This window comes from Clostridium sp. YIM B02569, assembly GCF_022320765.1.
GTDB lineage: Bacteria > Bacillota > Clostridia > Clostridiales > Clostridiaceae > Clostridium > Clostridium beijerinckii.
The window spans coordinates 57,672-115,342 of the sequence record NZ_JAKJJX010000015.1 but is presented as its reverse complement, the minus strand read 5'-3'; the positions used below and the strand labels follow the sequence as shown (position 1 = coordinate 115,342).

General features: G+C 29.4%; 68 protein-coding genes and 2 pseudogenes (1 of these 70 only partly in view). 16 read left to right on the top strand and 54 right to left on the bottom strand.

What is annotated here, in order from left to right:
• The first annotated feature begins 15 nt into the window (after window positions 1–15).
• Window positions 16–873, top strand: coding sequence for a LysR family transcriptional regulator (locus L3B96_RS14980; protein ID WP_238947954.1), 858 nt, complete (start codon window positions 16–18; stop codon window positions 871–873).
• A gap of 305 nt (window positions 874–1,178) precedes the next feature.
• Here L3B96_RS14980 and L3B96_RS14975 read toward each other — a convergent pair whose 3' ends face one another.
• The 16 genes from L3B96_RS14975 to L3B96_RS14900 all read right to left on the bottom strand — a co-directional run bounded on the left by L3B96_RS14975 (window position 1,179) and on the right by L3B96_RS14900 (window position 12,925).
• The gene (locus L3B96_RS14975) at window positions 1,179–1,925 is read right to left on the bottom strand and encodes a MerR family transcriptional regulator (protein ID WP_238900537.1); all 747 of its coding nucleotides are present in this window, start codon (window positions 1,923–1,925) and stop codon (window positions 1,179–1,181) included.
• A 316-nt stretch (window positions 1,926–2,241) separates the two neighbouring features.
• Window positions 2,242–2,709, bottom strand: a complete 468-nt coding sequence (locus tag L3B96_RS14970; RefSeq protein ID WP_238900538.1) for a flavodoxin — start codon at window positions 2,707–2,709, stop codon at window positions 2,242–2,244.
• 205 nt (window positions 2,710–2,914) lie between these two features.
• Window positions 2,915–3,472 carry a DUF1697 domain-containing protein gene (locus tag L3B96_RS14965; protein WP_238900539.1) on the bottom strand — a complete coding sequence of 186 codons (558 nt, stop codon included), beginning with the start codon at window positions 3,470–3,472 and terminating at the stop codon, window positions 2,915–2,917.
• Window positions 3,473–3,676: 204 nt separating this feature from the next.
• Window positions 3,677–4,942 (bottom strand): ferric reductase-like transmembrane domain-containing protein, encoded by a 1,266-nt coding sequence (locus L3B96_RS14960; protein WP_238947953.1) that lies wholly within the window; start codon window positions 4,940–4,942, stop codon window positions 3,677–3,679.
• Between the two features lie 29 nt (window positions 4,943–4,971).
• Window positions 4,972–5,544 carry a CDP-alcohol phosphatidyltransferase family protein gene (locus tag L3B96_RS14955; RefSeq protein ID WP_238947952.1) on the bottom strand — a complete coding sequence of 191 codons (573 nt, stop codon included), beginning with the start codon at window positions 5,542–5,544 and terminating at the stop codon, window positions 4,972–4,974.
• A 256-nt stretch (window positions 5,545–5,800) separates the two neighbouring features.
• Window positions 5,801–6,580: a polysaccharide deacetylase family protein gene (locus L3B96_RS14950; RefSeq protein WP_238947951.1), complete on the bottom strand. Its 780-nt coding sequence runs from the start codon at window positions 6,578–6,580 to the stop codon at window positions 5,801–5,803.
• A 329-nt stretch (window positions 6,581–6,909) separates the two neighbouring features.
• Entirely contained in the window at window positions 6,910–7,872 is a 963-nt protein-coding gene (locus tag L3B96_RS14945; protein ID WP_238947950.1) for a 2-dehydropantoate 2-reductase N-terminal domain-containing protein, read from the bottom strand.
• 227 nt (window positions 7,873–8,099) lie between these two features.
• On the bottom strand, window positions 8,100–8,456 hold the full coding sequence (locus L3B96_RS14940; RefSeq protein WP_238947949.1) for an MmcQ/YjbR family DNA-binding protein: 357 nt from the start codon (window positions 8,454–8,456) through the stop codon (window positions 8,100–8,102).
• Between the two features lie 24 nt (window positions 8,457–8,480).
• Window positions 8,481–8,825 carry a DUF6483 family protein gene (locus L3B96_RS14935; protein WP_238947948.1) on the bottom strand — a complete coding sequence of 115 codons (345 nt, stop codon included), beginning with the start codon at window positions 8,823–8,825 and terminating at the stop codon, window positions 8,481–8,483.
• 84 nt (window positions 8,826–8,909) lie between these two features.
• Window positions 8,910–9,365, bottom strand: a complete 456-nt coding sequence (locus L3B96_RS14930) for a DUF6773 family protein (protein WP_238947947.1) — start codon at window positions 9,363–9,365, stop codon at window positions 8,910–8,912.
• Window positions 9,358–9,564, bottom strand: a complete 207-nt coding sequence (locus tag L3B96_RS14925) for a helix-turn-helix transcriptional regulator (RefSeq protein WP_012059653.1) — start codon at window positions 9,562–9,564, stop codon at window positions 9,358–9,360. The genes L3B96_RS14930 and L3B96_RS14925 overlap by 8 nt, the downstream gene beginning before the upstream one ends.
• A 404-nt stretch (window positions 9,565–9,968) precedes the next feature.
• Window positions 9,969–10,418 (bottom strand): MarR family transcriptional regulator, encoded by a 450-nt coding sequence (locus L3B96_RS14920; protein WP_238861677.1) that lies wholly within the window; start codon window positions 10,416–10,418, stop codon window positions 9,969–9,971.
• Window positions 10,419–10,442: 24 nt separating this feature from the next.
• Complete coding sequence (locus L3B96_RS14915; protein ID WP_238861675.1) at window positions 10,443–11,072, bottom strand: class I SAM-dependent methyltransferase; 630 nt, start codon at window positions 11,070–11,072, stop codon at window positions 10,443–10,445.
• 459 nt (window positions 11,073–11,531) lie between these two features.
• The gene (def, locus tag L3B96_RS14910; protein ID WP_238861672.1) at window positions 11,532–11,984 is read right to left on the bottom strand and encodes a peptide deformylase; all 453 of its coding nucleotides are present in this window, start codon (window positions 11,982–11,984) and stop codon (window positions 11,532–11,534) included.
• Window positions 11,985–12,221 (bottom strand): helix-turn-helix transcriptional regulator, encoded by a 237-nt coding sequence (locus L3B96_RS14905; protein WP_041898271.1) that lies wholly within the window; start codon window positions 12,219–12,221, stop codon window positions 11,985–11,987.
• 152 nt (window positions 12,222–12,373) lie between these two features.
• A complete protein-coding gene (locus tag L3B96_RS14900; protein ID WP_238861671.1) occupies window positions 12,374–12,925 on the bottom strand; it encodes a flavodoxin family protein in 552 nt (183 codons plus the stop codon).
• Between the two features lie 148 nt (window positions 12,926–13,073).
• On the opposite strand from L3B96_RS14900, the gene L3B96_RS14895 reads away from it, so the two are divergent.
• On the top strand, window positions 13,074–13,394 hold the full coding sequence (locus L3B96_RS14895) for a helix-turn-helix domain-containing protein (protein WP_238861670.1): 321 nt from the start codon (window positions 13,074–13,076) through the stop codon (window positions 13,392–13,394).
• A gap of 242 nt (window positions 13,395–13,636) precedes the next feature.
• Here the strand turns inward: L3B96_RS14895 and L3B96_RS14890 are convergent, their stop codons facing one another.
• Complete coding sequence (locus L3B96_RS14890) at window positions 13,637–14,458, bottom strand: methyl-accepting chemotaxis protein (RefSeq protein ID WP_077829840.1); 822 nt, start codon at window positions 14,456–14,458, stop codon at window positions 13,637–13,639.
• 181 nt (window positions 14,459–14,639) lie between these two features.
• Between L3B96_RS14890 and L3B96_RS14885 the strand changes: the two genes are divergently transcribed.
• Window positions 14,640–15,038: a hypothetical protein gene (locus L3B96_RS14885; RefSeq protein ID WP_238861669.1), complete on the top strand. Its 399-nt coding sequence runs from the start codon at window positions 14,640–14,642 to the stop codon at window positions 15,036–15,038.
• Window positions 15,039–15,453: 415 nt separating this feature from the next.
• Here the strand turns inward: L3B96_RS14885 and L3B96_RS14880 are convergent, their stop codons facing one another.
• The 12 genes and pseudogenes from L3B96_RS14880 to L3B96_RS14840 form a co-directional block, all read right to left on the bottom strand.
• A complete protein-coding gene (locus L3B96_RS14880) occupies window positions 15,454–16,002 on the bottom strand; it encodes a flavin reductase family protein (RefSeq protein ID WP_238861668.1) in 549 nt (182 codons plus the stop codon).
• A gap of 209 nt (window positions 16,003–16,211) precedes the next feature.
• On the bottom strand, window positions 16,212–16,319 hold the full coding sequence (locus tag L3B96_RS27475; protein ID WP_336886469.1) for an HTH domain-containing protein: 108 nt from the start codon (window positions 16,317–16,319) through the stop codon (window positions 16,212–16,214).
• A gap of 199 nt (window positions 16,320–16,518) precedes the next feature.
• Complete coding sequence (locus tag L3B96_RS14875; protein WP_343073098.1) at window positions 16,519–17,034, bottom strand: immunoglobulin-like domain-containing protein; 516 nt, start codon at window positions 17,032–17,034, stop codon at window positions 16,519–16,521.
• Window positions 17,035–17,145: 111 nt separating this feature from the next.
• Window positions 17,146–17,238: pseudogene (locus L3B96_RS27470) on the bottom strand (cell wall-binding protein); the annotation flags it as partial.
• A gap of 9 nt (window positions 17,239–17,247) precedes the next feature.
• Window positions 17,248–17,382, bottom strand: a complete 135-nt coding sequence (locus tag L3B96_RS27295) for a hypothetical protein (protein ID WP_275297184.1) — start codon at window positions 17,380–17,382, stop codon at window positions 17,248–17,250.
• A 220-nt stretch (window positions 17,383–17,602) separates the two neighbouring features.
• Window positions 17,603–17,788 (bottom strand): annotated as a pseudogene (locus L3B96_RS14870) (flavin reductase family protein); the annotation flags it as partial.
• A gap of 3 nt (window positions 17,789–17,791) precedes the next feature.
• Complete coding sequence (locus L3B96_RS14865; protein ID WP_238861667.1) at window positions 17,792–18,298, bottom strand: HTH domain-containing protein; 507 nt, start codon at window positions 18,296–18,298, stop codon at window positions 17,792–17,794.
• Window positions 18,299–18,387: 89 nt separating this feature from the next.
• Window positions 18,388–18,693 carry a hypothetical protein gene (locus tag L3B96_RS14860; protein WP_238861665.1) on the bottom strand — a complete coding sequence of 102 codons (306 nt, stop codon included), beginning with the start codon at window positions 18,691–18,693 and terminating at the stop codon, window positions 18,388–18,390.
• Between the two features lie 66 nt (window positions 18,694–18,759).
• Window positions 18,760–19,560, bottom strand: a complete 801-nt coding sequence (locus tag L3B96_RS14855) for an SDR family oxidoreductase (RefSeq protein WP_238861663.1) — start codon at window positions 19,558–19,560, stop codon at window positions 18,760–18,762.
• 64 nt (window positions 19,561–19,624) lie between these two features.
• Entirely contained in the window at window positions 19,625–20,224 is a 600-nt protein-coding gene (locus L3B96_RS14850; RefSeq protein WP_238861661.1) for a Crp/Fnr family transcriptional regulator, read from the bottom strand.
• 68 nt (window positions 20,225–20,292) lie between these two features.
• Window positions 20,293–21,204: a PhzF family isomerase gene (locus tag L3B96_RS14845; protein WP_238861659.1), complete on the bottom strand. Its 912-nt coding sequence runs from the start codon at window positions 21,202–21,204 to the stop codon at window positions 20,293–20,295.
• 171 nt (window positions 21,205–21,375) lie between these two features.
• Window positions 21,376–22,098 (bottom strand): MBL fold metallo-hydrolase, encoded by a 723-nt coding sequence (locus tag L3B96_RS14840; protein WP_238861658.1) that lies wholly within the window; start codon window positions 22,096–22,098, stop codon window positions 21,376–21,378.
• A 419-nt stretch (window positions 22,099–22,517) separates the two neighbouring features.
• Between L3B96_RS14840 and L3B96_RS14835 the strand changes: the two genes are divergently transcribed.
• The 4 genes from L3B96_RS14835 to L3B96_RS14820 all read left to right on the top strand — a co-directional run bounded on the left by L3B96_RS14835 (window position 22,518) and on the right by L3B96_RS14820 (window position 25,629).
• Entirely contained in the window at window positions 22,518–23,831 is a 1,314-nt protein-coding gene (locus L3B96_RS14835) for an FAD-binding oxidoreductase (protein ID WP_238861656.1), read from the top strand.
• Between the two features lie 277 nt (window positions 23,832–24,108).
• Window positions 24,109–24,567, top strand: coding sequence for a LytTR family DNA-binding domain-containing protein (locus L3B96_RS14830; RefSeq protein WP_077854819.1), 459 nt, complete (start codon window positions 24,109–24,111; stop codon window positions 24,565–24,567).
• Window positions 24,564–24,974, top strand: coding sequence for a hypothetical protein (locus L3B96_RS14825; RefSeq protein WP_077829855.1), 411 nt, complete (start codon window positions 24,564–24,566; stop codon window positions 24,972–24,974). Before L3B96_RS14830 ends, L3B96_RS14825 begins: the two co-directional genes overlap by 4 nt.
• Window positions 24,975–25,113: 139 nt before the next feature.
• Window positions 25,114–25,629 carry a DUF1453 domain-containing protein gene (locus L3B96_RS14820; protein ID WP_077854818.1) on the top strand — a complete coding sequence of 172 codons (516 nt, stop codon included), beginning with the start codon at window positions 25,114–25,116 and terminating at the stop codon, window positions 25,627–25,629.
• Between the two features lie 265 nt (window positions 25,630–25,894).
• On the opposite strand, the gene L3B96_RS14815 is transcribed toward L3B96_RS14820, so the two are convergent.
• Window positions 25,895–26,788 (bottom strand): LysR substrate-binding domain-containing protein, encoded by an 894-nt coding sequence (locus tag L3B96_RS14815; protein WP_238861653.1) that lies wholly within the window; start codon window positions 26,786–26,788, stop codon window positions 25,895–25,897.
• Between the two features lie 141 nt (window positions 26,789–26,929).
• Between L3B96_RS14815 and L3B96_RS14810 the strand changes: the two genes are divergently transcribed.
• On the top strand, window positions 26,930–28,033 hold the full coding sequence (locus tag L3B96_RS14810; RefSeq protein WP_238861651.1) for an alkaline phosphatase family protein: 1,104 nt from the start codon (window positions 26,930–26,932) through the stop codon (window positions 28,031–28,033).
• Window positions 28,034–28,255: 222 nt separating this feature from the next.
• The gene (locus L3B96_RS14805) at window positions 28,256–29,200 is read left to right on the top strand and encodes an NAD(P)-dependent oxidoreductase (RefSeq protein WP_238861649.1); all 945 of its coding nucleotides are present in this window, start codon (window positions 28,256–28,258) and stop codon (window positions 29,198–29,200) included.
• A 95-nt stretch (window positions 29,201–29,295) separates the two neighbouring features.
• On the opposite strand, the gene L3B96_RS14800 is transcribed toward L3B96_RS14805, so the two are convergent.
• The 5 genes from L3B96_RS14800 to L3B96_RS14780 all read right to left on the bottom strand — a co-directional run bounded on the left by L3B96_RS14800 (window position 29,296) and on the right by L3B96_RS14780 (window position 32,968).
• Entirely contained in the window at window positions 29,296–30,168 is an 873-nt protein-coding gene (locus tag L3B96_RS14800; protein WP_238861647.1) for a radical SAM protein, read from the bottom strand.
• Window positions 30,169–30,219: 51 nt separating this feature from the next.
• Window positions 30,220–30,753 carry an alpha/beta hydrolase gene (locus L3B96_RS14795; protein WP_238861645.1) on the bottom strand — a complete coding sequence of 178 codons (534 nt, stop codon included), beginning with the start codon at window positions 30,751–30,753 and terminating at the stop codon, window positions 30,220–30,222.
• Between the two features lie 181 nt (window positions 30,754–30,934).
• Window positions 30,935–31,345: a peptide deformylase gene (locus L3B96_RS14790; RefSeq protein ID WP_238861643.1), complete on the bottom strand. Its 411-nt coding sequence runs from the start codon at window positions 31,343–31,345 to the stop codon at window positions 30,935–30,937.
• A gap of 336 nt (window positions 31,346–31,681) precedes the next feature.
• Window positions 31,682–32,551, bottom strand: coding sequence for an aldo/keto reductase (locus L3B96_RS14785; protein WP_012059685.1), 870 nt, complete (start codon window positions 32,549–32,551; stop codon window positions 31,682–31,684).
• A gap of 72 nt (window positions 32,552–32,623) precedes the next feature.
• Window positions 32,624–32,968: a metalloregulator ArsR/SmtB family transcription factor gene (locus tag L3B96_RS14780; RefSeq protein WP_012059686.1), complete on the bottom strand. Its 345-nt coding sequence runs from the start codon at window positions 32,966–32,968 to the stop codon at window positions 32,624–32,626.
• Window positions 32,969–33,742: 774 nt separating this feature from the next.
• Here L3B96_RS14780 and L3B96_RS14775 point away from each other — a divergent pair.
• Window positions 33,743–34,501, top strand: coding sequence for a peptidase MA family metallohydrolase (locus L3B96_RS14775; RefSeq protein WP_238861641.1), 759 nt, complete (start codon window positions 33,743–33,745; stop codon window positions 34,499–34,501).
• Window positions 34,502–34,753: 252 nt separating this feature from the next.
• Here the strand turns inward: L3B96_RS14775 and L3B96_RS14770 are convergent, their stop codons facing one another.
• The 3 genes from L3B96_RS14770 to L3B96_RS14760 all read right to left on the bottom strand — a co-directional run bounded on the left by L3B96_RS14770 (window position 34,754) and on the right by L3B96_RS14760 (window position 39,260).
• Complete coding sequence (locus tag L3B96_RS14770; RefSeq protein WP_238861639.1) at window positions 34,754–35,395, bottom strand: Vat family streptogramin A O-acetyltransferase; 642 nt, start codon at window positions 35,393–35,395, stop codon at window positions 34,754–34,756.
• Between the two features lie 154 nt (window positions 35,396–35,549).
• Window positions 35,550–38,162, bottom strand: a complete 2,613-nt coding sequence (ppsA, locus tag L3B96_RS14765; protein ID WP_238861637.1) for a phosphoenolpyruvate synthase — start codon at window positions 38,160–38,162, stop codon at window positions 35,550–35,552.
• A gap of 273 nt (window positions 38,163–38,435) precedes the next feature.
• Complete coding sequence (locus tag L3B96_RS14760) at window positions 38,436–39,260, bottom strand: nitroreductase family protein (RefSeq protein WP_238861635.1); 825 nt, start codon at window positions 39,258–39,260, stop codon at window positions 38,436–38,438.
• Between the two features lie 523 nt (window positions 39,261–39,783).
• On the opposite strand from L3B96_RS14760, the gene L3B96_RS14755 reads away from it, so the two are divergent.
• Both L3B96_RS14755 and L3B96_RS14750 read left to right on the top strand, forming a co-directional pair.
• Complete coding sequence (locus tag L3B96_RS14755; protein WP_238861633.1) at window positions 39,784–40,581, top strand: SDR family oxidoreductase; 798 nt, start codon at window positions 39,784–39,786, stop codon at window positions 40,579–40,581.
• 191 nt (window positions 40,582–40,772) lie between these two features.
• Entirely contained in the window at window positions 40,773–41,060 is a 288-nt protein-coding gene (locus L3B96_RS14750; protein ID WP_238861631.1) for a Dabb family protein, read from the top strand.
• A 378-nt stretch (window positions 41,061–41,438) separates the two neighbouring features.
• On the opposite strand, the gene L3B96_RS14745 is transcribed toward L3B96_RS14750, so the two are convergent.
• Entirely contained in the window at window positions 41,439–41,942 is a 504-nt protein-coding gene (locus tag L3B96_RS14745) for an Rrf2 family transcriptional regulator (protein ID WP_041898328.1), read from the bottom strand.
• A gap of 202 nt (window positions 41,943–42,144) precedes the next feature.
• Between L3B96_RS14745 and L3B96_RS14740 the strand changes: the two genes are divergently transcribed.
• Window positions 42,145–42,516 carry a pyridoxamine 5'-phosphate oxidase family protein gene (locus tag L3B96_RS14740; RefSeq protein WP_238861630.1) on the top strand — a complete coding sequence of 124 codons (372 nt, stop codon included), beginning with the start codon at window positions 42,145–42,147 and terminating at the stop codon, window positions 42,514–42,516.
• Between the two features lie 24 nt (window positions 42,517–42,540).
• Window positions 42,541–42,717, top strand: a complete 177-nt coding sequence (locus L3B96_RS14735; protein ID WP_238861628.1) for a 4Fe-4S binding protein — start codon at window positions 42,541–42,543, stop codon at window positions 42,715–42,717.
• A gap of 219 nt (window positions 42,718–42,936) precedes the next feature.
• Here L3B96_RS14735 and namA read toward each other — a convergent pair whose 3' ends face one another.
• On the bottom strand, window positions 42,937–43,953 hold the full coding sequence (namA, locus tag L3B96_RS14730) for an NADPH dehydrogenase NamA (protein WP_238861626.1): 1,017 nt from the start codon (window positions 43,951–43,953) through the stop codon (window positions 42,937–42,939).
• 145 nt (window positions 43,954–44,098) lie between these two features.
• Between namA and L3B96_RS14725 the strand changes: the two genes are divergently transcribed.
• Window positions 44,099–44,434 carry a helix-turn-helix domain-containing protein gene (locus L3B96_RS14725; protein WP_238861624.1) on the top strand — a complete coding sequence of 112 codons (336 nt, stop codon included), beginning with the start codon at window positions 44,099–44,101 and terminating at the stop codon, window positions 44,432–44,434.
• A gap of 339 nt (window positions 44,435–44,773) precedes the next feature.
• A complete protein-coding gene (locus L3B96_RS14720; RefSeq protein WP_238861622.1) occupies window positions 44,774–45,535 on the top strand; it encodes a DeoR/GlpR family DNA-binding transcription regulator in 762 nt (253 codons plus the stop codon).
• A 449-nt stretch (window positions 45,536–45,984) separates the two neighbouring features.
• On the opposite strand, the gene L3B96_RS14715 is transcribed toward L3B96_RS14720, so the two are convergent.
• The 14 genes from L3B96_RS14715 to L3B96_RS14655 form a co-directional block, all read right to left on the bottom strand.
• Window positions 45,985–46,617 carry an SdpI family protein gene (locus tag L3B96_RS14715; protein ID WP_238861620.1) on the bottom strand — a complete coding sequence of 211 codons (633 nt, stop codon included), beginning with the start codon at window positions 46,615–46,617 and terminating at the stop codon, window positions 45,985–45,987.
• Entirely contained in the window at window positions 46,604–46,882 is a 279-nt protein-coding gene (locus L3B96_RS14710; RefSeq protein ID WP_012059708.1) for an autorepressor SdpR family transcription factor, read from the bottom strand. Before L3B96_RS14710 ends, L3B96_RS14715 begins: the two co-directional genes overlap by 14 nt.
• Window positions 46,883–47,042: 160 nt before the next feature.
• Window positions 47,043–48,104, bottom strand: coding sequence for a DUF4179 domain-containing protein (locus L3B96_RS14705; RefSeq protein WP_238861619.1), 1,062 nt, complete (start codon window positions 48,102–48,104; stop codon window positions 47,043–47,045).
• Window positions 48,094–48,660, bottom strand: coding sequence for a sigma-70 family RNA polymerase sigma factor (locus tag L3B96_RS14700; protein ID WP_238861617.1), 567 nt, complete (start codon window positions 48,658–48,660; stop codon window positions 48,094–48,096). The genes L3B96_RS14705 and L3B96_RS14700 overlap by 11 nt, the downstream gene beginning before the upstream one ends.
• A 316-nt stretch (window positions 48,661–48,976) precedes the next feature.
• Window positions 48,977–49,588: an ABC transporter permease gene (locus L3B96_RS14695; protein WP_238861615.1), complete on the bottom strand. Its 612-nt coding sequence runs from the start codon at window positions 49,586–49,588 to the stop codon at window positions 48,977–48,979.
• A 6-nt stretch (window positions 49,589–49,594) separates the two neighbouring features.
• Entirely contained in the window at window positions 49,595–50,356 is a 762-nt protein-coding gene (locus tag L3B96_RS14690) for an ABC transporter ATP-binding protein (protein WP_238861614.1), read from the bottom strand.
• A 22-nt stretch (window positions 50,357–50,378) separates the two neighbouring features.
• Complete coding sequence (locus tag L3B96_RS14685; RefSeq protein WP_238861613.1) at window positions 50,379–51,281, bottom strand: glycine betaine ABC transporter substrate-binding protein; 903 nt, start codon at window positions 51,279–51,281, stop codon at window positions 50,379–50,381.
• 118 nt (window positions 51,282–51,399) lie between these two features.
• Window positions 51,400–52,050, bottom strand: coding sequence for an ABC transporter permease (locus tag L3B96_RS14680; RefSeq protein ID WP_012059714.1), 651 nt, complete (start codon window positions 52,048–52,050; stop codon window positions 51,400–51,402).
• A 391-nt stretch (window positions 52,051–52,441) separates the two neighbouring features.
• Window positions 52,442–53,746, bottom strand: coding sequence for an O-acetylhomoserine aminocarboxypropyltransferase/cysteine synthase family protein (locus L3B96_RS14675; RefSeq protein ID WP_238861612.1), 1,305 nt, complete (start codon window positions 53,744–53,746; stop codon window positions 52,442–52,444).
• Between the two features lie 164 nt (window positions 53,747–53,910).
• Window positions 53,911–54,819, bottom strand: a complete 909-nt coding sequence (locus L3B96_RS14670) for a 4Fe-4S binding protein (RefSeq protein WP_238861611.1) — start codon at window positions 54,817–54,819, stop codon at window positions 53,911–53,913.
• Between the two features lie 319 nt (window positions 54,820–55,138).
• Window positions 55,139–55,999 (bottom strand): NADAR family protein, encoded by an 861-nt coding sequence (locus L3B96_RS14665; RefSeq protein ID WP_238861610.1) that lies wholly within the window; start codon window positions 55,997–55,999, stop codon window positions 55,139–55,141.
• 203 nt (window positions 56,000–56,202) lie between these two features.
• A complete protein-coding gene (locus tag L3B96_RS27290; RefSeq protein WP_257721943.1) occupies window positions 56,203–56,337 on the bottom strand; it encodes a hypothetical protein in 135 nt (44 codons plus the stop codon).
• 16 nt (window positions 56,338–56,353) lie between these two features.
• The gene (locus tag L3B96_RS14660; protein WP_238861608.1) at window positions 56,354–57,217 is read right to left on the bottom strand and encodes an ARMT1-like domain-containing protein; all 864 of its coding nucleotides are present in this window, start codon (window positions 57,215–57,217) and stop codon (window positions 56,354–56,356) included.
• Window positions 57,218–57,468: 251 nt separating this feature from the next.
• Window positions 57,469–57,671, bottom strand: partial view of a radical SAM protein gene (locus L3B96_RS14655; RefSeq protein ID WP_238861606.1) — the 3' portion only. It continues 1,090 nt past the right edge of the window; the window shows 203 of its 1,293 coding nt (coding positions 1,091–1,293); the start codon falls outside the window, past its right edge — the gene reads right to left on this strand; the stop codon is at window positions 57,469–57,471.

Below are 57,671 nucleotides of genomic sequence, written 5' to 3'. Positions count from 1 at the left end.
AAAGGTTTCTACACTATGGAAATTAATAATCTAAGAATATTTCAGATAGTTGCTTATGAAAAATCTATATCAAAAGCTGCTTTAAGACTTGGTTATGCCCAATCAAATATAACTGCGCGAATCAAATTACTTGAGAACAAATTAAACACTACTTTATTTATAAGAAACAATAAAGGAACTGTAATTACACCTAATGGGGAAAAATTGCTTAAGTATGCAGATAAAATTCTTGAATTAATTGATGAAGCTAATAGCGAGTTCCTTACTCCTAAAATTTCTTCTACTATTAAAATAGGTGCTACTCAGACTATTTCTGCATCTGTTTTACCTAAATTATTTTATTTATTCCATGAGAAAAATCCCGAAGTATCTTTGACCTTAAAAACAGAAACTCAGAAAAATCTTCTAGATATGATTTTAAAGAATGAATTAGATGGGGCTTTTATATCTGATGAAACTACATCCTCAAAAATAAAAAAAGTTATTACCTTTAAAGAAAAGCTTGCACTAGTATCTTCTATACGCATTAATTCTATTAATGATTTACAAGCTCCTATAATAGTAATTTCAGATGCTGATTGCCCTTATCGTAAGCTCTTACAAAAATGGTTGAGTTATAACAACTCTAAGGCTGCTACTATTATTGAATTTGATTCACTAGAATCTATCCTTAGGGGCATAGATGAAGGTCTTGGCATATCTCTTTTACCAAAAAGTATTTTGCCTAAAAATCATAATTTTTTCATTTATGACTTAAAAGATAACTTTGCTGAATTAGAAATTAAGTTTGTAATCAACAAGAATTTAAAAATCAATCCTTTACTTAAAAGTTTTATTAGTGTAACAAATAATCATCTTTTAAATTCTCAGTAATTAATTTTTAACAGTATGGCTTATAGGTCGAATTATTTTTTATACCATTAGATTTATGGCTAATTATACAATTGAAATAAAAACACTATGAAGGTATAGCCTTCAAACCCTCATTATTTAAGCATATTCTGAAGAATATATATGGTAATATTCTTCAGAATAGATATTGTTAAGAATAAATATTCTGAACAATATTTATGGTAAACCATATTAGAATACAATGGTTTTATAAAATTCTATTCTAAATAAATTCACCTACTATAAAATATTTGTGCTACTTTAAATATACTACCTATAAGTATTTACTAATTTAAAGAAGCATACATTTCTGCTGCTGTATAAAGGTAGTAAGAAAGTCCCGTTAATTGATTTTCAAGCATGCTCCTATGAAAATCATCATCTAAAAAGAACTTTGTTTGAGATACAAATGATTTTGCATCGACGCTGTGACCATGATCATTTAAAAATTCAATATGACTTTTTAATGTCTCCTGTACACTTGTATCATTAGCCTTTACACCATTTTTTAGAGCATCTTTTATATAGTTTATAAACTGCTGTGCTTCCATAGCTACCTCATTCATATTATTAACTTGAGCTTCATCTACCTCAGGCATATCATATCCATACTTACCTTTAAGGTAGTTTTTCTGATTTGAAAGTGCATCCTTCCATTCCTCTTTATTGAACCCCTTAAACATTGCTGACTTATCCATAATTTCTCCTCTCTTACCAAGGACAATTGATTCATTTATAGTCTTTAGCAAACCATCAGTCCTCTGCTTGCGCGCAATTAGCAGTTCCTGTTGCTTAACTAAACACTCTAACCGATTCGGCTCATCCTCAAGTGCTTTCTTAATATCACTAAGAGAAAAATCAAGCTCACGATAAAATAATATTTGCTGAAGTCGCTCAAGCTCTTTTTCACCATAAAGACGGTAGCCGGCTTCATTTACCTCATGTGGAAATAGTAATCCTATTTTATGATAATGATGTAGTGCTTTTACAGTGACTCCTGTAAATTTTGCAACTTCTTTAACCGTGTATAGCATAATTCTTCACCTCGTTTATAATAATAAGACCTCCTGTAAGGTGAGGGTCAAGATTATTTCTAAGCTTTTATTTATTAATATATATGTTGCAATTCACAATTCACATTTAACAATTACGGATAAAATTCTTGCAATATTTTTAGAATTATGATGAAGATTTATTTTTGCAATATATATATAATTTTCACTGATACAAATAATTTGTGATACATTTTACCAATGAAATATTATCAAATTGTTAAAAGGATTCTTTTGATTTATTGAATCAGCACTATATCTCACGCAGATATATAAATAATTACAAGTTCTCTTTATTCTATAGACCAATTTGCTCAATCCAGCTTTTAACCTGCTGTTCAGTAAAATTACTCATAGCTTCAAAGCCAGGAAGGATTGTTGATTTCGGGCATTCTTTTGCAATATTAATTTGAATTTGCCCAAAACCTCCCCCACCATGAGTACAAAAAGGAATAACAGTCTTTCCCTGCAAATCCACGTTTCTTAAAAAACTTAGTATTGGTGGAGCGAATGATTTAAACCAATTGGGAGTCCCTAAAAAAATGTAATCATAAGACTTGACTGGTTCTTCTCCAGACAATAATTTTGGACAATATCCATTTTCAATTTCATTCCTTACTTCCTTTGCTGCTGTATTATAATTGAATGCATAGGACTTTTCAGGAACTAACTCCCTAATATCTCCTCCCGTTTGTTTTGCTATTTCTTCTGCTAACATTCTTGTTGTATTTGAAAAAGAATAAAATACTACTAATATTTTGCTCATTTTTACCTCCGTAAAGCCTATAAGTCTTTATATGATATTTTTATATTTCTCTCAATATTTTTACATAATTCAAGAAGATTTTGCAACTTATCTTTATACTTTATTTAGCATATACATATTACTATTTCATATTCTCTAATATACTTTGATAAGATGAAATGACTGTATTTTGACATTGCATTTTATTTCATAGCAAATTACATTATTACTCCATATTTTTTGCTAATGCAGAAAGTTTACTTAATGTTTTCCAATTGCGCACAGTTGTTGGTACATTCAATTTATGAAGATTATTAGCAAGTTTTGAATTTCGAATACTATGATGGAATAATAGATATACTTCTCTTCCTATAACTTGGTACTTATCACTTTCGCTTCCATAAGCATCCATGCACTCAATCTTTTCTCTTAAGGGATTATGTTTCAATAACGCAACATATAAACACTCTACTTTGGATAATGTCTCTGCTTTTGTTATTTCGTCGTTGGAGAATGGACAATTTAAGATAATCTGTTCTAATTCTGTAGAAGTCCTCAAAATGACTTTTGTAGAAATCCCAAAGACTGCCTCAATCCCATTTTCAATTTTATTGCACAGAATATCTTCTGTCTCATCTGATTTGAATAAAACATTTCCACTTTGAATATAGGTTTTTACTTCACAAAGTCCGATTGATTCAAATACTTGTTTCAAATCTGCCATCTTAATTATATTTTTTCCACCTACGTTAATTCCTCTTAACAATGCTATATATACAGTCATATCTGAGTCCTCCTTAATATGAAAATAAATTATAATAATTTACTATTTGGGATTAATTATAACATAGCTTGTATGTATTATATTACTCAGTTTTAAAGTAACATTATTTTGTTAATTGCCAAGTTAAATCTCCATATTATACAATTAAAAATGTCACACTTTTACCTCTGAGTAGTGTGACATTTCAATAAATCTATATCTTATCTATTTAAATTGAAAATGCTCATAATTAAAATTTATAATATTAAAATTACTATCTTTAAACTGCTTTTTTAAATTTTCTCTCATTGGAGCTGGCCCACAAAAGTAAACATCAACACTATCTTTTGTATTCACAACTTTGGATATTTCGTTTACTGATAAAAATCCCTTTTCTTTTGAATTAAATAAGTGCACTCTTAAATTATTACTGTTTAATAGTTGCAATTCTTCTTTATATGCTCCTTCAGCTTCATTATTGTATGCATAAAAAAGATCTACCGAGAATTCTTCACCTACACCTGATTGAGCAAAGCTCCTAAAAGGTGTTATTCCAATTCCTCCTGCAATCCATATTTGATTCTTGACACCAGTTTTATAATTAAATTTACCATGAGGTCCTGAGACAACAAATTCATCTCCAACCTTAAGTGTATTTAACAACTCCTTTGTATGATCCCCTAATGCTTTAATAGTGAATTGCAATTCTCCATTCTTAGGTGCTTCACTTATTGTAAATGGATGTGAAACAAATCCATTTTCATTATCTAAAATCTTCAAAAAAGCGAATTGTCCTGGTTTGAATTTTATTTCTTTTCCAATGGAATCCCCTGTAATCTCAAAGGTTCCATTAGCTACTATATCTAATTTTTTCACCTTATATTTATACTTAAACGAAATTTTTTCATAAAGGAACACGCTATAAATTGCAGATGCTATACCTATGATATTTATTAGATTTAGCCATATACAAAAAGGTTCCAATGAAAAGACAGCATAAGTTGCACTTCCATAATAGTGATAAATTCCAAATGCATAAGGAATAATCATAAATTTATGAATTGTTTTCCACTTTTCATAATTTAATTTTTTAGCCACAAGGGCGATTAATATAAGTACTATAAATATATACATACTAAAAGTCCCATACATGGCATAAGGATCTTTAGGAATTTTTATTCCATTGGCCCTTTCAATTTTTTTCCCCATACTTATTGTTATATTATGAATAACAGCCAAAGCTAACGCACAAATACTTAAATATTTATGGTAAATATATGATTTATCTAGTCCATCAAATAAGCCATCTAAAATTTTGTGTCTAGTTGAAATGAAATTAATAAATGCAAATGCTACCAATGCAAATGCAGCTATTAATTGAGAATATCCACTCATTGTAGATATTTCTCTTATAGGTTCAACAAATAACCATAATACCCATGTTATTATCATACTCATAAGTATAACTAACTTTCCCGATATACTCTTCATACTTATCATCCTTTCATAACTCTCTATATTTATATAAGTTTATTTTCGATAAAGCAAAGTTTTACTCTTGAATAAGAAGAATAAACTCCAATTATAAATGTTACATAGATAATATAATTTATTGTAATTATTGCATTATTAGCCCCAATATATCTATATATACATACAATCCCTGGAATTACTAGAAATGTAGCCGAAACTAATCTACCAGCACTATCGAAAATAAAGGACTTGTCCGACTTTTTAATATTTTTGATATACTTTGATGTTATTATAAATTCAATGAATTTCAAACATACGAATCCAAAATACCATATAGGCAAAATTTTTATGTTTATTAACGTTATATATGAAATAATAATATAAAACAAATCTGCAAATACATCTAGTTTTGCTCCTATTAGCGAAGTTGAATTAGTTTTTCTTGCAATTTTGCCATCTAATAAATCTGAAATACATATTGATAAAAATAAAATGCTCAAATTCACATTTCTTTCCTTCGCATATATAAATTGCTCAATTATATTTTGAACAAATAATGCTGATAGTATTATTCTTGCTATTGTAATTAAATTAGGTACATGTCTGACTATAATCTTCAAAGAACCCCTCCCCGTTTTTTATTGTTTTAATAAATCATTTTAAGATAATTAAACAAAACCTTCTAATTTTCTCCTATATATTACAAGTTTACAACAAAAACACCTATATTTCTATAGGTGTTCTTAGAATTTACATTCTAGGCTTAATTTATATAATTTTTCTCATTTAGTATTCACTAGATTTTTCATTCTTAATCTTCATGAATAACATGCTGCCTTTATTTTTAAATGTTATATTGTTTAGGCAAATATATTTTTATTTAAATAATTTTCCTCTCATATGAAAATATAATTCTGGAGTATCTTCTGTAATAACTTTAAATTCATATCCTTTAGATTTATAGTATTTTATTATTTGTGGAAGAGCCTTGCATGTGTTCTTATGCATATCTGTACAATGCAAAAGTAATATTATGTTTTCGCGATTTTCACTTCCTTTGATTGCTTTTCTATATAAAGTATCTGGTGAGAGTTTTGAATTTAATCCATCAGTATTATCTAAGTCCCAATCATATATTTTAAATCCTTCATCATGCAGTTTTTTTAAATAATTTTTGTTCAATCGTTTATGACTTCCACATGGAAATCTAATTATATTCGGTGAAATTCCAATAGCCTTATTTATCTCATCTCGACACTTAATCATTTCTTTTATAAATGCGTCTTCACTGCTATAAATTTTCCTTATTTTGTGGGTATATGTATGAAGTCCTATTCCATTTCCTTCATCATAAATTCTTTTTACCACATCTTCTTTTCCTTCAATTTGATTTCCGATTAGAAAAAAAGTTGCATTTACTTTATTTTCCTTTAATACGTCCAAAACATTATTTGTTACTTTGCTACTAGGTCCATCATCAAAAGTTAAATAAATTGTTTTTTTCTTATGCTCACTTATTTTTTCATTTAAAGTAACATCTTCATTGAATGCCAAATCACATAAATCAGAATTAATATTTATATTATCTATAAATATAGTTAGAATAAAAAATATACTTGCCAAAAAAAATAAAATATGTTTTGATTTAATTCTCAATTTGTTTTCCTCCTTTGTAACTTGCCTCATAAATCTAAAGCTTATTTCACTTTATTATTAGCTTCTTGGATCTTTTTATTTATAGCAATTTTATACATCTGTTAATTCTTATATAAAATTACTTAAAATAAAAATTTTTCTGCTTATAATCAGCTATAAATCAAAGATATAGTAGATTTTCGTTACGCTGGAGAATTAATTTTCAAATGACTTAATTCATTCTTTATAAAATTGTAGGGACTTTAAAAGAGAAAGCATTAAGCCATATAAGACAAGAAATTTAATAATTTTGATACACTTCTCTATATTGAATTGCTTGGGCGCAAAATTTAACAATTTATCTTCTTTTCTAGTAAATTGTATTTTCTTGAAAACAGCGGCGCATCCATTTGATTATTTTTACCGCAGTCATATACATTCTTGCATACATATAATAAATCATCTATATTATTATGAAGTGTCATAATTCTACGAGTTAGCTGATTATTTTTAAACATTCTTTTCATAACTATTCCTGATAATTTTGAAGGCATTTTATAAGCAAATAATTCATTATTATAATTTTTCAAATTTACATTTCTAGATGCAATTATTTTTACAGTTTCCCTTATAGTTAGTATTGTTTCTGATAAAATTTTAGAAGAATCCATCAACTTTTCTGCTGCCTCAGTTGTATTTTTTATATCACCATATTCTCCAGCGTTTGTTATAACAGCTGCATTTATTGCCATGTGAATCCAAATCCATTCGAGCATATCAAAAGGTATTTCAGCTTTAATATGACAATCAGATAATAATTCCAATAACTTATCATAATTTTTAATATTTGTTTTTTCTTTGCTTTCAAGCATAATATGATCAAATATACAGCAATTTAGTTCATGATCACTTATATTCCCTCCTGCTACTGGATAACCAAGTATGTACTCCCATCCTTTAAATAAATTTTCAATATAATTTTTATCTTCCCATATTCCATTGAAAATTATCAAAGTACCATTAATGTCATTCTCTTTTAATGTTCTTATTACTCCTTCAATTTTTCCAGCTGGAACACTTACTAATATAAAATCATAAGAACTGTTTTTATTTGCGATATGGATCTTATAATTATCATTTTTTTCTTCGCCTTTATTGTTAAATCTTCCATCTAATAACTTGACATTTATATTTTCAGGTACAAATGTTTTTTTGCTGTCTCTTATTAAATGCTCTACCTCGTGCCCCTCTTTTTGAAAAACATATCCATAAGTTGTCCCAATCACACCAAGACCGATTATTAAAACTTTCATTTTCACACCTCTAAATCTCCATTTATCTTCCAGTTAATTGTAACATATTTTGTAAATGCTATCCTGTTGTGTTTTGAAAAAATATTATTTCAATTCCATAAAGCCTTATAGTATTACATATTCAGCGTTCAATAAATCTATAATTTACCGTACAAAAAAAATCGCAAATTCAATTTTCTTGAATAATGCGATTTTAGAATCATTGCATTACTTTTGATAACTAATTTCTATTTTGTCAAATCATAACTTAAGCTAATTAAATTATATATTTCCTCCTTGGAAAATAGGCTGTCCAAATCAATTGTAATCCAGTGCTTTTTATTCATATGATATGCTGGAAAAATCCCATCTTGACTTTTTAACAAACTATTTAGAGCAGTGTCACACTTTAAGTTTAATATCTCAGCATTTCCTTTTCCACTTAGACCTAATTTAATTCTTGGTATATTCATAATTAACCCATACCATTTGCCATTCACTTCATGTCTAAGTACAGCATACTCTGGATATTTAGGCCATGGATAGTCAGGATTGGTATTAAATTTTTCCTTTATATAAGCAAGAAACTCTTCCCTTTCTACCATAAAAATTCCTCCTAAAACACCTACTTATTTAACTTTAAATTTTTCTATATCTTTTAATCCCTGATAAACTTCTTCTCTTGGGAAATTACTTTTCCTCAAGAATTCATCACTCTTTTTAAGGAGCGAATTATAAAAGTCAATTGCAATTTCATGAACTTCTTGTGAATTATTTTTTTCTAGTTCATCAAAGATTAAATCTTCTGCTTTATTATAATCACCATCATGAACAACTTTGGTAAGAATTATTTTAAATATATCTATAGGACTCATTTGCTCTATATTGATTTTCTCACTATTTTCTTCTTTTTTATTACAAATAATCTTTCCAATAGATTTTCCAAGTTCCTGAACAAGTTTTTCAATATCCATATATTTTACCTTCGTTCAATATTAAGTGTAGTATCTTATAAGAACTCAAATATATATTTTATTCTAAGCCTAAAAAAGTTTCACTTAAATATCCTTATATTTATTTTCTATTTTCTTTTTTGTATTCTTTGATACCTGTCCTAGTAATGTTAGAACAATAAATCCAAGAATGAAAATTCCACCAAAGAATCCACCAATTATAGTAGGGGTCATCACTTTGATTCCTGCCCTTGTATAAATTATAATTGCAAACAATAACGTAGCTACAACTGAGCATATAATACTATAAATTAAATTACTTTTTACAAAAGGTTCATTGTTATTGTAGCTCCATAGACCACTTTTCAAGCAACTCCAAATCATCGAAATGCCCCCACATGCAAGTATTACTGTTTCACCAAGTACTTGCTGAAAAGCAGCTTTCATAAATAACATTTGTATTACAATCACTATTACTGATACACTAAACATAATGCGAAACGCCATATTCTCACATTTATAGAATTCCTGCTGTTGGCGTTCATCAATTTTTTTATTCATTATCATCATCCTCCCAAAAAATATCATTTAATGTTTTTCCAAGTGCCTTGCAAATGGCGATACATAATTGCAATGATGGATTAAATTTTCCAGCTTCTATCATTCCTATTGTTTGCCTTGTTACGCCTACTATATCTGCTAACTGTTCTTGAGATAAGTCCATCGAGGCTCTTGCTGATTTCATTTTAAGATTTTTCACCTGCATTCCTCCTTATATTATTGTTGTAACATATACAAATCATAATGTCAAATATATATTGCATTATAGTTAGTATATAATACAACAACTCACTAGCAAACTCAATATTAGTGAATTAAAAGAATATTACGTTTCTACAATTTGTTATTCAATTTTGTTGGTTAGTAACTTATGAACGCTCTGGTGAATGGTTCAACATAAAAGTGGTTATTATAAATTATTAGGTTGTATAATACTACCGCATATAATCTAAAAACCACTTACAGATGTGAACTTTATCTCAAATAAGAAAATATTCTTTAAATCATACTCTTTTTTATAATATTGTTTTTAGGCCATAATTGTGACATGGTAAATGGATTCACAAAAAGTAAATAACCATTTGACCTCAAAAATTAACTTCATTATCTACTAGAAATATTATAAACAATCTTTCTCATAATATTTAATAAATTTTCTCTTTCTTCATAAGTATCTAAAGAAATCATTATTTTTCCATAAATTTCTTCTTCAAATTTTATATGTTCCTCTTGCGCTTTTTTTCCTTCTTCCGTAAGCTCTAATTTATAAGATCTTCTATCTCTTTTACTAATAGATCTACTTATAAGATCACGCTTTTCTAATCTATCTATCATGTTAGTCAATGTACTTTTAGGAATATTTAATATTTCTAAAATATCTCTAATAATAACTTCTTCTTTCTCGGAAATAATTCTAATTATGGATATTTCATTATCACTAAGTCCTTTTATTCTAGCATATTTAGCTTCAATATCTTTATAGCTTGATTCAAATAACATACGATGCCATAATACATTAAATTCATCTATTTGCTTTTTACATTCTTTATCCATATTGTCACTCCAATCTATTAATGATTATTTTCTTATCTTAGCGCTAATTGCAAAACTCTTATAGTTAATCTTTTTAAAATCAAATGGCTCAAATCCGCATTTTACTAAAAGTGCCTTAATTTCTTTTTCAGAATATATTTTATAGTCACCATTATTAGATGTTTTGCAATATAAATTTATAAATTGTCTACAAATTACTGGTGCCGTTGGATCCCCTAAAATTAATAAACCAGAATTCTTTAATACTCTTTTCATCTCTAATAAAACTTTTTCTGGGCTTGGATAATGATGAAAGGATGCATTACATACAATTACATCAAAAGAATTATCTTCCCAAGGAATGTCCTCTGAATCACCAACTTTGAGTTCAGCTTTATCCCCAAGATTTTTCTTAGCTATCCCAATCATATTTTCTGATATATCTAATCCATATAAACCAAACTTATAGTTGGCACTAAGTTTTATTAATACATTACCTGTCCCACATCCAACATCTAATATTTTTTTAGGATTTGCATTTATTACCCTACTAACAATCTCCTCATACATTGGGGCTACAAACTTGCCATCACTGCTTTCATCATAAACTTCAGCTGTCCTATTAAAGTTTATTTTTGAGTTTTCCTTAAACATGTTTTTATTATTACCTTCCACATAAATCACTCCCCATAATAATAGTTCTATTTTAGTATAGTTCCATATACGAACTATATTTAGATACTACTACTATCAAAAGTAAAATACAACCATTTTTTATATATTTTCCTGTAACTGCAAAATATATTAATTTATGTCGTGTTTAACATTGCATATTCTATAATTCAGAATTACAGCCAAAATTCTTGCAATATTTTTAGAATTGTAATAAAAAATTATTTTTGTAACATATATAAATACAAGAATATTATTAATTCTTTAGTTGAATTTCATCACTTTTGCTGCATATTACTAAGCCAATAATTTTTCTTATATTTAGGCAGCAAAAAATCACTAGACATTACCTAGTGATTTTTTGATTATATAAATGCTGTATTAAATTATTAATTAACATTTTCATTTTTATTTAACAATGCATGATATATTAAATAATACAGTAACAAAAAGTTTAATATACTATTTTAAATATTCAGTAACAAAATCAGTAAAAAGAATGCCTTCTAAATGGTCAATTTCATGACAAAAACATTTTGCTAAATCTCCTGTACCTGTTAGTATTATTTCTTTACCATTTTCATCTAATGCTTGAACTGTCACTTTTTCTGGTCTTAATAATCTTCCAAATACATGTGGATTACTTAAACATCCTTCTATAACTTCTTGAATTCCTTCTTGTTTAATAATCTTTGGATTAACTAATTTTATTAGACCTTGTCCCATATCTATTACAACTAACCTTTTAAGTATTCCTATCTGCGGCGCCGCTAAGCCCCCACCATTTTCTGTATCATACATGGTTTCCGCCATATCATCTAGAATTTGCTTGATCTTTTCGTCTACCACTTCAACTTCTTTACTTTTCTTTCTTAAAACTTCATCACCAAATAATCTAATTTTCCTTAATGCCATTTAAACTACACCTCTACTTAATTGTGCCCTTGATTTTCTTTCACTTTGTTCAAAAAGAAAAACTTCCTCTATTGCACAATGAAATATTTGAGAAATATCATAAGCCAGCCATATAGATGGCTCATATTTTTCTGTTTCAATAGAGTTTATTGCTTGTCTTGATACTCCTACAAGAGCTCCCAATTGTTCCTGTGTTAATCCAATAGCTTCACGGAATTCTTTTAGTTTATTTTTCATTAAGAACCACTCCTGTCATGTCTACCTTACATAAAAGTATATTCCTCTTTAAATTCTATGTCAAGTTAACATTACATGATGTGTGTCTTTAAGTTCCAACTTTTCAAATTCAGTATTATTCGTCATACTATCCAAATACTATTATAAATTTATTAAACTAAGTTTTCTCCATCCTTAAATGCTCTTAAAGATAACTCATCAAACACTGCTAAATCAGGATTATGGCTAGTTCCGCAGTAATGAATGCTATCCTCTAACTTCCAGCCTAATTCTTCTAACATATTATTGGCAAATTTAACGCCTTCCGCACCTATCTTAGGATCAGGATTCCCTTGAGTAAATATTGTTATTAACTTTTTACCTGGATATTTTGCCTTATAATCATTTCCAATCATTGGGAATGTACGATCAAACCAAACTTTTGATTGCCCTGTAATTGTATAATAATATATTGGAGAACCAAAAACGATAGCATCTGCTTCCTTAATAGCCTCATACATTGGCTGCAAATAATCATTAACTGCACAACCGTCATGGGTACGGCAATACATACATCCTTGACATCCACGAATTCCAGAATCATTTAAATCAAATTCAATAACTTCAGCACCTTTAGACTTAGCTCCTTTTGCAACTTGTTCTAATAATTTTGCAGTATATCCATTTTTTCTTGGACTGCCTTTAAAAATAACTACCTTTGACATATCTTATCTCTCCTTTTAAATATAAAATTCTCTTAAGTCAATCAATCATCTATTGACTGACTTTATTATATTAAGTAACATATAAATCAACAAGTACGCAAAAAATATTTAGCTACTAATATTTATATAAGTAATGGAGGTTGCTTTCATGGAAAACTGTTCTATTGAATATGCTTTAAAAATTATAAATGGGAAATGGAAATTATTAATCATTTGGGTTATATCTCAAAATGGAATTCTTCGCTTTAATGAACTACAGCGAAAAGTTGATGGCATATCCAGTCTTATGCTCTCAAAAAACTTAAAAGAACTTGAAGAAGATGCTCTGATTATTCGTCATCAATACAATGAAATTCCACCAAGAGTAGAATATGAATTATCAGAACTTAGTCAAAAGCTCATAGTTGCTTTACAACATCTTGGCGAATGGGGAGAAGAAGTTCATAAACATAAAGAAACATCTGTATAATTAATAATCAAAAATTTTCTTCAACCATGAATAATATACTTAAGTAATTCATAACTACATGCTTTTTCAAATTGCGCAGAAAAAAATCGCATATTCATATTTTATTAAATAATGCGATTTTCTGCTTATTTTATACCATGAGCTTATTAAATTTTCCTAATAAATTTTATGAGGGTTGTTAAATAATCTAATAAGATAATTACTAAAATTATATGTATCTGAAGTAAATGCCATAATCGTCTTTACCATACTACCTTTGACATATCCACCAGTTCCTTAGAGTTTGAGGTAATCTCTTCTAAAGTAGCCGTTATCTCTTCAGTAGCTGCTGCTTGTGATTCTGCTATCATGTTTGTATTGCTAATCTCCTTAATAACTTCATCAATAGAATTTCTCATTTCAAGAAGCAATTGTGATACTTTTTTTGACGATTCACTGCTCATCTGTGAAAGTTTTCTCATTTCACCTGCAACAACTGAAAAACCTCTTCCTGCCTCGCCTGCCCTTGCAGCCTCAATAGCCGCATTTAAAGCTAGAAGATTAGATTGAGAAGAAACACTAGTAATAAGATTTAATATCGTATCCGTTTCTTTTATTTTTTCTTCTGTTTTTTGTGTTGCATTTACAATACTATTCATTGAAGATGAAAGTCTTTGAGAATCAGTAGCCACTTCCTCAATACTTGCGCTTGTCTGTTGCAGTGAACTAAAAATGTTCTCTGCTACTTCTTCTACTTTAAACTGTTTATTTAAGCTTTTCCCTATTGCAACTCCACCAATAATATTTCCACTTGAATCCTTAATAGGGTAAGAAATCCCCTTAAATGATACTCCAAATAATTCTTTTGGCACTATCACACTTAGTACCTTACCTCCTTTTATACTTTTATATAATGGTTCCTCAGGATTTAACTCTTGTCCAACTTTGATAGGTAAGTTAATGGAATTTCCATCACGATAATATATAAATTTCTTAGTATCTGCTACAGCAACTGCTATATCGTCTTGTAATATTTCCTTTAATTCAGGAATAACCTCTAAAAATGCCTCAAGTCTATTTTCCATATATACACCCTCCAGTAAATTCAATCTATGATAGGTATATATTCGATAAATCTTTCTATATTCCTTGTTTTTTTGCGTTCATTTTAAAAATATATTATTTAATTTTTTAGTATTATTTAATTTTAAATTAATTATCACATACATACATGCGTCGACAAGTGGTATTTTTTGTTTAACCTATATGTTGAATATTTCAACCCTAAATACACATAATACAAATGATATATTATATAATAATTTAACATTAAATGTGGTTAAACTAATGAAAAAATTTATTCCTATATTTTTAATTTTTTTCTTCATATCTACTTGCTTTAATATTATAGGTGTATCTGCCGAACCTAAAACATTTAAACAAGGTATTTACACTTGGAGCGATTCAGGCTTACCAGCCAATTCATCTCTTACTATAAAACTTGGCGAATCTACTAGTAAAGCTATAGTTATGGTTATTGATTCAGACCAAACTATGGAAGCTCTATTAAGATTAAATGCTCGAGTTACCCACCAGGTTTTACCTCCGCTTACATACACTTCTTCAATTATAATCTTTACTGATGGTAATGTAATATTTTCATAAAAATTAATTTAAAACTGACTTTCCCATACGGTATTATTTCTAGAATCTCATTTATAGGTAATTGTGTGTTTACATGAGGACATGTGGTCTAAGATAACATCTTTGATTAGGTTTTACATAGTATGGGGAATATAAATTTATAATTCACATTTGCCATTATTCTGACATAATAAATAACTATAATAAAATCATAAACTTGATAAAAACTTTTTTTCATATATATTTCCCCAAATATATAAAACAAAGAGTAATATTCATATTCCCAATATGTTTATTACTCTTTTTTGCATTTCAAATAACTATTAAATTCATACATACTTCTTAAATAGCATACATACAAAAATGCTATACTTTTATTACTTTCATATTGGCTATTTTTTATTTCATGTTACTTTAAAATTTCACATAAATATGATTACCTATTACCTTCACATGATTTAAATATTGATCCAACTCTATTATTTAAATCAAAATAACCTGTATCCATTAATATTGTTGGTTTAACTTTTAGGGCATTTGGTCTTCCATTTTCCAAACAATCTTCCTCTGCATATGTTGCCACAATCTCACCAAGAAACATTGTAAAATCAAATATGGGAATGGTTTGTATCACTTTACACAAATAATTTATTGAACATTCCTTTATCATTGGTGCATTTCCTACTTCATCATAAAAAGACTCAAAAACATTTGATTTATCTACTTTGCTTCCAGAAACAGTTCCACAATAATCAGTTTTTTCAACATCATCTGATTTAGGAATATTTACAGTAAAAAATCCATTTTCTAAAACTCCGGTTGTTGTATAATGTGAGCTTTTCAACGATATATAAAGTACATTTTTTTGACTTACAACTCCATATGCTCCAATTGTAGCATAATTAGGTTTTCCATTAACAGTAGCTCCTGCTAAAACACTGATAAATGGCCCAAATGGAATATTAGCTATCTTTTTCTTTGTCATATTCATTCTCCTATCTAATTATAATTTTGTTGCAACAACGAAAATTATAGAGTATAAGATAATAAAAATATAGACTTTTTCTTTCTCATGAGTTATCATATAGATTAAGTATTCCCCTAATTAAGCAAACTTTTTTTTTGCTTTAAAATCTTGTAATAAGCACCTTAATAAATTTAGTAATATATTAGCCTAAAACTGACTTATTACCATTAACCAAAAAAGTGTAAAAACAAATTTGCTACCGCTAGCTTATATTTATTTTCATATGTAATAGAATTAGCATCCTTCGTGAAATTTATTATTTGATAATGATGCATATTCAATAATTTTTACTCTAAAGGCTTCTATATTCCTTGTTTTTTTGCGTTTGTTTTAGAAATATATTATTTTATTTTTTAGTATTATTTAATTTTGAACTAATAATCATTTCGATAAAATTGTGCAGCATTTTAAATATAAAAATACCGTACATTCAGCTGAATAATACGGTACTTAAAATCTTATATTTACTTCTCTTTATTGCAGTTCAAATTCTGCAGTCACATGTGAATAACCTTTTGAGTTTTCAATTTCCGCTAATATTCTATATTTTCCTGCTGTAAGCTTGTTAAAATCTTTTAGTATGTTTAATTTACAAATATCAACATTTGTTCCTTTTACTGGCAAAATCGCTTCTAAATCATTAAAACTAGTATCTTCTGCAAACTCTAAATTATGCCACTCATCATTTTCAAACTTATCTATTTGATAATATTCTCCACCATATCCACTTTCTAAATTCGTATTATTTGCTATATCAACCCTGATCTTTTCTGTACCGAGAGGATACACACTTTTTTCAGTCTTCATAGTAATATCTTGCAATTGTGATTTACCTTTAGTTGTATCTAAAGCTCCATCTACACCCAAATAATATCCATCAACAGTTTCATCCTTTGCTAGATCCCCTTCAAAGCTAAAGTAATAATACTTTCCATTAACTAATTTCCATCCTTTAGATACACTATTTTCCCTATACAATGTATCTCTCACTTCTACAGGATAACCATCTATTCTCAAATCATTTTTAAATTCATCAATATCAAAACTTTTATACTTGTTAGTTGTAATATTATTAGGTGCAGCCTGAATCCAGGTCCCATCAGATCCTATTGTATATCCATCAATGGTTGTATCATGTACCATATATCCATCTTGTTTAAAATAATACCACTTTCCATCAATCTCTTTCCAACCTACTGACCATTAACTTCCTTCTGTATTCCACCAACCATTTGAATCCTGTTTCCATTCTGCATTCGCTCCAATTGAATTAAATACCGATGAAACACTTGCTACTAATAGAGCCACTATCAGTCTTAGTTTTTTTAATTTTTTCATAATTTTGCCTCCAATTATATCCAATTCCACTTTCATTCATATAATACAAATATTTCATATTGTTTTGGTACCATTATATCAACTTTTAAGCAATACATTCTTTTTTATTAGTACTCCAAACCCACAGATTTCGATATTGATGTGCATAAAGTTAAGATAGCTTTGATACAAAGTAAGTATTTTTTATTTCATGTTACTTTAAGATTTCATATAAATATGATTACCTATTTCCTTCACATGATTTAAATATCGCCCCAACTCTACTATTTAAATCAAAATAACCTGTACCCATTAATATTGTTGCTTTAACTTTCATGGCATTTGGTCTTCCTTTTTCCAAACACTCTTCCTATGCATATGTTGCCACAATCTCACCAAGAAACATTATAAAATCAAATATATTAATAAATTAGCCTAAAGCTGACTTGTTTCCATTAACCAAAAAGTGTAAAAACAAGCTTGCTACCGCTAGCTTATATTTATTTTCATATGTAATAGAATTAGTATCCTTCATGAAATTCTTAACATCTTCTAAGCCTATACCTGCATACATAGCTAAAGTATCGTATCTAATTCCAACGTCAATTATCAATACATCTATTATTCCTTTGACTCTGTCATCTTCATTTATACTACGTATCCCTTCAGATAGAATATAAATCTTATTTGATAATGCTGAAGGCTCTGGACACTTTGGATTCCACACAAATTCTTTATTGTTTTTAATAGAATCCTTTGCATTAGCATAAAACTCATGCAAATTTCTTTTTCCATCCATATAATCTTTTAGCCAGTTATAATCCACATTTATCATTCTACTCAAAACTTCAAGTTCAATTTTACAATCTTCAATCAATTTTTTTATACTTTCTCTTGTTTTGTCTATAGGATTTGAATCTCCATTTATTAATTCCATATCTTTTCGCCTCATTCATGTAATATATTTTAATATTTTTTTAAATAAATATTTGTAAAAGTTAGTTATTTAACACCTTAAAATTAATACTAATAAATTTTACAACAATGCCCTTCAATTCTCTTATAAGGTATTAATATATCTGCAGTCTGAACTCTATTTATAAAATCTTTTAAACCTTCTTGCTTATCGTCAGGCGCAAAATATTTTTTCCCCATCCATTGTATTATCCAACCAGTAATTCCTGTTGGAATAATATTGTTGAACTCTCTATAACCTATCCCTGAATTATTGAGAGTATAATTGAAATTCAATGTTTTCTGTAATATATTTTTGTTGTCGCAAGGCTCAGTAATTTTTACTCTATAGAGCTTTACTTGTTTTAAAAATGTCATTATTGATTTATCCCCTTCCAATAGTTGTTGATATTCTGCTACTATAAATTATAATTATTCATTAATCTAGCGCTTTTTCATAAAGTATTCTCTTACAAAGTCAGGAAAGTGTATAGCTATATTATATGCAAGCGGAACAGCAACCTTATAACGAGGTTTAAGTCTCCTTTTCGAAATTATATTAACAATAGTTTTCGCTGCTTCTTTAGGATCAGTTAAATTTTGATCATTTCGATATTTAGCATCTGCTTCATAAAAAGTTGAATAATAAGAATCTTGATTAGTCATAAGATTATTTGAATTATTAACCATAGTTTTAAAAAAATTTGTTTTTATTGGTCCAGGTTCTATTACAGTTGCTTGAATATTATAGTTGTGCAGTTCTAAACGCAACGTATCACTTATTGCCTCAACTGCATATTTAGATGCACAATATGCACCATTAATGGGTTGAACAAATTTTCCCGAAATTGAACCGATATTTATAATTTTGCCAAATTGTTTCTTACGCATTTCCGGAACAACTGCCTGAATCATATTAATTATTCCAAATACATTTACATCAAACATGCTTTTCACACTTTTTACATCGATTTCTTCTAAAGCACCTCTGGTTGAGTATCCCGCATTATTTACAAGAATATCAATTTTCTTAAATCGTGCTATCACTTCCTTAATCCCAACTGAAATAGATTCTTTTTGGGTAACATCTAGTTGTAGCTTTAATGATACAGGCAAATCTTTTAAAGCTTCTACCTTTCTAGCTGTTGACACAACTATATATCCTCTCTCAGATAATATCTTGCAAAGTTCTCGTCCTATCCCCGATGAGCATCCTGTAATTAAAACAACTGTATTGTTTTTCATATAAATTACCCCCCATTAATAAAATTTATCTACATCATAAATCACATGGAGGTTAGCTGCATTATCATTTGTTAATATTTAAATTTTTTCTTAATCTACTAAGTGACACAGGGGTCATTCCTAAATAAGAAGCAATATGATATTGTTTAATACGCTTTTCTAATCCTGGATATGCATTAAGGAATTGCTTATAACGTTCAATGCTATCTAATACTTTAAAACTAATTGCATGCTCTTCTTTCATAATAAGAACACTATCAATCATCTTTTTGTAAAATAAAAGTAGTTCATAATTTCCCTCAACTATTTTTTCAAAATCAGAAATTTGGGCTACAATAATTTCGCTATCTTCTAATGCTTGTATATAATACATAGATTCTTTTTGAGATAGATGGGCTACATATGAGAATAGTACCCCACCTTCTTTGTAAAAATATTTTGTTGTATCTTTGCCTGCTTTATCAATATAATAAGAACGAAAAACTCCCTTAACAACAACTCCTATTTCAGTAGACTTATCACCTTCCTGTAAAAAGAACATATCTTTTTTTAATAGCTTTGGCTTAAAAATCTTCTTTAATAATGTTATGTTTTTTTCACTAAGGAAAATCCCATTATTTTTCAAAATATCTCTCCATAAATCATCGTATACATATTTACTCATTTAAAGCCTCGTTCCTTTGGTTAGAATTAATTCTGCTCACCTACTATTGCATGTGTTTTATATTAGTTTTAATCATTTAATAATAATTCTGATTTAAATATTATAACGGCGTTTCCTGAAACTTTGGCCTCTATTGGTTCATTGTCTTCTATCTTTACCTCAACTTCGATTATACCAGGCCTATTTATAGCCTCTCCTTGCTTAGCTTTAAATCTAAATAAAGAATTATTATGCTTAACAAGATTGTAATGAACAAGATATGCACCTAATGGACCATTTGCATTACCAGTAACAGGATCTTCATTGATACCTATTGAAGGTGCAAACATTCTTCCATGTATTAAAATATCACTCTCTTTTGAATCAGTAGTAAAAATATAATATCCATTACATTTAATTACCTCGCTTAACTTAGAAAGTGCACTATAATCCGGCTGCAATGTATTTAAGGTTTCAATACTTTTAATACCTATCATAACTTTAGAATGACCTGTTGACACTATCTGAATTTTATAATCATCAAGTAAATCACTTTCTTTAATTTTAAGTGCTTTTAAAAGTTCTTCTTTATTTGTACCATCAATAGTTTCACCAAACTCAATTTTTCCCTGTGTCATAATAATTTTGTAATCATTATTTTCTTTTATTATATCAACAGGTAAAATTCCTGCGCCTGTCTTATGATAAATCCTTGAAGCTTCCAGTTCATTTTCGATAGCACGTACATAATGAGCTGCAATAGTGGCATGTCCGCAAATAGGGACCTCGCTTATAGGTGTAAAAAAGCGCACTTGAACATCATACTCACTACTATTTGAAGAGAAAATAAATGCTGTCTCAGAATTGTTAAGCTCTCTAGCAATTTTCTGCATTTCATAGTCAGTTAATCCATCTGCATTTGATATTACCCCTGCTGGATTTCCTGTAAATTTTTCCTTTGTAAATGAATCAACTTGATATAAATTATATTTTCTTGCCATGTTACCTCCAGATATACTTTAATTTATAGGCTAAAACCATTCCTTTAATCCATGGGAATTAATACCTATCCGTAATATAATTAATTATAGTTTTACTTTAATTCACTTACAAGTACGCATTTAAAAAGTAAGATTTATGTTCGGATTGAAAAATAATAAAAATTACCTAGCTTAAAAAACTCTTTTAAGAGCATCCCTGATTTCATTCTCAAATATTCCACCATGATAACATATAATTCTTTCAATATCATAATCCAAAAACTTTTTAACAGAATTTTGGGCTTCTTTCATATCTAGGGTATATTGAGGCACTGCAATAACAAGTTCTCCGTTTTCTACAACTAAGGCATCTCCTGTTATTAATGATTTACTTTCTTTATGATAAATGGATATATGTCCAGGCATGTGCCCAGGTGTAGCTAGGATTTCAATTCCTCCACAACAATCGAAATAATCCCTATCTTTTAACTTTATATCAACATTACAACTTTCTATAGATTGAATCATTTTATGAAAATGATCTGCTTCTACTTTCTCATTTTCTGATAATGAATCATATATATTTTCAGCTTGTTCTAATCTTAATGATTTTTTACTTCCATCAATATATGGAGCATCTTCTTCTGATGCTAATACTTTTACTTTAGGATATTTTCTTTTAAATTCTGCTAAAGCTCCCATATGGTCATAATCATGATGTGTAATAATTATTTTAGATAAATTTTTTATATTAATCTTTTCAGCTAATGCAGCTTCTTCCATTAAACTCAAAAAATTTGGATATCCACAGTCAATTAATATCATTTCATTCTCATCTTCCAATATAACTGGATGTATAGCATCACTTTGTCCTGAAAAATTGAAAAATACATCTAATACGTTTATTTTACTCATTTTAAGTCCTCCTAGTAAAATTTCAATTATAGAAAATAATATCATGCTCAGAAACACTATAGTTAATTCTTAAATATTTCTGTATCATTTATGCACATATATATTGCAGTAATAAACTTACATCTAAAATTTTGTTAAACCAAATGCTCAATAAAAAAATGTAAAAATTCAATTCCCAAACAATTTTTTCAAAATATAGTTTCTTTTCACCTCTACCCATTATCAATTTTATATTTTATTTAGAATCTTAAGCTTATTCATTATCATATACAAATTCTTATATTCATAGAATTATCATTAACATTCTTCTTATGCAAAATAATGATAATAACTAGTATTTTTTGAGTTTCTACATATCACTTCTATGATACTCGCAACATAAAATAAAGAAAAATGCATTTTAACAAAGGAGAAAGAAAATGAGATTAAATGGATTAACAGGAAGGGTAATAACTCCCTCAGATAAAGAGTATCCAACTTTAAGACTTGAATATAATCTATCTATTAATAAATTTCCATTAGCTATCGTTTATTGTTATACACCAACAGATGTATCCAACGCTATTAAATGGTGCAGGAAACATCATGTAGGACTTCGCATTCGTACAGGGAAGCATAATTATGAAGGCTATTCAACAGATAATGGCGTAATAGTAATAGATACAACTCCTATGGACAAGATTGAAGTTAATACTAAAAATGATACTGTAAAAATTCAAGCTGGTGCAAGACTTGGAAATATATACTCAATAACTTCTGAAAAAGGATATGCCTTTAATGGCGGAACATGCCCTACAGTTGGAATTTCTGGCTTGGTATTAGGTGGAGGAATAGGTTTATCCTGTAGAAACTTTGGCTTAGTATCGGACAATCTTATAGAGCTGCAATTGGTTAATGCCAAAGGTGATCTAATAACTGCCAATAATCATATACACCGTGATTTATTCTGGGCCTGTCGAGGAGCAGGTGGTGGAAACTTTGGAGTTGTAACTAACTATACTTTTAGACTTCATAAGGTAAATTATATTACTCTTATACAGCTTAGATGGAATAATATTTCCATGGAAAAATTTATTAACCTATGGCAATGTTGGCTAAGAACTGCTGATAAAAGGATTAGCTGTTTTGCTGGTTTAAGTAAAAGAGGCATATATTTAAATGGATTCTTCTATGGACCTAAGTCTGAAGCTGAAAAAATTTTAAAAGAGTTTTTGCTGCTCCCAGGTTTACTAGATAACTCTTTAATAGAATATGTACCTTTTATAGATGCTGTTAAAGCCATTGGTTCTTTTTATGGGCCTCCTGATAGATTTAAGGCTACTGGAAGGTTTGTTTATTGTCATCTAAGTAAAACAAATATCAGAAACTTAATTAAGTATATAGATTGTAGCCCTGGAGATGATTGTTTTATAAGACTTTATACTTTAGGCGGTAAGATAAAAGATTTCTCCAGTGATTATTCAGCTTATTACTATAGAGATGCCAGCTATATTATAGGAATAACAGCAGATTGGGAAGAATATGAAGATGGCAATGTATTTAAAAACTGGGTATCACAAGTTTTTAAATATGTGGAAACTATAACAAATGGCTCTTATGTAAACTTCCCTTATGCTCAGCTTAAATATTATGGCTATGAATACTATGGTGAGAATTATGGAACCCTTAGAATAATAAAAAAGATTTATGACCCTGACAATGTTTTTAGATTCCCACAATCAATAGAACCTTAACCCACTTAAAAAATAGTCTGCTGACTTTAATTCAGCAGATTATTCTTTCTAAATTTCAAAGTCAATTCTTCTCTTTTCATTAATCAGCCTCCTGTTCTTCTCTTATTTTACTTATTTTAGTCTATATGATATTTTATATATAAATAGGCATGTACTTTATGGAAAATGATTATCATATTTTGTTTAGAATAATGTTTAAATAAAAATAATGATTATTTATGAAGCTGTACTATATGATTTTATATATTAACAGTATTTAATTTGTAGGAGTGTAAAAATGAAGGTTAGTATAAACATTATTTCTTCTGGATTAGAGGAAGAAGTTATTTTTAACGTACACAATGTTCAAGAAAAGGTTACTGAAGCCATAGAATTACTGACATCATCAAATGAAGTTATTAAACACTTACTTGGAAGAAAAGAAGAAAAATATTACAAAGTAAACGTGGATGAAATTTTTTATATAGAATCAATAGATAGAAAAGTATTCATCTATACGAAAACTCAAACCTATGAAATTTCCGAGAAATTGTATGTTCTTGAGGAACAATTAGCTGGTATGAATTTTATTAGAATTTCTAAATCTTTGCTACTCAATATTGATAAGATACATTCTTTTTATCCAAAGTTAAGCGGAAATCTAGAGGCTCTTTTAACTAATAATGAAAAAGTAATAATTTCAAGAAGATATGTTGCAAATTTAAAAAATAAATTGGGAATGAGGGATGGCAAATGAGCTTTAAATATTTAAGAGAAATATTTAAATTAACCTCAGTAGTTTTTACAGTAATAACATTATTTCAGCTTATTACAAAACAATCTTTAGATAATGAAAAGATTTGTGAATTATTAGCTTTATCATTATCATTGTCATTAATAAAGATAGTTATCAATAAATATATTATTTCTAAGGACTCAATATTTAATCCATTATTATATATAGTTATAATTTGGTTAATGATTGTTGCATCAAATTATCTTTTTAACTGGAATATGTCCTTATCATTAATGTTCTCAACGTTTATTGAAGTTATATTAATTTACATATGCGTAAGACTTATTAATTATCAATATGAGAAAATAGACGTGAAGAAAATGAATGAGATTTTAGATAGAAATAGAAAAAATAAAAACCAACAGTAGGTTTCTGTTTATTTTTATATTGGTTTTAATACCGCTTAGTTATATAAATATACCGCTTACGTAAATACGTATTGTTCTTATTTAATTTATATTGTACTCTTACAACATGATATGAATTAAGAAAGAAGGCTATATTATTATGATGATTATTAATATTATTTCAGAGGTATTTAACCAAACTCCTTTTTATGTTTGGGTTATATTTATTTATCTTTTAAAGCGTGGGCTTAAAGCTAGTAAAGATGGTGAGTTATCACTTTCTAAAATGTTCATTATGCCATCTATTTTTATTATTTGGGGCTTAGAAAAGTTACTAACAAACTTTAGCTATATAGGCATTTCTATGATCTTCTATAGTATTTGTATGTGTTTTGGTACTTTAATATCATATTATTTATATTCTCGATATAGAAAAATATATATAAAGGATGGCTCTCTATATAAAACTGGCTCATATTTACCAATAACTATTATGATGACTAATTTTTTTGCTAAATATCTATTAAATGTTGCTATGGCTGTTAATCCGTTGTTATACAGTACACTCTTCTTTAATATTTTGTATTCATTATTATCTGGCTTTTCAGTTGGTTTGTTTATCGGAGGTATTTTACAAGCATATAAAGCTTATTCAAACTTAAAAGCATTAGCTTAGGTATATGATCAACACATCTAAATTAAAATTTCACATGTATTTTACCAGTTAAATAACCCACTAAATTGATATGCTCCCCTTATAGCAGACAGTTAAAATAAAAAACTGTTTCTATAAAGGGAGCATATCAATTTCTAATTTAGTGGATTTCATTTTTGATTTAAACTGTTCATGCTGATACCTATTACCAATTTTAATGAATCTGCTATTAATAATTCAATATCATTTATCATAGAATATAGTTAGTAACATAACCAGAGTGCTATCATACCTTTAGGGGATTCTCCTCCTTTATTGTACTACACAACATTATAAAATTATTTATATATTCTGTTAAGTTCTTGTTTTTATGGTAAGAAATATAGAACTTCCTTGTAAAGTTATATTCTTCTAAATTTATTTTTGCAATTCTTCTGTTTTTTAATTCATCTTGTATTAAGTATTGAGACAAAAGTGCTATTCCTTTATTATGAATTACAGCTTCTTTTATAGAATCAATACTCTTACAAATCCATGTAACATTAGGAATGATATGCGATTCATCAAAAATATCTTGAAGCATTTTTTGAGTTCTACTTCCAGGTTCACGGGATATTATTGATTCTGAACTTAATTGCTTAATTCTAATTGTTTGTTCAGCAAGGGGATTTTCTGGGTGGCAAACAAGCATTAGTTTATCATCTAAAAAATCAATATATGTTAACTCGCTGCAAGGAGATTCCATTTGAATAATGGCTATATCCAAATCATATGATAATATCTTTTGTTCTATGTAGGAGCTATTCCCAATTTCAACTTGAATATTAACAGAAGGATAAAGGTTTTGGAATTTCTCTAATATTGGGTAAATCAATTTATGAGCAATTGTGGTACAAACCCCAATTCGTACTAGTCCTTCATAGGAAAGATTCCTCATTTTTAAGTTCATTTGCTCTAAATCATATAATAATTGTTTTGCATGGAAAAGCAATTCCTTTCCATTAGAAGTCAAATATAGTTTTTTAGATAATCGCTCAAATAACTTTGTATTATATTCATTCTCTAGCGCTGATATTGACTGACTGATGGATGATGGCGATATATATAAATTTTGAGCTGCTTTACTCATGCTCATTTGAGTACAAACTTCTACAAATATTTCTAAATCACGAATTGTCAATTGAAATCCCCCATTTCATATAGTTAAGTATTTACTAATCATTATATAATATTATTCATATTTTACAAAGCATTATAGAGGTGATAACCTAAAAACAAATAAGTGTCTTTAGTAAAGGAGATGTAAATTATGCAAAAAATAATGATTGTTGTCATTGATGGGTGCTCTCCAGAGTATTTTACTTTGGAAAGTGCACCAAATATTTATGGTTTATGTGAGCAAAAAGGATTTATAAAAAATATCTATGGTGCAGTTCCTACGGTAACCAACGTTAATCATGCCTCTATTCTGTCAGGACTTTGGCCAAATGAGACACAAATGGTAGGAAATTTCTTTTATAATCACATAACAGGAAAGTCTGGATTTATACAGGAGAAAGGATTTATGAAAGCTACTACAATATTACAGCACATTAAAAGTATTGGTGGTAAAACTGCTTTATTGACAGTAAAAGGAAAGATTCTCGAAGTATATGGAGAAGATGTTGATTTAGGAATTAGTGCTGAAAAGCCTGACCTTAACCTTTTAGAGCAGCTAGGCATTTCTATGCCGCCAAAAATACAAAGTGTAGAAAGTAGCAAATGGATTTTAGATGCAGCCCATACGTGCATACAAAAAGAATCTCCTGAAATAGTGTACTGCACTACTAATGACTATATTATGCATCATTATGGACCAAACTCTGAACAGGCTAAAAAGCAAATAAACGATATTGATAACTGCATCAAAAAAATACACAAATTAGAACCAACCCGCCAGATTTATATTACTGCTGACCATGGAATGAATAAAAAAACTACTCTTGTAAATTTTCAAAATTTATCTGAACAAGCAGGTTTTCATGTTGTATGCGTACCTCCAATGAAAGATAGATATATTGAAAATCATGCGTATCAGGAAGGTGGAACGCTTTATGTATATATGAAAAATTCAGATGAAATGGAAAAGTATCTCCAATTTGTGTCTGCTCAAGTATCAGTTGACAAAATTTTGAACAAAAAAGAAGCTGCTGAACTTTATAATTTGCCAATAAATAGTATAGGAGACTACGTCATTTTTGCCTCTGAAGATTATGCATTTGCTGAAATTAAAGGTATTTATTTAAATACTAAAGACATACGAACTCACGGCTCCCTTTATGAAAGGGAAATACCTTTAGCAGCTATTAATCCTGTTGCATCACAAGAACAGTATCAATTCAGTAAAGATATAACTTCAAATATTTTGCAATTGTTATCTAGATAGCAGTGCAGTGAGAATCGCAATATTCATAGAAGATTAATGCTAAATAGAGCTTAACTTACTTTGACAATAAGAAGGACTATGTATATTATAATAACAAACAAAATATGAAAAATTCTGAGATTTCGCTCGCAGTATATGATGTAGAAGATGCCTGGCTTGTAATTGCTAACATCAAACGGATTTTCTTCGAAATAGATATAGAGCATGAAAGGTGGTTTAAAAATGAAAATTCTTATAGTCGGATATTTTACTGAGACCTCAAAATCAAATATTATAAGGCATTTTCCAGAAGACTGGGACATTGTAATTGTCCAGCCCGGAAAAAAAATGTTACATCATATTGAAGATTGTCAGGTACTCATACCTGAACATATTAAAGTAGACCGCAGTTTGCTTTCTATAGCAAAAAAATTAAAGTTGGTACAGACGGGTGCAGGATTTGATAATGTAGATATAGATGCCTGCACGCAGTACGGCATTTGGGCTGCCAATGCTGCAGGAGTGAATGCACAGGCAGTTGCCGAGCACGTAATGGCACTGATATTGTCTTATTATAAAAACATACCGTTTCTTGATTCTTTCATGAAGAATAAGATAGATGAAAATGAATTGCAGTATACAGGAAGTGAATTAAAAGGCAAAACCATCGGGATTATAGGCTTTGGCTCCGTCGGTAAAAAAGTAGCTGAGTTTTGCAGGGTCTTTGATATGAATGTTCTTGTTTATGCTAGAAATCCCGTTGTACAGTCTGACGATTTTGTGAAAATGACGGATTTCGATACTCTTGTAGGTTCATCAGACATAGTAAGTGTGCATGTATCCTTAAATCAGCAAACCAAACAGCTAATCAACAAAGATGTATTCAAGAAAATGAAGAATACTGCACTTTTTGTCAATACAGCCCGCGGCGGAATTGTCAATGAAAGAGACTTGATAGATGCATTAAAAAATAGAGACATTTCAGGAGCATGCCTTGATGTATTTGAATCTGAACCTCTTCCAATTGAAAGTGAACTCCGAAATCTAAGAAATGTGATACTTACTCCTCATACAGCAGGCTTGCCTGATGGTCTCAAATTCCATAAAAAAAGATATGATTTCTTCGTGAACAATATAAAGCGTGTAGAAAATGGTGAAGAGCCTGAAAGCAAGCTCAATCAGTTATAATTTTGCTGCAATAAAAATAAGAGCTCTTTATTCTACTTTGTATATAAATGTTATATACAAAGTAGATAGCACCTTTTTATCATATAAATTATTTCCTATATATCAAAACCTATTTGAACTTCATTATTCTCCTCTTCAAAAGCTTTCATATAATTAAAAACTTCTTTCACTCCAAAAATAATATTATTCTGCTGACAGGTGTCTTTAATAATTTTCATTAATTTTTCATGATTCTTACTTAACACTTCATAACTATTCCCATATTCTCTTATATATTTTTCTTTTAAACCTTTAAAATGCTTATCTAAATTCTTATAATAATATTCCCTATTTCCATTTCTTAATGTTAATCCAATACCAAATACTATAATTCCTTTAACTTTAGCTTCTACACAATAATCTAAAATTCCTCTTATATTTTTCTCTGTATCATTTATATAAGGTAAAATAGGACTTAACCAGACTACTGTAGGAATTTTGTTATCCCTCATTATTTTTAAAACTTCGAATCGTTCTTTTGTTGTAGAAACATTAGGTTCGATAATCTTGCATAATTCTTCATCATAAGTTGTTAATGTCATCTGAACAACACACTTTGCTTTTTTGTTTATACTTCTTAGCAAGTCTAAGTCTCTTAATATTCTATTTGATTTAGTTTGTATTGCGAGTCCAAATCCATACTTATCAATTATCTCTAAACATTTTCTTGTATTTTGAAGATTTTCTTCTAGATGAATATATGGATCACTCATTGCACCGGTTCCAATCATGCACTTTTTTCTTTTTTTCTTAAGTGCATCCTCTAATAGCGGCTGCACATTAGCCTTAACCTCAATATCTTCAAAAATATGATCCATTCCATAACAATGACTTCTGGCGTCACAATATATACATCCATGAGTACATCCTCTATAAATATTCATTCCATTACTACTAGATAATATACCTTTTGCCACTACATCATGCATAAAATCGTAACTCCCTTCAAATTAACACTGTACAATTGAAAGTGAAAAATCTTATCGAATTCTTTCCAATAGTTTCTGAAATAAATTAAATCCTTCACTCCAATCATCTATGTTTGATTCACTATTTATATGACCCTTTCTGCCAACAGATACTGTTTCAAGCCCCCACTGTTTACCTTTTTCTATACAAAACAGAGATGAGGAATATTGATCGTTCTCACTATAAATTAGCATTCCAGGTAGCTGAAGGTTATCTTCTGGCAAATGCTCAAAGGAATCTAAAAAGTTTGGAAATTGTTCCTTGTTTGGATCTGGTGGAGCCACTAAGAAGACTGCTTTCAAGTACTTTCGTATCTTAGGCATGGCTTTTACAGTAAGCAAGCAGCCAAGGCTGTGTGCAACTAATACTACATCACAGCTATTTTCTCTTGAAAGATTTTCTATTAAATTTTTTTCCCATTCTTTATATACAGGATAATCCCATTCCTCTTGGGTTATTCTTTTAAATCCATATTTTTTCTCCCAAATACTCTGCCAATGCTCTGGCCCAGAGTTATTAAGGCCAGGAACTATCTTTATATTCATTATTAACACCTCAAACCATCTTACTTTTTCTAAAAGATTTCATTTTTGTACCAAATTCTAACATACATCTATGCTGATGTAAATGCAGTTATTAAAATCAAATATAAATTGAATATTGTGCTTTCCTTTGTATTTCAGCATTTATTTTTAGTATGCTCAAGCTACGTTTTTAACTTGATAATTAGATTATTATACCTTCAAAATGATCCATTTCATGTTGAATTATTTGTGCTGTAAATCCATTAAATGCTTGCTTTTTCTTATTAAAGTTTCTATCAAGATACGTAACCTCTATCGTTTCATATCTCTTTGTTTTTCTAAACCCAATTAAAGATAAACAGCTTTCTTCTGTTTCATAAGGCTTTTCCTTTTTTAATATAACTGGATTTATCATAGGTACAATAAGATTGCCTACAGTAAATACTAATATACGCTTTTTTACTCCAATCATATTAGCAGCCAATCCAACACAATGCTCTAAGTTTGCTCTTAATGTATCTATTAAATCATCAATTACTACCATATCATTTTTAGTTGCCTCTTCTGATTTTTGTCCTAAAAATAATATATCTTTTACTATTGGTTTTATCATAATTTATACTCCTTTTTCAGTTGTATTTTTTATAAAAAATAATATATACTTTTAAAATATATTATATAACCTAACCTTATCAAGTAAATTGGCTTGGCCATACACATTCTTACAATTAACTATAGGTTCTTCATTTAATACACATCTCTAACTAAAAAAATTATAACATAAACCAATGACACTTTTAATATCATTGGTTTATGTTTTAATACTTAATCATGTCCTATTTGTTTTGATTCTCCATATATAGGGTTCACTGTAACAGATATACGTAGGACTTTCTAAGTTATATCTAACATTAGAATATCAATCGCTAATTTTAGATAGATTAAAAATTTATTTAATGAAAATTTTCATCAGTTTATTATAAAGTGGATTAATCATATAGCCTGTAGGACTATGAGAATACCTTTTCCCTGTATTTAGTTGATTAATTTTTTCCATTTCTTCACTTGATAATTCAAAGTCAAACAACTGAATGTTCTCTTTGATTCTTTTGGGATTTGACGATTTGGGGATAATAATAATTCCCCTTTGTATATGCCAACGTAAAATTACTTGAGCCACTGTTTTTTCATGATTACTTGCAATTTTTTTCAATACTGTATTTTCCAGCAAAGCTTTATTCCCTTGACCTAAGGGTGCCCAAGCTTCATGCAAAATCTTATGTTTAGTAAGATATTGATGTAGCTCATTTTGTGGAAACTCCGGATGAGTCTCAATCTGATTAATCATCGGTGTGATCCTTGAGTGTTTCATTAATTCTTCAAGGTGTTGTATCTGAAAATTTGCAACTCCAATTACTTTGATCTTACCTTGTAAATATAACTCTTCCATAGCATGCCACGTTTCTAAATAATAAGATGAAGCAAAATGAATTAGGTACATATCAAGGTACTCTACGTTCAGCTTTTTACAAGTTTGTTCAAAAGCTTTCTTAGTAGCTTCATAGCCATGATCCGTATTCCAAACCTTCGAAGTAATAAAAAATTCTTCCCTTGGTATCTGACTTTTTTCGATTGCTAATCCTAAATCTTTTTCATTGCCATAAATTTTAGCAGTATCAAAATGACGATATCCAATTTTAATAGCTTCACCCACAGCAGTTTCAAAATCTTCCCCTTTATTTAGTTTATATACCCCAAAACCAACCTGAGGTATTTTAATTCCATTTACTGCTTTTATTTCTTTATTTATTAGATTCATCTCTTATACCCTCCAGAACAAATTAGTTTAAACCAAATCAACTAAATATCGCCTTTAGATTCTGCCATTATTCTAGTTCTCTTTCCAGCAATCACACATAAATTCTTCAACATGAGAAAATAACCTCTTCATCAGAATCAAATCGCTTTTAGCTGGATTTATATGATAGAAATTCATCGTTCCTTGCTTGACTAAAGTTACAATTTTGGCTTCTTTTAATATTTTTAAATGATGCGAAACAGCTGGACGTGACAAATGTGTCCCTTTAGTTATTTCTCCAACCCTTATTCCAGGATATGTTCCTTTCATTAAGCTTAAAATAATTAATTGCCTTGTCTCATCCCCAATAGCAGCTAGCACTGCTCTACATTCTTTGAACTCATTTTCTAGTTGCCTTAATTTATCTTGTTCGTTCATTATATATCTCCTTTAATTAAATTGTAATCATTAGTGCTTTTCCCCATACAAACTTCATTCGCATATGTTAATGGTTTAATCTTTTAATCCATAATAGCAAGGCATAATTGTTTTATCAACATCGGGAAAGTAAATCGAGACGAATATATTATTTTGTCATTAATTATAGTAAAGTTTTTAACTTCTAGGTCTTTTATTTCTAGTAGCCTGTTGAAGTTATTTATTTTATTATCAACTCAAAATTTTTCTCTCCCAATATGACAATCTATTTTCCTATCTTAAATTATGTGAAAATCTAGGGATTTTTAAATTCGTGGCCTTCGAACCCGCATTATTCAAGCATATTCTGAAGAATATATATTCTAATATTCTTTACCATAAATATTGTTTAGAATATTTATTCTTCACCATATTTATGGTAAAAAATAATATGACTATTTATTTATAGCCTTTTTTATTATACGAGTACATAAAATCATTCCTATTTAGAAAAATCTTATATTACCTCAAACAAATTAGGATTCAGTTTCAAAAAATTATTTATTATGTATGTCATTAGCAAATTTATTAAAAGACTAATCAAGAAATTTAATGTAATGGTGTGTACCCTTCACACTTATTAAAAAGCTTATTTCAAATTATATTTAGGAAATATATGTTTAATTATGTAAATCGTGTTTAAATAAGTGCTATAATTACATATAAACACGTTTGATTTATTACATAATTACAAATCATTCTATCTAAATAACATATTGAAAGGTGAAGACTGAAATGACAGAAAAAACAGAAGAAATTTCAGATAACATTGAACTTGGAAATGTAGATATAGAAAATGACTATAAATTAAATTTAAGAAAAGAAACTCAGCATTTTATAATCCATTACACTGAATTTGATAAGAGATGTATAGATAAAGTTTCTGATGTTCTTGAAAATAGCTATAATAGAATTACTAATATTTTCAATCAACAACTTCAAGAAAAATTGATTATTGAGATTCATCCAGACCATAATCAGCTCCATATAGCTTTGGGATTTCCAAATGCACCCGAGTGGGTAAGAGGAGGACTTGGAATAGGTAAAATTGTGATTGCATCACCTTTAAACCCACCACCAGGTTCAGAATTTCATAATGTATTAAATACAGCTGTTCACGAATTTGTTCATATCATAGTAAATAAAATAAATGAGAATACACCAAGGTGGTTGAATGAAGGAATTGCATGTTATGAAGCAAAAGACAATAATGGAAACTGGATAATAAAAACTGTTAAAAATGGACTAGCAAATGATATTGTTCCTACATTTAAAGATTTAGATACAGGCGATGATTTTGAAACTTTTTTCAAATATGATGGATATCAATACTCATATACTATAGTAGAATCAATAATCAAATTATTTGGCTATGACAAGCTGTGCAATTTGATAAAAGAACCCAATAGTTTTGTAGATGTTTTCGGAATAACCGAAGATGAGCTTCATACCGAATGGATTGATTATATAAAAATGAACTACGCACTAAATTAGACTATTAGAAATTTTTGAACTTACTTGCTAATAGGAAATCTTTTAATATTATGTATTAAATGAGGAAAATAAACTTCCTCATTTAACTTTCTACCATACTTTTTAGCTTAAAAAAACCTTATTATCATTATTTATATTTGACATTTTTAACTTGTAGTCTTCTAATGATATATGGCCTCCAGCAAATTCATTTTCGAATATATGAAATTTTGTTAGCCTATATTATTGTCCAAGCTATACATAGCTTATGATTTATATACATTCTTTCATTAATTGATTTAAACCAACTTCTGATGTTAACTTTTCAAGATTATTAAATATCTTCTCTTCATCCCAATTCCACCATTGAAGCTTCAGTAAAAATTCAATTTTTTCATCACTAAAACGCTTCTTAATAAACTTGGCTGGATTACCGCCATAAATAGCATACGGCTCAACATCTTTCACTACAGTTGAATTTGTAGAAATAATCGCACCATCACCAACCTTGACCCCTGGCATAATAGTTACATTTTGACCCATCCACACATCATTTCCAATTACTGTATCTCCCTTAAAAGGCAACTGTTCTACTGTTGGAGTGACCTTTTCCCAACCACCTCCAAAGATATTGAAGGGATAAGTTGTAACTCCATCCATTCTGTGGTTTGCTCCATTCATGATAAACTTAATCCCCTCTGCAATTGCGCAAAACTTGCCTATTATAAGTTTATCTCCCAGGAATTCATAATGATGCTCTATATTATCATAAAATTTCTCAGGAGATTTTTTATTATCACTATAATAAGTATATTCTCCAATCTCAACATTAGATTTTTTAGGTAGATTACTTATATAACAAACCGTCTTTATATTTGTATTTGGATATAGCTTTTCCTCGTCTGGTCCTGTCATAGAGTACTCACTCCTTTCAGTTCTTTTATTTTTAATTTCTGACTTCTTTGGAATCAATATTATAATCAAATGAATATTGGTTGGTCCTCAGTAATTATTTTTATCAAGTTTCCACCCTTCTGTCTGGTAATTTCATTTGACACTATCTACATCACTATAAAATTTCTATGTATCCTTCAGTTCCATTCACTCGGATTCTCTGCCCATCTTTTATCAGTTTAGTAGCATTCTCTACACCTACAACTGCTGGTAATCCATATTCACGCGCGATAACGGCTCCATGAGTCATGAGTCCACCAATTTCAGTCACTAGACCTTTTATTGATACAAATAATGGTGTCCAGCTAGGGTCTGTAAAGGAGGTGACTAATATATCTCCTGCTTCTAGCACAGCATCTTCCATGTTTAAGATGACACGTGCTCTTCCCTCGATTACTCCAGAAGAAACAGCTAAACCTGCAATCGCACCAGCTGGAAGATTTTCTCGTTTATATTTACCTGTAATGATTTCACCATCAGAGGTCATAACACGTGGTGGTGTTAGTTTTTCATTTAATTTATGTTCTTCTTTACGCTTTATTATAATATCATAATCAATTTTATTTGTGTGTACTACTTCGCGAAGTTCCTCAAGAGTAAGGTAATAAATATCTTCTTTTTCATGAATAACACCATCTTGTACGAGTCGTTTCGCTTCTTTCATTAAGGCCTGCTTATAAACAAAATAGCGGCTAATCATACCGTATTTTGGGTATTCGCGGTAACCTATAAAATTCCTGATCAAGTCGATATTTCGTTTTGTCTCTTTGGCCTTTTCTTCACCATCAGGTAACTCTCTTAGGCGACTTAATAACTCTTGTTCTTTATTCAAAGCTTCCTGTCGCCCTTGCTCAAATTTCTTTTGGCCAGCACTCGGCTCAAAGTTTTTGATATTGCTTAAAATCATAGGGACAAGTGTAATTGGTTTTTCGCTGAATCGAGTTCTAGTAATGTCAATTTCTCCACTGCAGCGCATTCCAAATTTCCTAAGATAAGACAAGATTGCATCCCTTGTTTCCTTTCCACCATGAAATTTAATCACTTCATCTAAAAAGTTATCATCTTTTACATGTTGCAAACAATCAACTATTTCTGGATAAGGACGTATCACATCTGCCACATCCATTAATTCTAGACCCATTTCCGAAGTAATATTGTTTGGTACAGATTGAGAAAGGATATCAGCTGCATTTTTTTCACCTAACCATTCGTTCATCTTTTCATTAATCCAAAGCGAAGCATTTATAGCAGACATAAATACGACTGTACTTTGTGGGTCAAATAAAATCCTCTTTAACTCATTTATATCTTCTAGAATAAAATCAATTAAATCTACTCCTGATTTAGTTTGAATTTTTTGTTTTAACTCCTCTATGGATGATTGACTCTTCTTAATCAGCTCAGAAACGATTGTCGTATCCAATTCCTTTTGTGGCTCTGAACCTGCAGCTGATATACTTCTATTACTTTTAATGTCACTCTTTTTCTCTTTATCGTTTGGTAAGCATTTTATGAAGTCTCGCTCTATTATGGTCATAATTGCGTCTTCTGTGAGAGGTTCGAGTTGTTTCATATTATTTAATAAGTTTTTTCTGCCATCTGGTGAAGCTAGCATTGGTGCTACATCAACAAACAACCTTCCACCAGCCTTAAACCATCGGCCGAAAGATATTAACTCCTTTAAAGACATTCCGAGTGGCTTTAAAGGATCTGTCATCATTTGTTGATGCCCCACAGATAAATATACATGTTTTCCTTCATCATTAACTTCAGGAATTGGATATAAAGTAGTGATTGGTCGGCTCTGAACAATGTAAAATGTATCGTGAGCCAAACACCATTCTATGTCTTGTGGACATCCAAAATGATCTTCAATCTTTCTACCCATATGCGTAAGTCTCAAAATCTGTTCATCTGTGAGCACTTGACTATTTTGCATCTCAGGCTCAATCGCCAACTTTTCGGTACCACCATCTTTTAAAGAATAGATACCTAGCTTCTTAGTAGATATTTTCTTATCTACTATTTTATCGTTGCGTACTCTATAATTATCAGCATTCACTAATCCAGAAACCAAAGCCTCCCCTAGTCCGAAGCTTGCATCAATGGATAACACTTTTCTATTGCAGGTAATAGGATCAGCAGTGAACAAAATCCCTGCCGCCTTAGGGCATACCATCCTTTGAACAACCACTGAAAGGTGCACTTTATTGTGGTTAAATTCGTTTTGAATACGATAAATTACTGCTCTCTCTGTAAACAGTGATGCCAAGCACTTTCTGATATGTTTTAAGATTGATTCCTTTCCAATAATATTTAAATACGTATCCTGCTGACCTGCAAAAGAAGCTGTGGGCAAATCCTCTGCTGTTGCACTAGAACGTACAGCATATGAATCTTTTTCACCAAGTCTTAATATGAATCTGGCAATCTCTTCGCTAATAACCTCAGGTATAGCTATGCCTTCGATGATCTTACGAATCTCACTGCTAATTTCTCTTATTTTTTCTATATCTTCTACTCCAAAATGCGATAATTCATCTAATAAACCTTTAAGTTTTTCATTATTTTCAGTTATTTTTTTATATGCTTCTGTCGTAACACAAAAACCTTCTGGTACTAAAATTTTAGTAATTCTAGATAATTCTCCTAGATTAGCGCCTTTCCCTCCAACAATGGAAATCTTTGTTTTATCAATTTCCTGAAAGCTAAGTACATATGAATTCATACACATTCCCCTTCCTCTTTTAAGTCGGAATCCTGAGTAGTTTAATTCACTTGCTCGCACCCTTATACTGCTCGTTGAAAACCATCTAGACTTTTAATTACTTTTCTAAATACGAGTGAAGCAATTTCTACGAAGTGATTCTGTTCCTATGATACACAGAATAAGCACATATTATAAGCCTGTTATTTAAAAATTTCATATGGTATAATAAAGTTGAGGGGAATAGTTGATTTTTATAAATTAAAACAATTCACTCCCAGACATCACTGCTTCTTACTGCCATGTGATTTCTAAAGGATTTCTATCTACCAGTCTTTTAAAATTATAAAGTGGATAACCTACTAATAGTGCACCTGTTACTACCCTATCTTTAGAAATATTCAACAATCTTAAAAGAGGTTCATATTCTGCCATAGAACAATATTCAAATAGTCCTGACCAGCAGGTTCCTAATCCTAATGTTTGTGCATATAATTGCACATATGTTAATGAAAAGTGTGTATTGTCGCGACCAAGTTCTTTTTGTTCTCTTGGAGCTGTTGCAATCACTAAACATGGAGCATCTCTTAATATGGTATCTTTGTTATCATTACGATACTGCTCTATTGTCGAAATAGTATTCTGTACCCACGGTGAATTCTTTAAAACACCATTTTCTATAGATTCCTCAGTCCAGTCAGCTATAATCGAAGTAATTTCATGTAGAATCTTATGATTATCAATAACATGATACGAAAGTCCTTGAGAGTTGCAAGCTGTTGGTGCAAATCTAGCTATATTAAGAAGTTCACTAATTGTATCTCGAGATACATTCCTTTTCTGAAATGTTCGAATAGATCTTCTTGATCTAAGAAAAGTGGACACAATATCTGAATCCATTAACTTTTCTTGTTGTATTTGCACTTGATTATCTAATGGAGTTTTTGTGCTGTCTAAAGCGCCATTGGGACAAACAGCTACGCAATGACCACATTCAATACAAAGATTCTTGTCTACTTTTGGTCCTGAATCACTCATCACCAATGTTCCTCTACATATTTTCACACACAGACCACATTTAGTGCATTTTTCAGAATTAACTTTAATAAAATTATTCATACAATTCTCTCCTTCATCGTATTGTCTTACTTAATTTATATATTTTTAGGAAACAATATTTCTAACCTAGCCACCATTCCTTTTAATATAGTGAAATGAAAATCTAATAATAGAATATCTGGAAGTCCAGTTTTATCAAAATTACCACTATTTTAGCTGTAACAACCGTTATGTAATACTATTTCTCTAATGATTATTTTATATAATCGATCTTTCTAACTATAACAAGCATAACCTGACCACATCATGTCAAGTTATAATCGCTGAATCAAAATGAATATAATCCACTGTATAACTGAGAAAATAAAATCACATAATATTACATAATGTTATCAGACTAGAATTCCTATTTACCTAATTTCCAAAAGATGAAAGTATTAAATTATATGATATTACCTATCTCCTTATAATGATTTTGCTTAAGTAAATAAATACCATTCCAAAACTTGACGTGATGTTGTCAAGTTTACTTAATTATACTGATTAAGTAGATAAACTTATTTAAAGGGAGGTATTTTTAATTATGCAAAATACTTTATCATTTGATATTAACAAAGAACTTGATGGTAAACGCGTACTTGTAACAGGTGGAACTAAAGGTATTGGTAGATCAATTGTTGATCGTTTGCTTAATGTGGGTGCAAAAATAATAACAACTGCACGAACTATGCATAATGATTTGCCAGATTCTATAGTGTTCATTCAAGCAAATGTTAGCACACCAGAGGGTACTGAGAGAATCATTAAAGAGACTCTTGAAAGACTCGGTGGATTAGATATTTTAATAAATAATGTAGGTGGTTCTTCATCCTCCACTTCTGGAGCATTAAATTTAAGTGATGACGACTGGTTGCAAGCCTTTAACCAAAATCTTTTTTCAGCTGTACGCTTAGATCGTGGCTTTCTGCCCTCTATGATTAAACAACAGAAAGGTGTAATAATTCACATATCATCTATTCAAAGGAGACTTCCTAGGATAATGACTATGTCATACTCTGCTGCTAAAGCGGCCCTAACAAATTACAGCAAAAATCTAGCTACTCAGTTTGGTGGAGATGGAATACGAATAAATACAGTTGCTCCAGGTTTTACAGAAACAAAAGCTGCTGAGCGTCTTATTGAAAGAATGGCACAAAATTCCGGAATTGACTATAATAGCGCTCGTCAAGAATTAATGGATAACCTTGGCGGCATACCACTTGGTCGTCCAGCAAAACCTGAAGAAATCGCTGAACTTGTTGCATTTCTTGTATCAGACAGAGCATCTTATATCACTGGTAGTGAGCATATTATTGATGGCGGAATAATAAGGACTATATAGTCTATAAAGGCGCTATACTAAATAATTCAACATAGACATATTGTATTATTTAGTAATCACTAGATTAGTATCAATAACTTTGTAGTCCTTGCTACTCGTAATAGCTTATATTTCATGAATAAAATTGTTTTCTAAATCAATGGTCATGAAATCGCACAAACTACATTAAATATTTTAGGAGGTAAAATAATATGATCATAAACAATTTATTATTAAAATTAAAGAATAGAGATATTGATAATATTAAAAAAACTCAAGAAGTTCTTCTAAGCATGAGAGGAAAAATAGAAGTTCTGATAGACATACAGTCAGAAATAAATATTCGTCCTGGTGAAAGTAATTATGATATAATTTTGATTACAAAATTTGCATCATTAGAAGATTTAGATAAATATCTTATTCATCCAAATCACTTAGAAGTTGCTAAATTTATCGGCAGTGTCTTAGATACACAAGCATCCGTATGTTATAGCTTATAAATAGTAACACAACTACCTACATTTAAAAATAATAGTTAGTACATTTAATACTAAAATAAGAAATTTACACCTTCCTAATTATCTTGAAAAAAGTTAATGTAGGAAGGTTTATTAAAGTTAGAAATTAATTACTAACATATCTTCATTAGTAACTTTATAGAAAATATGAATATATATGTTGCAATAATAAATTTACATTTAAAATTTCAGTTAGGTAAGGCCTAAGTGAAAACCAAAATGTAGAAATCCAATTACAACATATATAGTATTATAAATCAGTTGAATTTAAAAGTATGGTTATAGTTTTTTGCTTCACCATATAACCTTTAAATGAGAGTAGTATTAAATCCATTATATTCTTAATTTTTACTACTTAAATCACTTTTTGCTATTATTAAACCATTCAATTGTTGCTTTTTCAACCTCTTTTGGAAGCTTTTTATTATATACTTCATTGTATAACCAAGCCAACGATTTTTTTCTTAAGTATTTTCTCATCTCATCTTCTGCTTCTGACATTACAACTTTTATTAAACATGGACATTTTGTATGTGTATCTGGCAAATTATCTTTATCTAATAATATATTATTTTGCCTAATTTCTGCACATTGAAAGAATGATTCGCTTCCTTCTACTGCTTCAACAATATCCCAAAATGTTATTTCTTCCGCACTACGAGCTAACGCATAACCACCTTTCACACCAGGTATAGATTTTATAATTCCTGCTTTGCTTAATTTTGCATATACTTTAGATAAGTAAGTTTCTGAAATACCTTGAAAGGTTGCCAAGTCTCTTATTCCTACTGATTTACCTTCCTCTAGTTTTACCATATATAATAAGCAATGTATCGCATATTCTACTCCTACTGAAAATTTCATTTTTTATACTCCTTTGGTTTATAGTCTTTTATTAATAATATCCTATTATTTATCCCCATTCAAGATAATCATATGGTATCAAGCATATGTTCCCTGCCAAATATTTATATTGACAAACAAAAGAAATAATCATATTATAATTATAGATAACAGTTATCGACGATAATATATATCTTTATTAAAAAGAAAGAAGGAATATAGAATGTTTACAGAAAAATTTTTTGAAGTACTAAATCATGAAGGAGTAGTTTCTATTGTAACTTGTGCAAATAATGAAGCTCACATCGCTAATACATGGAACAGTTACTTAATCATTACAGAAGAAAATAAAATCTTAATCCCTGCAGCTGCTATGATTAAAACAGAGGAAAATGTTAATGCTAACCCTAAAGTTAAATTGACTCTTGGTAGTAAAGAAGTGATGGGATACAATTATATGGGAACTGGATTTTTACTTGAAGGAACTGCTAAATTCTTAAAAGATGGAGATAACTTTAATCTAATGAAAGAAAAATGTCCATTCCTAACAAGAACATTGGAAGTTACAGTTACCTCTTGCAAACAAACATTATAGTTTTCTGAATGTAAGGAGAAAATCATGTCTAGAAGAATTAGTAAATCTGACTGTGTAGGTTGTGGAACTTGCGAACGAGTATGTATTGTTGGATGCATCACAGAAGATAAGGATAAAAAAAGAATAATCACTGAATCTGCTTGTGTTGACTGTGGAGCTTGCCAATTAGCTTGCCCCAGAAAATGTATTTCTCAAAAATAATGCTACTAGAAATATACTTTTATTTAATAAAAATAGAACTATCAAAAGCTTAGTATAATCTAAAAGAAATATTATATAAAGCAAGGTTGGGTTTAAACTTTAAACTCCCAACCTTGATTTTTATATTAATGAATAAGCACATAAACTTTACTAAACATATACCTTTATGTGCTTAAAATATATTAACTAGTATAACGTAGATTCTCTACCTTCATAGTATTATTTGAAAGCACCCTTATATTGTTCTGGATAATCAAAATCTAAGTTTCTAGTTTTTGCTTCATTTAACACAAAGTATGGGTTTCTTAAAAGCTCCCTACCAACTGCAACTAAATCTGCTCTATCATTCGATATTATTTCCTCAGCCATATTAATATCTGTAATTAACCCAACAGCTATTGTAGGAATGTTACATTTTTCTCTAATTATGCTTGAATAATTTACTTGATATCCTGGATATGCATTTATTTCTGCTGGAATTAATCCTCCAGTACTTACATGCACTATATCAATATACTCTTTAATTTCATTTATGATTTCAATCATATCATTTAATGTTATTCCACCATTTTTATAATCATAAGCTGATACTCTAAGCAAAATTGCTTTCTCTTTTGGCCATACTTCTATCACAGCTTGCAATATTTCTTTTAGAAATCTAGTTCTATTCTTTATATTTCCACCATATTCATCTTTTCTCAAATTTGATAATGGTGATAGAAATTGGTGTATTAGATAGCCATGTGCTCCATGTATTTCTATAGCATCAAATCCTGCTTTATCTGCTCTTTTCGCTGCTTCTTTAAAATTTAATACAATTTCTTTAATATCATCTCTAGTTAATTCCTTAGGCAATGCACTTCTTTCATCAAATTTAACTGCACTTGGAGCTACAGCCTGACTAGCTGTTCCTGTATATTTTCTTCCACCATGATTTAATTGTATTGCAATTTTAGAACCATATTTTCTAACACCATTAGCAATTTTTTTCAGCCCATCTATATGCTTGTCATCCCAAATCCCTAAATCATTGTCTGTTGTCCTTCCATTTTCAACAACTCCTGTAGACTCAAGTATTATGAGACCTACTGCACCAATAGCTCTGGTAACATAATGAGTATAGTGAAAATCATTTGCCATCCCCGTCTCGTCCGAAGAGTACATGCACATTGGTGGCATAACAATTCTATTCTTTAAGTTTGTATTTTTTAAAGTATAATTTTTAAAAGTATTCATAATTATAATCTCCTTTTTGTTTAAATCTCTTGCTTATTGTCATTATATTATCTATACTATACTTTGAAAAGTAGTGATATTTTTTTCATATAATTTCAAAAAAGTAAGTATAGTGATAAATCAACGGCTGAAAGGAGTTTTATTTATGTCAGACATCAAACTTGAACGGGGAAATCCTAATGAAAAATGTCCTATTGAGGCAGCAATAAATATTATAGGTAGTAAATGGACATTTCTAATAATAAGAGATTTATTGATAGATGGAAAAATTAGATTTGGAGATTTGTTGCGCTCTTTAGATGGGATAAGCCCCAAAACTCTCTCCCTTAGACTACGTGAATTAGAGAAGTTTGGGTTAGTTAAAAGAATAGTTTATCCAGAAATTCCTCCAAAAGTTGAATATGAATTAACTGAAAAAGGTAAGAGTTTAGAAACTGCATTCATAGAGTTGAAGAAGTGGGGACTTACAATTTTAGAATAGCCAAAAATTCTATTATGTATGCTTTTTCCTTATGAAACACTTTCTTTAATACCCATTAAATTAGGCACCTTCAAAAATTGCTAACATGCAGCTACTCTTTGAAGATGCCTAAATATATAAAATATGACGCTAGGCATTACCCTATAACGCTAAATTATATCTTTTTTAAAATATTTCACTAATTAAGTTTACTTTTTATCATTATATATCACTTGTTATCTTTTGGTATCATTATATACCTTTTTAAATATCTATTCAATATATTTTATAAATTAAAAGAATAATGTTATAATATTAATCAATAACAATACTAAACGATAATAATTGGTGAGGTGCTTAATGTTTACTGAAGAAAGACTAGAACAGATTTTAAATATACTTAATAAGCATGGTAGAGTAAAAGTAAAAGAACTAAGTGAACAATTTAATGTTTCAGAGGGTATGATAAGAAAGGATTTACAAAGATTAGAGAAAAGTGGTAATCTTCAAAGGACTTATGGTGGAGCTATACTAAATAGGGAGATTTCTAAATTAAGCTCTATAACTACTAGAATGACAGTTAACTTAAGTAGTAAAGAATTAATATCCAAGAAAGCTTTTGATCTTATAGAGGATGGAGATATTATTTTTTTAGAGTCCTCAAGCATAAATTTTTTATTAGCAAAACTAATAGCTAATAGCACAAAAAAGATAACTTTGATAACTAATATGTCTATAATTCCACCACTTTTCAACGACAATGAAACCGTTATATTAATATGCATAGGTGGTGTATATGATAATAGAAGCGGAGGAGTCTTAGGCTCAGAAGCCATTAAGAGCATATCTAAATATACTTTTAACAAAGGTTTCGTGGGAAGTTCTGGTGTAAATTTAATTACTAACAGCGTATGTACTGCTATGTTAGAAGATGGTAATCTTAAAGAACTTATAGTTTCAACAAGTAAAGAAGCATTTTTACTCGTTGAAACAGAAAAATTTAATGTAGATAGTCTCTATAAATTTGCAACTATAGATGAATTTGATGCTATAATTACCGATTCAAACATTACTGATGATATTAAAGAACAGTTGAATACTTTAACTGTTAAGCTAATATAAGATTGAATACATATAGATAAACAACTTAAGAATTTAATTTATACTTTGCAATAAATACCATATTAGAAAGTAGAAACATTTTTATGCAGCAGGCATTGAAAATGAGCTGTTAAAAGCTCTTAATTGTAGGTTGTTCAACTAAATGCTTGTCACAATGAAATTGGGAGCAAGCATTAGTGGTGCAACCTGCAATTTATTACTTTCAGCGAAATTTTCATAGTCCTGTGAAATAACAATGTTTTTACTTTCGGTAGGTTATTGCATAAGTATAAGTTATATATTGTTTATCTATATAACTTATACTTATGAGATAATCCACTGAAAGTAGTATGCTTTCTTTAATGTAGAAAAAGAAAGCATACATATGTTTATGTAAAACAACTACATGTATGCTCTAAAAATTTTTACTGATGTAATATTATATACCTATTCATTAACATAGTGGTTTCTTATAACCCCTTTTTATATATCCAATATGAATAGCCACATGGAATTACTACAATAACTAATAAAATAATTAAAGTTAATAAAGCACTTTTCATCTGCATACAACCCAATATTATCATGCAAATACCGCCAAGTATCCAAAGATATCCTGCCATATGATGAGTTTTATTCCAATTCATTTCGCTATTTAATGTCCATGGTAATCTAATACCAACAGTATAATTTTGTTTACACTTTGGTAGATAATTTCCAGTTGCTACAATAATAACTCCTACGACTACTGATGTAATAATTTGAATAGGAATTTTATATCCAAGCGCAATAAATAAGGTTACTGGTACTAATACGACTGAAATAATTGGAGCAGACCACTTTCCTAAATACTTCAATGCAGATGGTGAATTCATTTTCTTTGGATCATTATTAAGCTTAAAGTGTATGAAAATATTAATTATCGCCATTAAAACCGGCATTCCAAACGCTCCAACTGCTTTTGGCACATAATTATTTGGAACACCTGCATAATTAAAATGAATAGGCACTACTTCAGGTAATTTATCATATAATCCAAATGAAAGAATCAATGGCAAAAAACAAATAATAGTTGTAATCCATAAAATGTTATCTTTTTTCATCTTCATTGCCTCCAAATTGCGAAAACCAAAGCATTACTTCTTCAAATACCGATACATTGATTTCGTAATATATAAAATTTTTGTATTTTGTCTCTAAAACCAAACCTGCTTTTTTTAATTGAGATATATGATATGAAATTGTTGCACCTGTCATATCAAATTCTTTTGAAATTTCCCCAGCTGATTTTTTACCACTTTTCAGCATTACTAAAATTTCTCTCCGAACTGGATCTGACAATGCTTTAAAAGTTTCTGGAAACCCCAAATTATCATCTCCCTTTTATATTCTATTTAGAAATATTTCTAAATAGAATATATCAATTCTTATCTTCAAAGTCAATATCTATTTAGATTATTTTCTAAATAGATATTACTTAAAAAGAAGAACCTCCTCTATCTAGATTTGGTTCTCCCCCATTACTTTTTTATTTAATATTTATTGTAAATTCATCTCCAACTTTTTTATATTCATCAAATTTAGGTTCCTCACCACCTTCTTCTGGCATTTTTACTGCATAAGGTGTCAGAATTAATTTACTTGCCTTTTCACTCATATTTCCCACTAATACATTTTCATATTTTAATACAAACCAATCTTTTCTTCCTCTTGATAAATCAAATTCTACCTTATTCCCTAGATCATCATATCCTTTTAGCAAAATCTTGTATGTTCCATTATTGACTGAATTATTAATGATTTTCCCATATACTTTTTTACCTAAAGCATTATCTGTATATTTTTCTAATATATATTTTTCTCCATTTTCAATATCAAATTCATAGTCAAGATTTACTGTTTTAGTATCTATTTTAAGTTTATCTCCATTAGTTTTAAATTCAAACTTCCAAGTTCCATTTATATCATCTTGATAATTTACTGCCATTTTAGAAAATATAATTTTCATATTTAAATCTCCACTTAAATCAATATCTTTTATTGAATCTAAGTCATATTCTAATACTTCTTGCGTAGTATTATTATCTAAATTTTTAATACCCCCGCTTGCTCCTGTAAATTTAATTTTCTTATTATTTATATACAGGGTCATTTCACTATCCCAAGTTTCGTAATCTTTTAAAATCCTATCTGAGGTAATATTAGTAGATATAACTAATTCATTATCATCTAATATTACCTCATTTAATTTGACATTTACTCCATTATCCATGACAGATTTATTAATCACAGTACTATAATCTTCTAAGTTCTTCTCTATTCCTAAGAAACTTGAAATACTTTCATTAAATAAATTTATCTTTGACATGGCATAAACTCCTGCATTTCCAAAAGACATACCTGTGAGTACTGCTATTATTGCAGCTGCAGCTATTATTTTTCTTCCAACATTTTGTTTTCTACTCTTTTTTATAGATTTTCTAATATTCTTTTTTAGTAATTTCTTTTCAATATCATTAAAATCTTCTTTTTTATATTCATCCAAATTAATATTTGTATCATTAAGCAGACTATATACATTATTTTTCATACTTAACACCTCTTTTATTATTAATATTAAAAATATCTTTTATTTTCTTTTTTGCCCTAGATAGCCTATTGTATATAACTTCTTTTTTCATTCCATATTCGTTACTTATTTCATCAATGTCCATTTCATCAACATATAGCTTATAAAGTAAATTTCTATCCTTCTCCTTTAAACATCCAAGCAGCGATTCTACTTCATTACTTAATTCATTTTCTAAATTCTTTGACTCAATACCATCTTCACTGATATTTAGATCTTCTATATTTTCATGTTGTAAATCTTTTAAATATTTTCGTTTATAATCAATGCATTTAAACTTACATATACCAGCTACCCAATTTTTAAATTCACTTTTACTTTCGTCAAAGCTATTTATATTGTTCCAAATCCCTAAAAGAATATCATTTATACATTCTTCTTGAACACTATGGAGACCATATAGGTGCTTTCCCACAATAGATTTTATAATCCAACCATAATTATCAATAACATAATCTAAGGCTTTTTCATTCCTATTTCTCAATTCTTTAATATAATTATCTTCATTCACCTTCATTTTCTACCTCTTCCCGTAAAGCAAGCTTGCATTTAGTAAGTTTGTACTTACATATATTAATTCGTATAAAAAAAGAAAAACCTATCAAAATCATAAAATAATTTTAACAGATCTTTCTAAATTCTTTGATATTTTTACTTTAATGTACTAAGTCCTATTTTGATTATATAATATTAGTTTATTAAAAATATAATTTCTCAAAGGTATATATATGTTGCAATTCACAATGCACAATGCACATTTCACAATTAAGGCTAAAACTCTTGCAATATTTTTAGAGTTATAATGAAGAATTATTTTTGCAATATATATGGTTTTAAGTAATCTTTTTCTCAATCAGATTAAGTATTGAATTTACTACTATAGCTAAACCTGCGGACATTAAGGTTCCCCATAGTATTTTAGCTGTATTTACTGTTCTAAGCCCATCTAATAATACACTTCCAATCCCACCAGCATTAATAGAGGCTGCAATTGTTGCAATACCTATTGTAGATACTACTGCAAGATGAATTCCTGCAAAGATTGGCTTAGTCACTAAAGGCAATTTTACTTGAAATAATATTTGGCTTTTACTCATTCCCATTCCAGTTGCTGCTTCTACAATGGAAGCATCAACATTATTAAGCCCGTCTATTGTGTTTCTTAGTAATATGTACTGATTATAAAGTACTAAAACTATAATTGCAGTAACCTTACCAAGCCCTGTTATTGGTACTAAAATTGCAAACAATGCTAAACTAGGAATTGAATATACCATTGCAAATATATTAATCAACAATTTAGAAGCTATTTTTGAATAGGCTGCCAAAATTGTTAATAAGGCTGCTAATATTATAGAAATCACTAAAGTAATCAATACAATTTCTATATGTCCTACAAAGGCTTTTAATAATTTATCAGGATATTTTAATAAATAGTCAATCATAAATTTCTAATCCTCCAAAAATACTTCCTGCCCTTTTGCAGAATTAATTAGTGATCTTACAAAATCATTTGCTGGATTTTTAGCAATATTTCTTGGTGTATCAAATTGCTGTATCTTTCCTTTATCCATTATTAACACTTTGCTTCCAAGTTTAAATGCTTCATTGATATCATGAGTTACAAACAGATATGTTTTCTTTGAAGTATTATAAATCTTTAATAACTCATCTTGAAGATTTATTCTATTTATTGCATCAATAGCACCAAAAGGTTCATCAAGCAGCATTACATCTGGATTAACTGCTAAAGCCCTAGCAAGTCCTACACGTTGCTGTTGGCCTCCTGATAACTGAGCTGGATATCTATTTCTAAATTCCTTTGGCTCAAGACCAACAAGTTCAAGTAATTCATCTACTCTAGATTCTATTTTTTCCTTAGGCCATTTAAGTATCTTTGGAACTGTCGCTATATTACCTGCTATGGTCATATGTGGAAACAAACCAACCTGTTGAATTACATAACCTATTTTTCTTCTAAACTCTACTGGATCTTTACTACTAATATCCTCACCAAAAAATTCAATACTTCCTTTATGTGGATCATACAAGCGATTAATCATCTTAAGAAGTGTTGTCTTGCCACACCCTGAAGAACCTAAAATTGTAATGAATTCTCCATGTTCAATCTTTAGACTTACATTATCAACTGCGCTATATGCTGCTCCTTTAAATTGTTTATAAACATTCTTAAACTCTATTGCTATACTCATCTTGAATATCTCCTTCTATCTATTATTTAATAGAATCGTAATACTCCTTAGCTACTTCTTCGTATTCTTTTTTATCTACATCAACTTCTGCGTTTAATTTTGTTATCTTTTTAGTATCTAAGCTCGCACTAACTTTATTTAAAATATCAGCAATATCTGGATGAGCATCTAATACTGATTTTTTAATTACTGGCGCTAAATTATATGGAGGCCATACGTGTTTATCATCTTCTAATAAAGTAAATTCAGGTTTTACTAATTGACCTTCTGTTGTAGATGCTGGTGCAAGATCCGCTTCATTATTTGCTAACACTTCGTACTTTAATCCATTGTCATATACCTTTGTAGATCTAAAATCAAACTTTCCATAAACCTTCTCTAATCCTGGAATACCATCTTCTCTCTTATCAAATTCACCTTGTGATGCAAATCTAATTTCACCTGCATGCTTTTGTAAATCAGAAATAGTTTTAATTCCAAGTTTATTTGCTACATCTGTACGAATCACTAAACCTTGTCCATCATTTGCTGGTGAATAGTCAAGCCATTCTAAATTAAATTGCTTTTCATATTCAGATTTAACTGTGTCATAAACTTGCTTTGGATCTGTAATTAAATCCTTCTTTAAAATTGCTAATAATCCAGTACCAGTATATTCTGGGTATAAATCAATTTCATCATTTACAAGCGATGTATGAATAACTGAACTTGCTATATTAGGTACTCTTTCTACTTTATAACCTTTATCTTCAAGAGCTAATGCATAAACTTCACCTACTATTGAGTTTTCTGTAAAGTCCTTTGACCCTATACGGATTGTATTTTTATCTCCACTTGAACCTTTACTATTTCCGCAAGCAACAAGTCCCCCAAGTGTAACTGTAATTAATAGCGTTCCTATGATTCTTTTAATATTTTTATTCATAATTATCACTCCCCAATCTGAATTAATCTTTATTATTTGTCTTTTGATGACCTTATCTAAAGCTCATATGTCATTTTTTCATACTCTCACTAATCTATAATGATTAAGCGACTTAAAACTATATATTTGAATTAATATACTTATATCTAAGCAGATATTTTTCAAAACCTAACATAATTACATTTGCAAGCATTGAAAGAATTGCTACAGTAACACCACCTATTAGAAGTAAATCTGCTCTATTCAGTCCTAATCCAGTGAAAATAATGTTCCCAACTCCACCGCCACCAATATAAGCAGCAAGTGTAGCACTAGCGATTATCTCGACCATTGCAGTTTTAATTCCTGTTAGCATAAGAGGCGCAGCTAATGGCACCTTTACCTTCCAAAAACTCTGCGCTTTTGACATTCCCATTGCCATTGAAGTCTCTATCATAAATTCAGGAATTGTGTTAAAGGCAAGTGCTGTATTTAATAATATTGGTGGTATTCCAAGCAACGCTAATGCAATAAGTGCTGGTTTAACACCTGTTCCTACAATAGGAATGAACATTATAAGAACAGCTAGGCTTGGAACAATTCTAAGAGTGTTAAACGAAGTTGTTACCCATCGATACCATACTTTGTTTTTGGTAGATAATATTCCAAAGGGAATTCCAATAATTGCTGCTACAAGTAAGGATAGTAAACTTATTTCTAAGTGCTGCCCTATTGCCTGCAGATAATTATTCATGTCCTTTTGAAAATAATCTATAATATTTTGCCACATATTTTCACTTCCCTTGTAGAAAAAGTATAATTCCTAAAAATTTTAAGTTCTTACAAAACCTTTGGTAAAAATATTAAAATTGTTAACGTTCCTAAAAAAATGCTATACAGCTCCTAAGTCAAAGATACATAGAATTGTGCTTACGCTTAATAGATAATAATATATAATTCCTATCTTTGTAAGTATATACGACATATTCAAAATTATTATTGTAATTATTGAATAAAATTTGTAACTGCTCATATATCTTTGATTGCTTAGTATATCATTAATTATTAGAAACTTTCCTCTTTTCTTCCAGTAATTATATCATATAACATTTGTCTATGCAAACCTATGTTCTCAGAACATAAGTTTGCTTTATAGGAAAATATTGATTATTTAATATTCTCTATTCATCTATTGAATCAAGGGCATGCTTAAGATCTGCCATTAAATCCTCTGCTTCTTCAATTCCTATTGATAATCTTAAAGTATCGTCATATACACCCGCTTTTTCTCTTTCTTCTTTAGATTGTCCAAAATGAGTTGATGTTGCTGAATGTACAATAAGTGATTTTGCATCTCCCACATTTACCATGTAGTCAAATACTTTAACTTCTTCAAGGACTTTTCTTGCTGCCTCTATTCCACCTTTTAATCTTATAGACATTATTGCGCCTGGACCTTTAGGAAAATATTTCTTAGCTAACTCATGATACTTATTACTTTTAAGTCCTGGGTAAGCCACTGAAAGAACTTTCGGATGACCTTCAAGGAATTCAGCCACCTTTTGCGCATTAGCTGTATGTTCTCTCATTCTTAAAGATAAAGTTTCAATGCCTTGCAATAAATAAAATGCACTAGTTGGACTTAAGTGTGCACCTAAATCAGTTAAGTATCTGATTCTAAGTCTCTTAGTAAACATGGTTTTATCTAAAATATCTTTTCCTATCGTATCTTTGTATTCATCATAAAATTTTTCAAACTGAGGGAATTTCCCATTTAACCAATTAAAACCACCTTTTTCAACTACAGCACCTACAATTGTTGTCCCATGACCTGCAAGATATTTGGTTGCAGAATAGCAAACAATATCCGCTCCATATTCGAATGGTCTTAATAAATACGGTGTTGCAAAAGTATTATCAACAATTAATGGTACTCCATGTTCATGAGCTAGATTAGCCACAGCCTCAATATCGAGTATATTCATACCAGGATTGCCAAGGCTTTCAATATAAATTGCCTTTGTCTTTTCTGTGATAACTTTTCTGTATGATTCTATATCATTTTCATCTTCTACAAACCTTCCAACAATTCCGTAATCAGGTAAAATGCTATTTAATAAGGTTGTACTTCCTCCATATAAAGTATTAACAGCTACTATTTCATCCCCTGATTTTGCGATATTCAAAAAAGTATTAGATATTGCTGCCATTCCTGAACCTAATGCAATTGCTTCTATGCCTCCCTCAAGTGATGCTAATCTTCTTTCAAGTACCGTATTAGTTGGATTTGAAAATCTTACGTAAGAATGACCTTCTTCAGAATAATCAAATAATCTAATACATCTCTCAAAATCCCCAAGTTCAAAAGCTGCTGTTTGGTAAATTGGAACTGCTTTTGATCTATAATGTTCTGCTGGATTATAACCTGCATGTAATTGTCTTGTAGTAAAACCTAACTGATTATTTTTATATGCTTCGTAACTCATTTTAATCCCTCTCTTTTAATTTAATCACATTCAAAATATATCAAACCATATACCTAAACTTTTTCAACCATACTTAATACTCTCAATGTTTATTCAATCTCTCCCTATATAAACAAAAGCACTTTCTTTGCTAGCTCAAAATATATGGTTTATCTTCAAGCATATCATTTTCTTTCCTGTAACTTAAGTGCCTTTGTAGGACATGAATTTGAACAAATTCCACAACCTACGCATTTTGAAATATCTGTTTTTATGATTCCATCAACCTTAGTAAATACATCAAAATGACATCTTTTTATACAAGCACCACACTTAACGCAGTTATGTGAATTAAATTCAATGATTTGATTTGTTTTTGGCCAAAATCCACTGCTATTTCTTTTTGCCTGGCTTCTAAATAAATAACAGCAGTCTCCACAGCAATTACATATACCATTTGAATTAACAGTATGCATAAGACCTTTCTTATCAGCATTTTTTACTATTTCTTTTGCTCTTTCTTTATCTATTTCTTCTGATAAACCTCTATGTGCAAATGTGTTAATTCCATTTCTATACGTAATACAGGTCTTAGTTGGTTTTCCACATTCACCTCTAAGGCTTCTACAATCGCAATAATTTAGATAAACAGGCCTATCCTGAGTATCAATGAATTCTAATACCTTGTTAAGTGGTAAGATTTCATCCTCTGTAGGCCTTACACTAAAATCAGGGTCTAACCCATCATAATAAGCCTTAAAATACCAGGCATCCATAGCAAGTTGATCTTCCTTTGGGATACTTCTATAAACCTCTTGCTCAGATATTGAAAAAATATCTAATCTACTATAAAAATTTGCTATTTTATATGTAGATGTTTCTTCATCTACAAGTGAAATAATACCTCTTCTATAGCTATTTTTTATAAACTCATCTGAATTTTCATCTATAATTTTCTCTATGTCCTTCTTAGTAAATGCATCCTTGTCCATCTTATCTACAAATTCAATTTCTTCTTTAGTAAATATCTTGTTGATGAACGGATAAGCCGCCTCTGGTATTTGAAATTTCCTAATAAAATTTTGTAAATCCATAAACACATCCCCACAGCCAAATAATTTTTTTGATAGTGCCTATTGCCTAAAATAAAACAAAAAGACCGCAAAAATCCCTAAGCAGGAAAAGTCCAAAAAAGACTTAACCACCCTAAATTTCTACGATCTCTAGCTTTCTAGTCAATCATTTCTTATTTATTTTTATTAAGCATATATTATACTTATATTTATTTTTCAATTCATACTAATTTTATATGATTACTTTTTTATCAGTATATTCTCTAACCTATATTTTGTCAATAAAAACTTTGGTTAGAATTTACTTTATAAAATAAATATGTCATCTATCTGTACTACATTAACTATATCTCTTATGCAACGAAACCCAATCAATCATATTGCTATTTTTACATACTCTTTTTATTTCATTTCTAACTTCCATTAGTGCAAATCCGAGTAAATTTTCCCCACGCCATAATTCTGGATTTTTGATATTAACATCCTCCTCAGACATCTGTATTCCCCATACATTATCATATGGACTTGCCTCTACTAATATTTTATCTCCTGTGGAGAGAAGAAATGTTTTTAATCTTTCATTTTGCATGAACTTATTATAATTTCCATTTATGACAATTGAATATTTAGCTCTGTTCCAAATTTCTTCATCAAAACCTCTTACTTTACGTCCAAAGCTCTTTATTTCCTTAGGATCATTACTATTCATAATTTTTTCTTCTATTTCTTTATCTCCAAAAAATCTAGCTTTTTCTGCCATCATATATTGTTCCATAAATAAATATTCAGTATGTCCAATGTTGAACCTGCTCTTCCACCACTGGCTAAAGCAAGACTTTGTAATACCTCCGTCTTTTTTAGGATGATGTCCCCAGAAATAAATATATTCCAAGTTCTTTCCATCTTTATAATCTGAAATAAGGTTATTTAAATCATATTCAGGCTTACCATCTTTTTGCCAAGTGTATGTCCAATAATTATTGTATTCATAAATATTATCTTCTCTTTCCCATCTTTTAGGCTCCGGAAACATTTCTTTATACTTTTTCTTCTCATTCTCTTCTAATTTATTAAACCATAAGTAAAAATCTATAGCATATCCTTCACCATATCCCATTCTCCATCCAATGCTTCCATTTGGAATTTCAGGATACATTAGCCATAGCGGAGCCATTAATAGATTTCCATTTTTATTTTCCATAATATCTTTCTCCTTACATCTCTGCTTTTATATAATAAAACATCACTAACTAATTCCTCATAAATTGAATTAATGACTTCTCCTCATTGTTCTCCATAATTAATCTATAAATTTGTTTTATCTTTTATCTTAAAATTGATAAATTTTCAATTGAGTATCTTTAAATTTTTCTTAATTAACGCTTGTCTCATTTATGTATAGAACTAAGAATTCTTTTTAATATAGATCTTTAGAGCCTTAATTAATAAGACAAGAGCATATATTCCTAATACACATAAGATTAATACTAAAATTCTAAATATAATCCCTAAGATTGCTTGTGCTATTAGACTACTCATTACACACCTCCTGTAATTAAAATTTGTTTTTCATGCAAATCATTTTCTTTTCCGGAGCACCAATATCATTTGCAATCACATCACATTTAGTCATTAACAGAAAATAGATCTTTTTCTTTTCTTCACTCAAGCATTCATAGTTAGCTTGCCCTTTAGCAATTACTACATCAGCCTTTTTATAGACTTCTTTAAACTCATAACTTGTCCTATTTAAAACAGTCCCAAGAGAGCCATCCCCATTATCAATAACCTCTGAGTATTCATCAATTCCTACAGCATATGCGTCTTCAGCTATAGAGTCATTTACAACAGGTTTACCTCGTACCCCAAAGAATATTTTAATATTAGGATTTAGTTCTTTTATTTTTCTTAAAAGAATCTTGTCCATACATATTTCTCCACAATTATCACCTAAGTATAATAATGTTTTTGAATTTAAAATATCTTCCGCTAGCTCTTTAGAATCATCTATTGCAAGTTCCAACTGCTCCATTCTTTCAAAATAATCAAATATATCCTCTAATAATGTATTGTGAATAGGATTGAAATCTATGATATTACCAACAATTGCATACCTTACTGCTAATTCAAACGAATTTTCAGCTTGCTCGATCTTCCTCTCAAATTCAGGTAACAGTTTCAAAAATAATGTATTATAATAATTTCTAGTTTCTTTATATGGATCCGGATTATTAGTATGTTCTTTTATCATGCCAAAAATTTCTCCAATAATTTCTGGTGTAGTTGCCTCAAAATCCATTTTACTGAGATATGTAAAAACTTCCTTCAATAACTCTTCCTTATTGTTGACCCCTGTAATATTTGCTACTTTAATAACTTGGTTAACCATACACGGCAAGCATTTATCATGTATTTTCATAATTGCACCTCTTTATTTCTAAATAATTTAGCAGTTTAAACTACCCTACAAATTACAATTTATCTTTTAGCTAATGATAGTAAATCTTATAAATACCATTCTGTTTAATTATAAAAAGTATATTTCATTTATAATTCCAAATCCTATCTTTTCATTATTAACCCAATTGATATATGAATAATTTAAAGTTTAAATTATAACAAACTTCATAATTCATATAAACCAGTTACTTTAAAGAATTATCTAATATACTAAAAATCATTTTTTGTACCGTTAAGACTTATCTTATATCCTAAATTTACAATTAAGTTATATAATATGTTTGTTTTAGATTTTCTTATTCTCTTATAAATAGATTTTAAAGAATAAAACTCTCTCCTAAAACACATATATCCTTCAAATAGTTCTTCTGCACTCATATTTTTAGGGATAAAAGCTACTCTTGTTTTTCCAT

Excerpts from the sequence above, each read along its gene's own strand:
- L3B96_RS14980 (WP_238947954.1), top strand. The coding sequence starts at position 16 with ATGGAAATTAATAATCTAAGAATATTTCAGATAGTTGCTTATGAAAAA.
- L3B96_RS14975 (WP_238900537.1), bottom strand. The coding sequence starts at position 1,925 with ATGCTATACACGGTTAAAGAAGTTGCAAAATTTACAGGAGTCACTGTA.
- L3B96_RS14970 (WP_238900538.1), bottom strand. The coding sequence starts at position 2,709 with ATGAGCAAAATATTAGTAGTATTTTATTCTTTTTCAAATACAACAAGA.
- L3B96_RS14965 (WP_238900539.1), bottom strand. The coding sequence starts at position 3,472 with ATGACTGTATATATAGCATTGTTAAGAGGAATTAACGTAGGTGGAAAA.
- L3B96_RS14960 (WP_238947953.1), bottom strand. The coding sequence starts at position 4,942 with ATGAAGAGTATATCGGGAAAGTTAGTTATACTTATGAGTATGATAATA.
- L3B96_RS14945 (WP_238947950.1), bottom strand. The coding sequence starts at position 7,872 with ATGAAAGTTTTAATAATCGGTCTTGGTGTGATTGGGACAACTTATGGA.
- L3B96_RS14940 (WP_238947949.1), bottom strand. The coding sequence starts at position 8,456 with ATGGTAGAAAGGGAAGAGTTTCTTGCTTATATAAAGGAAAAATTTAAT.
- L3B96_RS14935 (WP_238947948.1), bottom strand. The coding sequence starts at position 8,825 with ATGGATATTGAAAAACTTGTTCAGGAACTTGGAAAATCTATTGGAAAG.
- L3B96_RS14930 (WP_238947947.1), bottom strand. The coding sequence starts at position 9,365 with ATGAATAAAAAAATTGATGAACGCCAACAGCAGGAATTCTATAAATGT.
- L3B96_RS14920 (WP_238861677.1), bottom strand. The coding sequence starts at position 10,418 with ATGGATAAAGAATGTAAAAAGCAAATAGATGAATTTAATGTATTATGG.
- def (WP_238861672.1), bottom strand. The coding sequence starts at position 11,984 with ATGGCATTAAGGAAAATTAGATTATTTGGTGATGAAGTTTTAAGAAAG.
- L3B96_RS14905 (WP_041898271.1), bottom strand. The coding sequence starts at position 12,221 with ATGAAAAATAAACTAAAAGAATTCCGTGAAGCTATTGGATTAACACAG.
- L3B96_RS14900 (WP_238861671.1), bottom strand. The coding sequence starts at position 12,925 with ATGTCAAAGGTAGTTATTTTTAAAGGCAGTCCAAGAAAAAATGGATAT.
- L3B96_RS14895 (WP_238861670.1), top strand. The coding sequence starts at position 13,074 with ATGGAAAACTGTTCTATTGAATATGCTTTAAAAATTATAAATGGGAAA.
- L3B96_RS14890 (WP_077829840.1), bottom strand. The coding sequence starts at position 14,458 with ATGGAAAATAGACTTGAGGCATTTTTAGAGGTTATTCCTGAATTAAAG.
- L3B96_RS14885 (WP_238861669.1), top strand. The coding sequence starts at position 14,640 with ATGTTGAATATTTCAACCCTAAATACACATAATACAAATGATATATTA.
- L3B96_RS14880 (WP_238861668.1), bottom strand. The coding sequence starts at position 16,002 with ATGACAAAGAAAAAGATAGCTAATATTCCATTTGGGCCATTTATCAGT.
- L3B96_RS27475 (WP_336886469.1), bottom strand. The coding sequence starts at position 16,319 with ATGCATCATTATCAAATAATAAATTTCACGAAGGATGCTAATTCTATT.
- L3B96_RS27295 (WP_275297184.1), bottom strand. The coding sequence starts at position 17,382 with ATGAAAAAATTAAAAAAACTAAGACTGATAGTGGCTCTATTAGTAGCA.
- L3B96_RS14865 (WP_238861667.1), bottom strand. The coding sequence starts at position 18,298 with ATGGAATTAATAAATGGAGATTCAAATCCTATAGACAAAACAAGAGAA.
- L3B96_RS14860 (WP_238861665.1), bottom strand. The coding sequence starts at position 18,693 with ATGACATTTTTAAAACAAGTAAAGCTCTATAGAGTAAAAATTACTGAG.
- L3B96_RS14855 (WP_238861663.1), bottom strand. The coding sequence starts at position 19,560 with ATGAAAAACAATACAGTTGTTTTAATTACAGGATGCTCATCGGGGATA.
- L3B96_RS14850 (WP_238861661.1), bottom strand. The coding sequence starts at position 20,224 with ATGAGTAAATATGTATACGATGATTTATGGAGAGATATTTTGAAAAAT.
- L3B96_RS14845 (WP_238861659.1), bottom strand. The coding sequence starts at position 21,204 with ATGGCAAGAAAATATAATTTATATCAAGTTGATTCATTTACAAAGGAA.
- L3B96_RS14840 (WP_238861658.1), bottom strand. The coding sequence starts at position 22,098 with ATGAGTAAAATAAACGTATTAGATGTATTTTTCAATTTTTCAGGACAA.
- L3B96_RS14835 (WP_238861656.1), top strand. The coding sequence starts at position 22,518 with ATGAGATTAAATGGATTAACAGGAAGGGTAATAACTCCCTCAGATAAA.
- L3B96_RS14830 (WP_077854819.1), top strand. The coding sequence starts at position 24,109 with ATGAAGGTTAGTATAAACATTATTTCTTCTGGATTAGAGGAAGAAGTT.
- L3B96_RS14825 (WP_077829855.1), top strand. The coding sequence starts at position 24,564 with ATGAGCTTTAAATATTTAAGAGAAATATTTAAATTAACCTCAGTAGTT.
- L3B96_RS14820 (WP_077854818.1), top strand. The coding sequence starts at position 25,114 with ATGATGATTATTAATATTATTTCAGAGGTATTTAACCAAACTCCTTTT.
- L3B96_RS14810 (WP_238861651.1), top strand. The coding sequence starts at position 26,930 with ATGATTGTTGTCATTGATGGGTGCTCTCCAGAGTATTTTACTTTGGAA.
- L3B96_RS14805 (WP_238861649.1), top strand. The coding sequence starts at position 28,256 with ATGAAAATTCTTATAGTCGGATATTTTACTGAGACCTCAAAATCAAAT.
- L3B96_RS14800 (WP_238861647.1), bottom strand. The coding sequence starts at position 30,168 with ATGCATGATGTAGTGGCAAAAGGTATATTATCTAGTAGTAATGGAATG.
- L3B96_RS14795 (WP_238861645.1), bottom strand. The coding sequence starts at position 30,753 with ATGAATATAAAGATAGTTCCTGGCCTTAATAACTCTGGGCCAGAGCAT.
- L3B96_RS14790 (WP_238861643.1), bottom strand. The coding sequence starts at position 31,345 with ATGATAAAACCAATAGTAAAAGATATATTATTTTTAGGACAAAAATCA.
- L3B96_RS14785 (WP_012059685.1), bottom strand. The coding sequence starts at position 32,551 with ATGAATCTAATAAATAAAGAAATAAAAGCAGTAAATGGAATTAAAATA.
- L3B96_RS14780 (WP_012059686.1), bottom strand. The coding sequence starts at position 32,968 with ATGAACGAACAAGATAAATTAAGGCAACTAGAAAATGAGTTCAAAGAA.
- L3B96_RS14775 (WP_238861641.1), top strand. The coding sequence starts at position 33,743 with ATGACAGAAAAAACAGAAGAAATTTCAGATAACATTGAACTTGGAAAT.
- L3B96_RS14770 (WP_238861639.1), bottom strand. The coding sequence starts at position 35,395 with ATGACAGGACCAGACGAGGAAAAGCTATATCCAAATACAAATATAAAG.
- ppsA (WP_238861637.1), bottom strand. The coding sequence starts at position 38,162 with ATGAATTCATATGTACTTAGCTTTCAGGAAATTGATAAAACAAAGATT.
- L3B96_RS14760 (WP_238861635.1), bottom strand. The coding sequence starts at position 39,260 with ATGAATAATTTTATTAAAGTTAATTCTGAAAAATGCACTAAATGTGGT.
- L3B96_RS14755 (WP_238861633.1), top strand. The coding sequence starts at position 39,784 with ATGCAAAATACTTTATCATTTGATATTAACAAAGAACTTGATGGTAAA.
- L3B96_RS14750 (WP_238861631.1), top strand. The coding sequence starts at position 40,773 with ATGATCATAAACAATTTATTATTAAAATTAAAGAATAGAGATATTGAT.
- L3B96_RS14745 (WP_041898328.1), bottom strand. The coding sequence starts at position 41,942 with ATGAAATTTTCAGTAGGAGTAGAATATGCGATACATTGCTTATTATAT.
- L3B96_RS14740 (WP_238861630.1), top strand. The coding sequence starts at position 42,145 with ATGTTTACAGAAAAATTTTTTGAAGTACTAAATCATGAAGGAGTAGTT.
- L3B96_RS14735 (WP_238861628.1), top strand. The coding sequence starts at position 42,541 with ATGTCTAGAAGAATTAGTAAATCTGACTGTGTAGGTTGTGGAACTTGC.
- namA (WP_238861626.1), bottom strand. The coding sequence starts at position 43,953 with ATGAATACTTTTAAAAATTATACTTTAAAAAATACAAACTTAAAGAAT.
- L3B96_RS14725 (WP_238861624.1), top strand. The coding sequence starts at position 44,099 with ATGTCAGACATCAAACTTGAACGGGGAAATCCTAATGAAAAATGTCCT.
- L3B96_RS14720 (WP_238861622.1), top strand. The coding sequence starts at position 44,774 with ATGTTTACTGAAGAAAGACTAGAACAGATTTTAAATATACTTAATAAG.
- L3B96_RS14715 (WP_238861620.1), bottom strand. The coding sequence starts at position 46,617 with ATGAAAAAAGATAACATTTTATGGATTACAACTATTATTTGTTTTTTG.
- L3B96_RS14705 (WP_238861619.1), bottom strand. The coding sequence starts at position 48,104 with ATGAAAAATAATGTATATAGTCTGCTTAATGATACAAATATTAATTTG.
- L3B96_RS14700 (WP_238861617.1), bottom strand. The coding sequence starts at position 48,660 with ATGAAGGTGAATGAAGATAATTATATTAAAGAATTGAGAAATAGGAAT.
- L3B96_RS14695 (WP_238861615.1), bottom strand. The coding sequence starts at position 49,588 with ATGATTGACTATTTATTAAAATATCCTGATAAATTATTAAAAGCCTTT.
- L3B96_RS14690 (WP_238861614.1), bottom strand. The coding sequence starts at position 50,356 with ATGAGTATAGCAATAGAGTTTAAGAATGTTTATAAACAATTTAAAGGA.
- L3B96_RS14685 (WP_238861613.1), bottom strand. The coding sequence starts at position 51,281 with ATGAATAAAAATATTAAAAGAATCATAGGAACGCTATTAATTACAGTT.
- L3B96_RS14680 (WP_012059714.1), bottom strand. The coding sequence starts at position 52,050 with ATGTGGCAAAATATTATAGATTATTTTCAAAAGGACATGAATAATTAT.
- L3B96_RS14675 (WP_238861612.1), bottom strand. The coding sequence starts at position 53,746 with ATGAGTTACGAAGCATATAAAAATAATCAGTTAGGTTTTACTACAAGA.
- L3B96_RS14670 (WP_238861611.1), bottom strand. The coding sequence starts at position 54,819 with ATGGATTTACAAAATTTTATTAGGAAATTTCAAATACCAGAGGCGGCT.
- L3B96_RS14665 (WP_238861610.1), bottom strand. The coding sequence starts at position 55,999 with ATGGAAAATAAAAATGGAAATCTATTAATGGCTCCGCTATGGCTAATG.
- L3B96_RS27290 (WP_257721943.1), bottom strand. The coding sequence starts at position 56,337 with ATGAGTAGTCTAATAGCACAAGCAATCTTAGGGATTATATTTAGAATT.
- L3B96_RS14660 (WP_238861608.1), bottom strand. The coding sequence starts at position 57,217 with ATGAAAATACATGATAAATGCTTGCCGTGTATGGTTAACCAAGTTATT.